The sequence below is a fragment of the Neolewinella lacunae genome, assembly GCF_014349155.1.
Classification (GTDB): Bacteria; Bacteroidota; Bacteroidia; order Chitinophagales; family Saprospiraceae; genus Neolewinella; species Neolewinella lacunae.
In genome coordinates, this window is record NZ_JACSIT010000154.1 from 115,343 (window position 1) to 173,013 (window position 57,671).

50 protein-coding genes (1 of these 50 cut by a window edge) are annotated in these 57,671 nt (G+C 58.1%); 23 read left to right on the forward strand and 27 right to left on the reverse strand.

Annotation, left to right across the window (positions count from 1 at the left end):
• From H9S92_RS21525 to H9S92_RS21540, 4 genes are all read left to right on the forward strand, one after another.
• On the forward strand, nt 1-546 hold the 3' portion of the coding sequence (locus H9S92_RS21525) for an SDR family NAD(P)-dependent oxidoreductase (RefSeq protein ID WP_187468776.1). Its footprint begins 258 nt before the window's first position; the window shows 546 of its 804 coding nt (coding positions 259-804); its start codon lies off the left edge, out of view; the stop codon is at nt 544-546.
• An 80-nt stretch (nt 547-626) separates the two neighbouring features.
• On the forward strand, nt 627-1,292 hold the full coding sequence (locus tag H9S92_RS21530) for a hypothetical protein (protein ID WP_187468777.1): 666 nt from the start codon (nt 627-629) through the stop codon (nt 1,290-1,292).
• A gap of 367 nt (nt 1,293-1,659) precedes the next feature.
• Nucleotides 1,660-3,051: a dipeptidase gene (locus H9S92_RS21535; protein ID WP_187468859.1), complete on the forward strand. Its 1,392-nt coding sequence runs from the start codon at nt 1,660-1,662 to the stop codon at nt 3,049-3,051.
• Nucleotides 3,051-3,638, forward strand: a complete 588-nt coding sequence (locus tag H9S92_RS21540; protein WP_187468778.1) for a PepSY domain-containing protein — start codon at nt 3,051-3,053, stop codon at nt 3,636-3,638. The genes H9S92_RS21535 and H9S92_RS21540 overlap by 1 nt, the downstream gene beginning before the upstream one ends.
• Nucleotides 3,639-3,779: 141 nt before the next feature.
• On the opposite strand, the gene H9S92_RS21545 is transcribed toward H9S92_RS21540, so the two are convergent.
• Together H9S92_RS21545 and H9S92_RS21550 are read right to left on the reverse strand one after the other, a co-directional pair.
• The gene (locus H9S92_RS21545; protein ID WP_187468779.1) at nt 3,780-4,307 is read right to left on the reverse strand and encodes a hypothetical protein; all 528 of its coding nucleotides are present in this window, start codon (nt 4,305-4,307) and stop codon (nt 3,780-3,782) included.
• A 5-nt stretch (nt 4,308-4,312) separates the two neighbouring features.
• Entirely contained in the window at nt 4,313-4,702 is a 390-nt protein-coding gene (locus H9S92_RS21550; protein WP_187468780.1) for a hypothetical protein, read from the reverse strand.
• A 124-nt stretch (nt 4,703-4,826) separates the two neighbouring features.
• On the opposite strand from H9S92_RS21550, the gene H9S92_RS21555 reads away from it, so the two are divergent.
• A complete protein-coding gene (locus tag H9S92_RS21555) occupies nt 4,827-5,384 on the forward strand; it encodes an IS1 family transposase (RefSeq protein ID WP_264758021.1) in 558 nt (185 codons plus the stop codon).
• Between the two features lie 74 nt (nt 5,385-5,458).
• Nucleotides 5,459-7,369: a DNA topoisomerase IV subunit B gene (locus H9S92_RS21560; RefSeq protein WP_187468782.1), complete on the forward strand. Its 1,911-nt coding sequence runs from the start codon at nt 5,459-5,461 to the stop codon at nt 7,367-7,369.
• 218 nt (nt 7,370-7,587) lie between these two features.
• On the opposite strand, the gene H9S92_RS21565 is transcribed toward H9S92_RS21560, so the two are convergent.
• Nucleotides 7,588-8,409: a universal stress protein gene (locus H9S92_RS21565; protein WP_187468783.1), complete on the reverse strand. Its 822-nt coding sequence runs from the start codon at nt 8,407-8,409 to the stop codon at nt 7,588-7,590.
• A gap of 186 nt (nt 8,410-8,595) precedes the next feature.
• Between H9S92_RS21565 and H9S92_RS21570 the strand changes: the two genes are divergently transcribed.
• The 3 genes from H9S92_RS21570 to H9S92_RS21580 all read left to right on the forward strand — a co-directional run bounded on the left by H9S92_RS21570 (nt 8,596) and on the right by H9S92_RS21580 (nt 10,986).
• Nucleotides 8,596-9,843, forward strand: coding sequence for a GNAT family N-acetyltransferase (locus H9S92_RS21570; protein ID WP_187468784.1), 1,248 nt, complete (start codon nt 8,596-8,598; stop codon nt 9,841-9,843).
• A gap of 271 nt (nt 9,844-10,114) precedes the next feature.
• Complete coding sequence (locus H9S92_RS21575; RefSeq protein WP_187468785.1) at nt 10,115-10,342, forward strand: hypothetical protein; 228 nt, start codon at nt 10,115-10,117, stop codon at nt 10,340-10,342.
• Nucleotides 10,343-10,500: 158 nt separating this feature from the next.
• Entirely contained in the window at nt 10,501-10,986 is a 486-nt protein-coding gene (locus H9S92_RS21580; RefSeq protein WP_187468786.1) for a hypothetical protein, read from the forward strand.
• A 154-nt stretch (nt 10,987-11,140) separates the two neighbouring features.
• Here the strand turns inward: H9S92_RS21580 and H9S92_RS21585 are convergent, their stop codons facing one another.
• From H9S92_RS21585 to H9S92_RS21615, 7 genes are all read right to left on the reverse strand, one after another.
• Complete coding sequence (locus H9S92_RS21585) at nt 11,141-13,570, reverse strand: gliding motility-associated C-terminal domain-containing protein (protein ID WP_187468787.1); 2,430 nt, start codon at nt 13,568-13,570, stop codon at nt 11,141-11,143.
• Nucleotides 13,571-13,695: 125 nt separating this feature from the next.
• On the reverse strand, nt 13,696-14,085 hold the full coding sequence (locus H9S92_RS21590; RefSeq protein WP_187468788.1) for a c-type cytochrome: 390 nt from the start codon (nt 14,083-14,085) through the stop codon (nt 13,696-13,698).
• A 253-nt stretch (nt 14,086-14,338) separates the two neighbouring features.
• Complete coding sequence (locus H9S92_RS21595) at nt 14,339-15,367, reverse strand: patatin-like phospholipase family protein (protein ID WP_187468789.1); 1,029 nt, start codon at nt 15,365-15,367, stop codon at nt 14,339-14,341.
• A gap of 35 nt (nt 15,368-15,402) precedes the next feature.
• On the reverse strand, nt 15,403-16,431 hold the full coding sequence (locus tag H9S92_RS21600; protein ID WP_187468790.1) for a hypothetical protein: 1,029 nt from the start codon (nt 16,429-16,431) through the stop codon (nt 15,403-15,405).
• Nucleotides 16,428-17,942, reverse strand: coding sequence for an FAD-binding protein (locus H9S92_RS21605; protein ID WP_187468791.1), 1,515 nt, complete (start codon nt 17,940-17,942; stop codon nt 16,428-16,430). The genes H9S92_RS21600 and H9S92_RS21605 overlap by 4 nt, the downstream gene beginning before the upstream one ends.
• 12 nt (nt 17,943-17,954) lie before the next feature.
• Nucleotides 17,955-18,677: a CPBP family intramembrane glutamic endopeptidase gene (locus H9S92_RS21610; protein ID WP_187468792.1), complete on the reverse strand. Its 723-nt coding sequence runs from the start codon at nt 18,675-18,677 to the stop codon at nt 17,955-17,957.
• Nucleotides 18,678-19,055: 378 nt separating this feature from the next.
• Nucleotides 19,056-20,477: an alpha/beta hydrolase family protein gene (locus H9S92_RS21615; protein WP_187468793.1), complete on the reverse strand. Its 1,422-nt coding sequence runs from the start codon at nt 20,475-20,477 to the stop codon at nt 19,056-19,058.
• Nucleotides 20,478-20,670: 193 nt separating this feature from the next.
• Between H9S92_RS21615 and H9S92_RS21620 the strand changes: the two genes are divergently transcribed.
• Entirely contained in the window at nt 20,671-22,458 is a 1,788-nt protein-coding gene (locus H9S92_RS21620; RefSeq protein WP_187468794.1) for a hypothetical protein, read from the forward strand.
• 9 nt (nt 22,459-22,467) lie between these two features.
• Here H9S92_RS21620 and H9S92_RS21625 read toward each other — a convergent pair whose 3' ends face one another.
• Together H9S92_RS21625 and H9S92_RS21630 are read right to left on the reverse strand one after the other, a co-directional pair.
• A complete protein-coding gene (locus H9S92_RS21625) occupies nt 22,468-23,394 on the reverse strand; it encodes a lysophospholipid acyltransferase family protein (protein WP_187468795.1) in 927 nt (308 codons plus the stop codon).
• A gap of 55 nt (nt 23,395-23,449) precedes the next feature.
• Nucleotides 23,450-23,941 (reverse strand): MerR family transcriptional regulator, encoded by a 492-nt coding sequence (locus H9S92_RS21630; RefSeq protein ID WP_222936202.1) that lies wholly within the window; start codon nt 23,939-23,941, stop codon nt 23,450-23,452.
• A gap of 45 nt (nt 23,942-23,986) precedes the next feature.
• On the opposite strand from H9S92_RS21630, the gene H9S92_RS21635 reads away from it, so the two are divergent.
• Complete coding sequence (locus H9S92_RS21635; RefSeq protein WP_187468796.1) at nt 23,987-24,826, forward strand: phosphatidate cytidylyltransferase; 840 nt, start codon at nt 23,987-23,989, stop codon at nt 24,824-24,826.
• Between the two features lie 113 nt (nt 24,827-24,939).
• Here H9S92_RS21635 and H9S92_RS21640 read toward each other — a convergent pair whose 3' ends face one another.
• From H9S92_RS21640 to H9S92_RS21660, 5 genes are all read right to left on the reverse strand, one after another.
• Complete coding sequence (locus tag H9S92_RS21640; RefSeq protein ID WP_187468797.1) at nt 24,940-25,800, reverse strand: HAEPLYID family protein; 861 nt, start codon at nt 25,798-25,800, stop codon at nt 24,940-24,942.
• A 74-nt stretch (nt 25,801-25,874) separates the two neighbouring features.
• Complete coding sequence (locus H9S92_RS21645) at nt 25,875-26,288, reverse strand: hypothetical protein (RefSeq protein ID WP_222936203.1); 414 nt, start codon at nt 26,286-26,288, stop codon at nt 25,875-25,877.
• 79 nt (nt 26,289-26,367) lie between these two features.
• Nucleotides 26,368-27,537 (reverse strand): hypothetical protein, encoded by a 1,170-nt coding sequence (locus H9S92_RS21650; protein ID WP_246464049.1) that lies wholly within the window; start codon nt 27,535-27,537, stop codon nt 26,368-26,370.
• Between the two features lie 411 nt (nt 27,538-27,948).
• Nucleotides 27,949-28,935 carry a 6-phosphofructokinase gene (gene pfkA / locus H9S92_RS21655; protein ID WP_187468799.1) on the reverse strand — a complete coding sequence of 329 codons (987 nt, stop codon included), beginning with the start codon at nt 28,933-28,935 and terminating at the stop codon, nt 27,949-27,951.
• A 41-nt stretch (nt 28,936-28,976) separates the two neighbouring features.
• On the reverse strand, nt 28,977-29,822 hold the full coding sequence (locus H9S92_RS21660; RefSeq protein WP_187468800.1) for a hypothetical protein: 846 nt from the start codon (nt 29,820-29,822) through the stop codon (nt 28,977-28,979).
• A gap of 325 nt (nt 29,823-30,147) precedes the next feature.
• On the opposite strand from H9S92_RS21660, the gene H9S92_RS21665 reads away from it, so the two are divergent.
• On the forward strand, nt 30,148-31,044 hold the full coding sequence (locus H9S92_RS21665; RefSeq protein WP_187468801.1) for a glycoside hydrolase family 73 protein: 897 nt from the start codon (nt 30,148-30,150) through the stop codon (nt 31,042-31,044).
• Nucleotides 31,045-31,120: 76 nt separating this feature from the next.
• On the opposite strand, the gene H9S92_RS21670 is transcribed toward H9S92_RS21665, so the two are convergent.
• Nucleotides 31,121-31,915 carry an alpha/beta fold hydrolase gene (locus H9S92_RS21670; protein WP_187468802.1) on the reverse strand — a complete coding sequence of 265 codons (795 nt, stop codon included), beginning with the start codon at nt 31,913-31,915 and terminating at the stop codon, nt 31,121-31,123.
• Nucleotides 31,916-32,207: 292 nt separating this feature from the next.
• Between H9S92_RS21670 and H9S92_RS21675 the strand changes: the two genes are divergently transcribed.
• Nucleotides 32,208-32,813 (forward strand): HAD family hydrolase, encoded by a 606-nt coding sequence (locus H9S92_RS21675; protein ID WP_187468803.1) that lies wholly within the window; start codon nt 32,208-32,210, stop codon nt 32,811-32,813.
• 104 nt (nt 32,814-32,917) lie between these two features.
• Here the strand turns inward: H9S92_RS21675 and H9S92_RS21680 are convergent, their stop codons facing one another.
• Nucleotides 32,918-34,738: an acetate/propionate family kinase gene (locus tag H9S92_RS21680; protein ID WP_187468804.1), complete on the reverse strand. Its 1,821-nt coding sequence runs from the start codon at nt 34,736-34,738 to the stop codon at nt 32,918-32,920.
• Between the two features lie 468 nt (nt 34,739-35,206).
• Here H9S92_RS21680 and ftsY point away from each other — a divergent pair, with 468 nt between their 5' ends.
• From ftsY to H9S92_RS21705, 5 genes are all read left to right on the forward strand, one after another.
• Complete coding sequence (gene ftsY / locus H9S92_RS21685; protein ID WP_187468805.1) at nt 35,207-36,184, forward strand: signal recognition particle-docking protein FtsY; 978 nt, start codon at nt 35,207-35,209, stop codon at nt 36,182-36,184.
• 395 nt (nt 36,185-36,579) lie between these two features.
• Entirely contained in the window at nt 36,580-40,734 is a 4,155-nt protein-coding gene (locus tag H9S92_RS21690) for a T9SS type A sorting domain-containing protein (protein ID WP_187468806.1), read from the forward strand.
• 307 nt (nt 40,735-41,041) lie between these two features.
• The gene (locus H9S92_RS22735; RefSeq protein ID WP_187468807.1) at nt 41,042-43,867 is read left to right on the forward strand and encodes a sigma 54-interacting transcriptional regulator; all 2,826 of its coding nucleotides are present in this window, start codon (nt 41,042-41,044) and stop codon (nt 43,865-43,867) included.
• Between the two features lie 126 nt (nt 43,868-43,993).
• Nucleotides 43,994-44,368 (forward strand): thioredoxin family protein, encoded by a 375-nt coding sequence (locus H9S92_RS22420; RefSeq protein WP_187468808.1) that lies wholly within the window; start codon nt 43,994-43,996, stop codon nt 44,366-44,368.
• 141 nt (nt 44,369-44,509) lie between these two features.
• The gene (locus tag H9S92_RS21705) at nt 44,510-45,370 is read left to right on the forward strand and encodes an energy transducer TonB (protein ID WP_187468809.1); all 861 of its coding nucleotides are present in this window, start codon (nt 44,510-44,512) and stop codon (nt 45,368-45,370) included.
• A gap of 80 nt (nt 45,371-45,450) precedes the next feature.
• On the opposite strand, the gene H9S92_RS21710 is transcribed toward H9S92_RS21705, so the two are convergent.
• The 5 genes from H9S92_RS21710 to H9S92_RS21730 form a co-directional block, all read right to left on the reverse strand.
• Nucleotides 45,451-46,083, reverse strand: coding sequence for a low molecular weight phosphatase family protein (locus tag H9S92_RS21710; protein WP_187468810.1), 633 nt, complete (start codon nt 46,081-46,083; stop codon nt 45,451-45,453).
• Between the two features lie 99 nt (nt 46,084-46,182).
• Nucleotides 46,183-46,515, reverse strand: a complete 333-nt coding sequence (locus H9S92_RS21715; protein ID WP_187468811.1) for an ArsR/SmtB family transcription factor — start codon at nt 46,513-46,515, stop codon at nt 46,183-46,185.
• Nucleotides 46,516-46,584: 69 nt separating this feature from the next.
• A complete protein-coding gene (locus H9S92_RS21720) occupies nt 46,585-47,058 on the reverse strand; it encodes a DUF6428 family protein (RefSeq protein ID WP_187468812.1) in 474 nt (157 codons plus the stop codon).
• Nucleotides 47,059-47,156: 98 nt separating this feature from the next.
• On the reverse strand, nt 47,157-49,994 hold the full coding sequence (locus H9S92_RS22740) for a PD-(D/E)XK nuclease family protein (RefSeq protein ID WP_187468813.1): 2,838 nt from the start codon (nt 49,992-49,994) through the stop codon (nt 47,157-47,159).
• A gap of 165 nt (nt 49,995-50,159) precedes the next feature.
• Complete coding sequence (locus H9S92_RS21730) at nt 50,160-50,540, reverse strand: START-like domain-containing protein (RefSeq protein WP_187468814.1); 381 nt, start codon at nt 50,538-50,540, stop codon at nt 50,160-50,162.
• 193 nt (nt 50,541-50,733) lie between these two features.
• Here H9S92_RS21730 and H9S92_RS21735 point away from each other — a divergent pair, with 193 nt between their 5' ends.
• The 4 genes from H9S92_RS21735 (at nt 50,734) to H9S92_RS21750 (ending at nt 53,185) form a co-directional block, all read left to right on the forward strand.
• Nucleotides 50,734-51,600 carry a sigma-70 family RNA polymerase sigma factor gene (locus tag H9S92_RS21735; protein ID WP_187468815.1) on the forward strand — a complete coding sequence of 289 codons (867 nt, stop codon included), beginning with the start codon at nt 50,734-50,736 and terminating at the stop codon, nt 51,598-51,600.
• 97 nt (nt 51,601-51,697) lie between these two features.
• Entirely contained in the window at nt 51,698-52,117 is a 420-nt protein-coding gene (locus H9S92_RS21740; protein WP_187468816.1) for an acyl-CoA thioesterase, read from the forward strand.
• A gap of 1 nt (nt 52,118) precedes the next feature.
• Complete coding sequence (locus H9S92_RS21745) at nt 52,119-52,676, forward strand: RNA methyltransferase (protein WP_290283709.1); 558 nt, start codon at nt 52,119-52,121, stop codon at nt 52,674-52,676.
• Between the two features lie 80 nt (nt 52,677-52,756).
• The gene (locus H9S92_RS21750) at nt 52,757-53,185 is read left to right on the forward strand and encodes a VOC family protein (protein ID WP_187468817.1); all 429 of its coding nucleotides are present in this window, start codon (nt 52,757-52,759) and stop codon (nt 53,183-53,185) included.
• 18 nt (nt 53,186-53,203) lie between these two features.
• On the opposite strand, the gene H9S92_RS21755 is transcribed toward H9S92_RS21750, so the two are convergent.
• The 3 genes from H9S92_RS21755 to H9S92_RS21765 form a co-directional block, all read right to left on the reverse strand.
• Nucleotides 53,204-53,983, reverse strand: a complete 780-nt coding sequence (locus H9S92_RS21755; RefSeq protein ID WP_187468818.1) for a nucleotidyl transferase AbiEii/AbiGii toxin family protein — start codon at nt 53,981-53,983, stop codon at nt 53,204-53,206.
• Nucleotides 53,980-54,591, reverse strand: coding sequence for a type IV toxin-antitoxin system AbiEi family antitoxin domain-containing protein (locus H9S92_RS21760; RefSeq protein WP_187468819.1), 612 nt, complete (start codon nt 54,589-54,591; stop codon nt 53,980-53,982). The genes H9S92_RS21755 and H9S92_RS21760 overlap by 4 nt, the downstream gene beginning before the upstream one ends.
• 196 nt (nt 54,592-54,787) lie before the next feature.
• Nucleotides 54,788-56,188 carry an amidohydrolase family protein gene (locus H9S92_RS21765; RefSeq protein WP_187468820.1) on the reverse strand — a complete coding sequence of 467 codons (1,401 nt, stop codon included), beginning with the start codon at nt 56,186-56,188 and terminating at the stop codon, nt 54,788-54,790.
• A gap of 129 nt (nt 56,189-56,317) precedes the next feature.
• Between H9S92_RS21765 and H9S92_RS21770 the strand changes: the two genes are divergently transcribed.
• Entirely contained in the window at nt 56,318-57,289 is a 972-nt protein-coding gene (locus H9S92_RS21770) for an AAA family ATPase (RefSeq protein WP_187468821.1), read from the forward strand.
• Nucleotides 57,290-57,671 lie beyond the last annotated feature (382 nt).

Below are 57,671 nucleotides of genomic sequence, written 5' to 3' on the forward strand. Positions count from 1 at the left end.
GAACACATGCCCACGGCGGAAGCGCGGCGGATCATGGACACCAACTTCTGGGGCAGCTGGAACCTCTGCCAGGCTACCCTGCCCCACCTGCGGCAGAGCCCCCGCGGCCGCCTCTTGCTGGTGGGCAGCATCGCTGGCTTCATGGGCATCCCCTACCGCTCGGCCTACTGCGCCAGCAAGGCCGCCCTGAAGACCCTGGGCGATAGCCTGCGCATGGAACTCAAAGACAGCAACCTGCAGGTGGCCACCGTCTGCCCCGGAGACATCGCCACCAACTCCATCGCCACGCAGTACCGCCAACCCGCCGAAGACCTCGACCCGCTCTACCAGGGCCGCTACCGCAAGGCCGACGACGGCATGGCCGCCAACGTAGACCACGGCATGGCCGCCAGCACCGTCGCCGAGCGGATGTACACCATCATGAACTACGAAGTGCTCAAGCCCTACTACGTCATCGGCGAACCCCTCCAAAAAGCCAGTACCGTAGCCAGCCGCCTGCTGCCCGGCCGGGTGTGGGAATGGGTGTTGGGGAAGTATTACAGTTGATCTTACCGGCAACTGCGCGGCTGACGAGGGTCCGGTAGTCGGAAAAAACCCTTTACTTTGGTCGCCCAGTTTTTACATCCATGACCAACGATACTTTCACGCTCGAACGTACGGGAGGGGCCCGCATCGGCTTTACCAACGGTTCCTGGCCTTTCGGCAGATTGCGCCTGCGGACGGGGCAGTTGGAAATCAGCAATGGCCTGCGGCGGGTCCGTTTTGGGCCGGAAGACGTAGTGATGGTGCGCAGCTACCGGCAGTTCCCCGTCTTGACGCCGGGCGTGCAGGTGGTCCACCGCCGGGAGGATGTGCCGCTGATGGTGATCTTTTGGGGTTTTTCCGGGGTGGAAGAATTGGTGGAGGCAATTGGTCGGGGGGGCTTTCCGCTCAGCTCGGAAAAAACGCTATCCGCTGCCGATCGCCTCATTGTGGAGCGCACGGAACAAGTGCCCTTCCGGTGGGAGCGGCTGCTGGCCACGTTGCTGTTGCCAGTACTGGCGTTCGGGCTGGGCTACCAGCTGGGCGACCCCGACCCGACCTCCCCGCAACGATTGCTGCTGGGGATGGCGCTGGCCAGCGCGGGGGTGGCTGTTTTGGGCCTCGTGGTACTGTTTTCGGGGCTGGTGCAGCGCTTTGTCCTCCGGCCCAATTTCACGGTAAAAGACGTGGCGGGCTGGCTGTGGTGGGTGGTGGCGTTGGCGGCTTTGCAGGCGGGGGGGATGGGCGTTTTGTTGATGTTGGATGTGTGATGTGTGATGTGTGATGTCAGATGTGTGATGTCAGATGTACAATGTTGTGCCGCAAGATCTGACATCGCAAATTGCGAGGAAGCGAGCCGGATGAGACGTCCGGATCCGACAAGATTTCGCCGGACGAGACGTCCGGAGCCGGGCCTGCCGCAACATCTGACATTGTACATCTGACATCAGACATCACACATCTGACATCGCCCATTCAAGCTCCCCTTGCACCTGCGGCCGCGCAATAATCTGCCCCACGTAAATTTTCCGCCCCCCACCCCGCCAAACAAGGACGAAAACCGGAATCCGAACAGCACAATCCCCCCGGCACCTTACCTTGTGCCTCCAATTGCCCAACGCGCAGCTGCCCAAGACCATGACTACCCACCAGTACATCGACGCCCACCGCGAACGCTTCCTCGAAGAACTGTTCAGCCTCCTCCGCACCCCGAGCGTGAGCACCGACCCCGCCCGCAAGGACGACACCCACTACTGCGCCACCCAGGTGCAGGAGTACCTGCTCAAGGCCGGGATGGACGAAGTGAGCCTCTACCCCACGGCCGGCCACCCCATCGTCTACGCCGAAAAAATCATCGACCCCGCCCTGCCCACCGTCCTGGTCTACGGCCACTACGACGTGCAGCCCGCCGCCCCCCTCGAGCAGTGGGAAAGCGCCCCCTTCGAGCCCGTCATCAAAAAAACGGCCCTTCACCCCGAAGGTGCCATCTTTGCCCGGGGCGCGACTGATGACAAAGGACAGATGTTCATCCACGTCAAAGCCGTGGAAGCGATGATCCAGACGGGCAACCTGCCCTGCAACGTCAAATTCATGATCGAGGGCGAGGAAGAAATCGGCAGCCCCAACCTGACGCCCTTCATCCAGCAGTACCACGAAATGTTGGCCGCCGACGTCATCCTCGTGTCCGACACCAGCCTGCTGGCCAACGACGTGCCCAGCATCACCGTGGGCCTGCGCGGACTGAGCTACCTGGACGTAAAAGTGACCGCCGCCAGCAAAGACATGCACTCCGGCACCTACGGCGCGGGCGTCGCCAACCCCATCAATACCCTCTGCGAAATGGTGGCCAAGCTCAAAGACGAGCGCAAACACATCACCATCCCCGGTTTTTACGACGACGTGGTGTTTCCTTCCGATGAGGTCCGGGACATGATCCGCAACGCCCCCTTCGATGCGGCAGCGAAGATGGAAGGCCCCGGCCTGTTCGGGCTCGAAGGCGAAGAAGGCTACCACTTCTACGAGCGCACGGGCATTTTGCCTTCGCTGGATTGCAACGGCATCTGGGGCGGCTTCATGGAAAAAGGTTCCAAAACGATCATCCCCGCCGTGGCCAACGCCAAAATCAGCATGCGCCTGGTGAGCCAGCAAAACCACGAAAAAGCCGCGCAGCAGTTTGCGGACTACTTCAAATCCCTGGCCCCGGATACCGTGCGCGTGGAAGTCACGCCCCACCACGGCGGCAATCCCTACGTGACGCCAACCGACACCGTGGAGTACCAAGCCGCCTCCGCCGCCATGGAAGAAAGCTTCGGCCGCGTGCCCGTGCCGATGTACGGCGGTGGCTCCATCCCCATCATCGCTGCGTTCAAGGAAATTCTCAAAATCGAAACCATCCTCATGGGCTTTGGCCTCGATTCCGACGGCCTGCACAGCCCCAACGAGCACTTCGGCGTGGTCAACTTCTTCAAAGGCATCGAAACGGTTCCGCTCTTCTTCCGGGCCTACGCCAGCCGCAAAGCGGGCGCCTAGTGCAGGAGGCAGAAGAGACCAATGCGGCAGCCAAGCCACGCAGCAAACGCCAAAAGCAGGCAGCCGTGCTGCGCATCGCCCGGAAACTCCACCGCCTGGCGGGCGTCGCCCTGTTTGTCTTCTTCTTCGTCATGGCCATCACCGGCGGACTCCTGGGCTGGAAAAAACACGCGGGGGAAATGCTGATGCCCAAAACTTACGCGGGTGCAAGTGCAGACCCGGGCAGCTGGCTGCCTATGGATAGCCTCAGTTTCCTGGCCATCGAGGCGCTTTACCAGTCCACCGGCCAACTCCTGGAGGTGGACCGCATTGACGTCCGGCCCGACAAAGGCAGCATGAAATTTCTCTTCCCCCGCCGCAACTTCGAGGTGCAGCTCGACGCCGCAACGGGGCGGGTCCTCAGCGTCGGCCGCCGCCACAACGACTGGATCGAGCAGGTCCACGATGGCTCCATCGTCGACGACTGGCTCGGCATCCCCAACGGGCTTTTCAAGGTGTTTTACAACACGGTCATGGGCGCGGCACTCGTGCTCTTCACCGTAACCGGTTTCTGGTTGTGGTACGGGCCCCGGCGCATGCGCAGGTAGTTGATCTTTTCGTGGGGCGGTGTTTTACGTTGGGCGCGGTCGCAGGTGCAGGCTGCGTCGCCCCAGGGGAAGAGCGGGGGGAGGTTATTGAACCAGCCCGCTTAGCTATGCTCTTGGGGCGTCACTTCTATGAGTGAAAAGTCAAAATATCGGGCAGCCTGCAGATATAAATTTGTAAGAAATATCCAGAATTTTTCCACCTTTTTTAAGCTTTTTAAGTTCGTTTTCTACTTCTTGATTATAAAACTCTTTGACAAGAATTTGTTCATTTTGGGGCGAAAAATATTTCCTAGGGGCTGCTAGAAAATACTCGTAAACCCTGACTACTTTTTGCCCTCTTCTAACTTTCCCCTTTTTAATTTTTTCGAACATATCAATGCACGGGGCTTTCAGGAACGCCATTATGGTATTTTCGCCTATTTTGGATTCAAATTCGATTCCATTTTGATTGAAGGCTACAAGTTCTCCTTTTTTTAAATAAAGTGTTACCACTAATTTTTTCACAAGAAAATCACGGCCTTCGATAGGAAGGTCAAAATCTTGAGGCGTAGCTCTAACATAAGCATCAAGACAATAAATATAACTTTGAATCATATCTTCATTAGCTTCAGATTGGCATATCACTGGCAATGAGTATATTGAAATGAAAATTATAAATAGTAGCTTCATTATTCTTAGTTGCAGGGTTCAAAATTAAAGTCTCCAAGGCTATCGCCATCTGGAAGGCCATTGCCGCAATTGTCACTTGCTGCGTGTAAAAAGGTATTCATTGATGCCTGTATATCTTCTGATGATAAGCCATATGGCATACTATTCCTCCAGGCTCCGTATGCTGCAGTTTCTTGAAGTCCAGACCAGGCCATTAAATCTACCATGAAATCAGCAATTGAGTCGTTTTGACCTTCTATCACTGCGCGAAGATTATTTATATAGTTATTAGCCATAGTTTCATGTTCTGCATCTAATATGCCACCAGGGGCAAATAAGGGAAATTTAATTTGAAATTCACTCTGGCTTAAAGTTGCTCTGAAATAGTCGATATAACCATGGATAGCTTCATGCATAATTAATCCACGAGTGAATTCTTTAGTACAACCGATGGCGGTGTATCATTAGTAATGGCACTCTGTAAAGGAAGATGGCAGCTGGGCAAGTTCACTATCTTAGTGGCGACAAAACTCAGAAAGAATGCTTACCTGCCCAAGCTGCACGAGCTGCAAGATAATCATGTACGGCAAAACTCACCACCAAAAGCAACGTTTTCGTTGTAAGGATTGTAACAGACAGTTTGTCGTAGATAATGGCCACTTGATCAGCAAAGAGAAACGTGGATACATTGAGCGACTGCTTAGCGAAAGGGTAAGCTTACGTGGAATTTGTCGTTCCATGGAAGTGAGCATGACTTGGCTGATGAACTTTGCGGCTTCAATCTGGGAGCAAACGCTGGACAATTTGGGAGTAGATTACGAGCTCCTAGAGAATCTGAGTGATGAAGAGCTACAATCCGTTGAAATTCAATTAGATGAAATGTGGTCCTTCGTCGGCTGCAAGAAAAACAAGCGTTGGATCTGGGTAGTCTATTGCCCAGCGATCAAGCAGGTTTTGGCCTTTCATGTTGGAGGTCGAGGTGTTTCGCCCCCCCCACCTTTCCCACTTCATTCAACGATAGGCCAGTACCATCTCACCGCCCAAAAACCACAAATTGTTTTGCTTGTTTCATTTTTCTTCGTACATTTGTGCGACTAGCGGACTAATGCAGAAGTTGAATCAGCTCACTAGTAACTCGCCTTTCCTCCCCAACCTTGCTACTACCTACATCCATGGCCGAAGCGCAATACACCGAAGACAATATCCGCTCGCTCGACTGGCGGGAGCACATCCGCCTCCGCCCCGGCATGTACATTGGTAAACTGGGCGACGGCGCCAGCCCCGACGATGGCATTTACATCCTGCTCAAAGAAGTCATTGACAACTCCATCGACGAGTACGTGATGGGCCACGGGCGGGAGATTGACGTCCGCATTGAAGATGGCGTGGCCTCCGTGCGCGACTTTGGCCGCGGCATCCCCCTGGGCAAAGTCATCGACGTCGTCTCCAAGATCAACACTGGCGGCAAGTACGACAGCAAAGCCTTCAAAAAATCGGTGGGCCTTAACGGCGTCGGTTTGAAGGCCACCAACGCACTCTCGGAAGCTTTCACCGTCTACGCCGTCCGCGAAGGCAAACTCAAGCAGGCCGACTTCGCCTTCGGGGAACTCGTCAAAGACCATAAGCCCGTGAAAACCAATGAGGCCGACGGAACTTTCGTCAGTTTCCGGGCCGACCACAGCATCTTCAAAAAGTACAAGTACCGGCCCGACTACATCGAGAACCAGCTCTGGAACTACGCCTACCTGAACGCCGGCCTGAAACTGAACTACAACGGTAAGACGCTGGTGAGCAAAAACGGCCTGAAGGACCTGCTGGAGCGTCGCGTGGGTGAAGAGTTGCAGCGCTACCCCGTAATCCACCTCAAGGAAGAGGACGTGGAAGTGGCCATCACCCACGGCAATGCCTACGGCGAGACCTACTACAGTTTCGTCAACGGCCAGCACACCACCCAGGGCGGTACCCACCTCAACGCCTTCAAGCAGGCCTTTGTGGATGCGGTGCAGAAGCACTTCAATAAGAGCTACGACCGCAAAGACATCCTGGCCAGCATCGTGGCCGCCGTGGCCGTCAAGGTAGAAGACCCCATCTTTGAATCCCAGACCAAAACGAAGTTGGGATCAACGGAAATGGGGCCGGGTTCGCCGACGGTGCAGACCTTCATGCGCAACTTCCTGCTGGAGAAGCTCGACAACTACCTGCACAAGAACCCCACCGTTGCCCAAGACCTTGAAAAGCGAATCAAGCAGTCGGAGCGGGAGCGCAAGGAAATCGCCGGCATCAAAAAACTGGCCAACGCCCGGGCCAAAAAGGCCAACCTCCACAACAAAAAGCTGCGCGAATGCCGCGTCCAGTACAACTCCACGGATAAAAAGCACAGCGAAGAGCAGAAGCTGGCGACGACCATCTTCATCACCGAGGGAGACTCCGCCAGTGGATCGATTACGGTGGCGCGGGACGTACAGACCCAGGCCGTCTTTTCCCTCCGCGGCAAGCCCCTCAACTGCTTCGGACAAACCAAAAAGGTAGTCTACGAAAACGAGGAGTTCAACCTCCTCCAGCACGCCCTCAACATTGAAGATGGGGTAGACGAGTTGCGCTACAACCGCGTCGTAATTGCGACTGACGCCGACGTGGACGGCATGCACATCCGCCTGCTGCTCCTCACCTTCTTCCTGCAATTTTTCCCGGATATGGTCGGGGCGGGCCACCTCTTCATCCTCGAAACGCCCCTGTTCCGGGTGCGTGATAAGCAGAAGACCTACTACTGCTACAGCGAGGCGGAAAAACAGGAAGCCATTGAGAAACTGCGCGGCAAAGCGGAGATTACCCGCTTCAAAGGCCTGGGCGAAATCAGCCCGAATGAATTCAAGGACTTTATTGGTCCGGACATCCGCCTGGAACCCGTTGTGTTGGGCGAAGCGACCAACATCGACGACCTGCTGACCTACTACATGGGCAAAAACACCCCCGAGCGCCAGAACTTCATCATTGACAACCTCCGCATTGAACGGGACGCCGACCTGGACGAAGACGGCACCGCAGACGTCGAACAACTGGAAGAGGCGGAAGCTTTGGGATAAAATCGGGTGGGAGGCTGGCTGTGCCTGTTTCTGATCCGGCGGTGGTGCTTGGGTGGGGCCTTGCGGGTAGCCATCAACATTCGAACATGTTCGAAAGTACGGGGGCAACCTCCGCGCGGGGAGGGGGCGAAATCAACATTTGAACATGTTCGAAAGTACGAGGGGCCGTACAATACCCCATCCCCCCGCTCGGGTTGCTAAAGCTCCTACCGACGTGCTTAGCCCTCCAATTGCAACACCAGCAAGGGAATGGAAGGATGGAGCACCATCTGACGGGTACTGCTCTTATTGAACAGCCGATTCCAGAAGCCACGTTGCTGGGTGACCATTACGGCCAGGTCGATGGGGAATTCGCTGAGGTAGTTTTTCAGCCCTTCCTGCACACTATCGGCCTCCACCTCCTGGATCTCAAAGGTGAATTCCGGTTCGGGTTGCTGGAACAGGGGGGCGAAAAGTTGCTCGCGGGTGCCGGGATGGGCACCTTCCTCGTCGTTGACGTGCACGAAATGGACGCGGGCGTGGAAGAGCTCGTTGAAGTCCATGAAAAGAAGGACCGCCCGCCGGCTCAGGGAAATGCTGTTGCTGGCGTACAGGATGTTCTGGTATTCGGCAAAGGTTGCCTGCTTGGGGACGAGCAGGACGGGACATTCCGCCCGGCTTACTACGGAGGTGGAAACGGTACCGAAGAGGTTTTCCAGCAAGTCCGTCTCGCCGGTAGCGCCCATAACGATGAGGTCGTGCTGCTTGCTTTCTTCGACGATTTTATCGGCAGCGAAGCCGAGGAGCAATTCCGCTTTGCGGGTTATCCCCGCAGTGGTGGGGATGGTGTCCAGAAACTGGTGCATCCTGTTTTCGCGCTCGTCCATCAATTCGCCAACGGGGGGAATGACGAGGGCATCAGCCGTAGCCGTTTGCGGCGTAAAGACGTGAATCGCTTTCACGGAAGTGGCACCAACGAAAGCGCCCAGGGCCTCGGCGTAACGCAGGGCTGCGGCGGAGCCTACGCTGAAATCGACCGGAACAAGGATGCGAGCAATCATGGAGAAGAGACTTTAAGGTGAGGAAGGGCCAAGATAAGCCGCCCGTTCGTTAGCGTAACACGCCTTCGTTGAATAAGGGTCGGTACCACCCTGAGGAAACCCGATTTAACGCGATTCTGCTTTTTCTATCCATCCATTTTATCATTCATACGTTACCACTGGGTACTGCCAACGTCGGATTGATTCATGCTGACTACTTTCCTCTATCATCCTTGTGCCCCTGCGGTAAATTCTGCACCGACGGCTGCCCCACTGCGGGGAGCGGCGGGTTGGAGCATGCGTCGGTTTAGGACGGCGGAAGAAATCTGCCAGCACTGGCCGGAGGGTGAGCGTGCTGACGGTTTTTGGCTGCGGGCAGAGACTTTGGCTTTTCTCAGGAATCATCCGCAGGGGATCACCACGGAGGCGCTGTTGCTGGAGCACGCCCACGATGGCCGCCGGGTATGGCTGAGTGCTCAACCTTTCTCGTTCAGTGCAGCGGGGCAGGTCAGTGACCAAGCCAAGGGAAAAACTTCTTCCTACGACTTTCGGCGTCGGCTCCTCGCGCCCTTTTCCTTTCGGGTGCTCTGCATTGGGCAGTTTCTGGTGTCCGGGCCCTACGCCCAGGATGGCCTCCAAAATCTGGGGGCGGCGGAAGCCACGGACCTCCTGAGCGCCACCGCCGATGCCCTGATGGACAGCTGCCGCGGCTACACGGCTGTACTGCTTAAGGACCTTTACCCGACCGAGCACCCGGTCTCCTGCGCACTGGAACAACGGGGCTACCACGCCTTGCCCGCCGACCCCGTTATGGGTCTCCACATCCCTGCGCACTGGAACAATCTGGAAGACTACCTGCTGGACCTAAGCAGCAAGTACCGGGTTCGCTACCGCCGCGCCCGGGGAAAAATGGAGGGCCTGGAGCGCCGCCGCCTCTCCGCCGCTGAAGTCGATCGCTACCAAGACCGCATTTACCACCTGTACCAGCAAACCAGCGCCGGGGCCGATTACAATGCGGCCACTTTGTCCGCTGCTTATTTCCCGTGGTTGGCCACGACGGGTTCACCCAGTAAGGGGCACCGTTCGGCTGCGCTGAGTTACTTCCACGGCTACTTCACGGCTAGCGGAGAAATGGTGGGCTTCACCTCCGGCATCGGCAACGGAAAGGTTTTTCACGCCCATTTCCTCGGCCTGGAAGATACCTACAAACGCAGCCACCATCTCTACCATAATATGCTCTACGACCTTTTGGCCACGGCCATCGAGGAAGGCTACGAAGAACTGGATTACGGCAGGACTGCCCTGGAGATCAAAAGCTCAGTAGGAGCCACCCCCGAGCGTTTCGCCTGCCAGCTCAAGGCCCGGCCGCGGCTGCTTAACCAACTGGTCCCTATCTTTACTCCTGCGGTTTATCAAGCCACCCCCTGGGAGGAGCGCAATCCTTTTCGAAATTAAGCGTTTATTCGTTGGCTTCGAAAGGGTAAAAAGTTGGCCCTCTGGCCAGGTAAATTTTCTACTTGTCGGCTTTCGCCACAAATTTGTCAAAACGAACGGAAGTAACAAACCCCGGTGCTTTCCGGGAGGTTCTTTGGACAACACATCCTTTGAGAAAATTTATGTACGATTTTCCGCAGTTAAACCTTGGATAAACGGCAATATCGCCGTACTTTTCATCGTACCTAATCCCGGCTGTTTTTACTACCACTAAAATCAAAACCAAGAGCTTATGTCTACCCGTCGTAATATCAAGTACCGCTACCTGAAAACCAAAATGGCCCTCAGTCAAACCGTACAGGCGATCCTCGATATTAACCGAAAGCGGCGATTCTTCCGCCAGGACGACGGTAAACAGGAAGAGCTCAACGAGGAGCTCAAAGTTTTGAACGCCGTAGCCGAAAACCAGGCCCGCTCCCTGAAGTCTTTTGAACTGCAGCTCAAAAACGAAGTAGCGTAAATCAGACAACATTGCCGGATGTCATGGCCTTCCTCGTTGCCTACGAGGACTGGGACTGGCGGCCAGTGGGTAAAGTTCAACAAAAGTACCCGGCAACCTTTCCGCCCGGGCTCTCACATTCGCGTTACCTTTGCGTGGCATACCAAACTGCGCATAATATGTCTACTGCCCTCGACCACCTTGCTTCCGATAGCCGCATCTGGATCTACGGAGCCGAACGTGCCCTTACCCCCGATGAGGTTACGACCATCCGTACCCGCCTGCAGGATTTTGTTGCCAACTGGGTGAGCCACCGCCAGGAACTGACGGCCGCCGCCGACATCCTCCACCAGCGTTTCCTGGTCATTGCCGTAGACGAAAGCAAGGCCGAAGCCAGCGGTTGCTCCATCGACGGGTCCGTTCACTTCATCCAGGAACTGGGTGCCGAACTAGGCATCGACTTCTTCAACCGGATGCGCTTCAGCTACCGGGACGCCAAAGGCCACATCCATACCGTATCCCGCGAAGAGTTCAAGTCGCTCTACGAACAGGGCAAACTCGAGAACGACACCATCGTCTTTGACCCCCTGGTGAAAGAACTGGGCGAACTCCGGCAAATTTTTGAGCGCCCACTCGAAGACAGCTGGCATTCGCGGATGGTGTGAGGTTAAGACGTTTTACGCCGCAGTGTGAGGTCAACACCTTCTAAGTCGTAGGGAAGACGTCCATTCCACCCTTCGCCGTGAAACGGCTCAACCATTGATACGGCTCGACCTCACGCGGAGCGTCTACGGAATACCCGACTTGCGCTTAGATTCCTTAACGAACCAGGCTGAACTGCCCTTCCTCACTCACTTCCGTACCATTGATGCGGAATTTGGCCAGGTAGAGGTAGGTGTCCTGGTTCTGGGGCGTACCGTTTTTGGTGCCATCCCAACCTTGGTCGACATCGGTGGTCGTAAAGATCTTCTGCCCCCAGCGGTTGAAGATGCTAAGGGTGAAATCCGTCACTTCTCCGCCGTAGAATACCCGGAAGAAATCGTTCGTACCGTCGCCGTTGGGCGTGACAAGTTCGGGGATTTCGTAGCGTGACTCGACGATGTTGATGACGATGGAGGCAGGGAATTCACAATTGCCTTCGGCGGTGGTGACCACGAGGTTGTAGATCAACTGGGCGGGGGTGTTCTGCCCCGGAGGTGGCACAGTCACCTGGATGCTGGTGCCGGAGCCGTTAGCGGGGCTGAGGTTGCCCGTCCAGGTGTACGTGGCGTTGAGTCCGGCCGGCAGGTTGATGGCCGTAAGCGTGATGGTGTTGCCACTGAAGACGACATCCGTTGCTGGTACGATATCATCACCTCCGCTGGTCATGGCAGCAATGGCCGGGTCAAGGTCGTCGCCGATGATCTCCACCGTAACGGTTGCCGTAGTGCTGCCGCAACCCAAAGCATCGCTGAAGGCCACCGTGTAGGTACCCGACTCCGTGGCGTTGACATTGATCTGCCGGTCGGTCAGGCTCGATCCGCCCGCCAGCGTTGCACCATCGGGTAGGGTCCAGAGAAAGTTGCCGTTGCGGCCATTGCTGACGTTGGCCGTCAGTTGGATGGGATCAGTGCCGCAAGCGGAGCCTGGGCCCTCGGCGGTAAGCGTATAATCTTCGGCGATTTCCAGGCGGATGGTCTGGCTGGTGGTCGTACACTCTCCGGTGGTTTCCACGGTATAGGTGGTAGACATGGTGGGCGTAACCTGGGCGAGCGGGTTACTGGTATCTACGCCCCCGCCAGTGATGCGGTAAGTGTAACCAGCGATGATGTTATTAACGATGAGTTGGCGGGAATCGCCCAGGCAGAGCAGCCGGTCATCGGTAAGGGTAGGTGCAATGTCCTGAATAACGCCAATGGAATACATCGTAGGTTCTGTACACTCCGAGCCTTCCGCCGTCATGGTGATCATGTAGGTTGTGCTCTGGCCCACCGTAGCGATGGGGTTCAGGCAGTCATCGCAACTCAGCGTGTTGCCCGGGTCTTCCCATTCCAGGGTGGCGTTGGGTCCGCTGGGGTCGAAAGTGACGGTGATCTGAACGGGCTCGCCGGGGCACACCAGGGGGTCTACGGGATTAAAGATGGGAACCGGTGGCTTGATGACGTTGATCTGAATGGTGGTGGTATCCACGCAGGCTCCGCTGGTGTTGATGCGGGTGACCAAGGCGGAATCGGCAGCGAAGAACACGCCATTGTAGAGGTCCTCGGGGCTGGCCAGGCCGGGAGCCACATCCCAACTGTGGGTAATGAGCGGGAAATCACCCACATCGTAGACGGGCGATTGTAAGTAAAAGGTATCCCCCTGGCAGAAGGGATCCTTCATGGGGTCGAGCGTGAAGCTCATGTCTTGGGGCAGGGAGTCGGTACGCACGTAAACGGAATCGATCTGGTAACAGCCGTTGACCGTTGCTTCAGCGAAGTAAAGGACTTCTGGGGCGGGATCCACCTGAAAGGTAGTGCCCGTAGGCGGTGTGAGGGCTCCGGTAGTGGGGAACCAACGGACTTCAGAACTGATGGCGGGTTGGATGCTGACCGACAACTGGATCGGTCCTTCGCCCAGACAGCGCAGTACGGTATCGCCCTGGGTGATCTCCAGTAGAGAAGGGATGATTTGCACCCGTACGGACTGAGTGTCGGCACAGAAGCCGTTCTCGGAGGTCGCCGTCAGGGTAAACACCGTGTCGAGATCGAAGGAATAGGTCAGCACGGCGTTTACGTCGGTAGAATCGTCCAGGAAACTTCCCGGGCTCCAGCTGTAGACGGTCTGGCCAGGGTCGGTGACGGCGGTGGCGACCAATTGAAGGGGCTGGCTACCGCAGTGGAGGGTATCGGACACGAGCTCAGGGACCACCAGGCGATCAACGTCAATCCAGATGCTGTCGCTACCCACTGAGCCATCGGCGGGGTCGACGACGGAGACTACGTAGTAGCGGGAATTTACGGGTACAACCCGGGGGTTGGGCGTGGTGAGGGGATCGATAAAACCTTCTTCGGGCCGCCAGACGAGGCCATTATCGGCCACGCTGTTGGTCTGCATCAGTTGCAAGGTATCGCCCTGGCAGAGGAAGACGGTATCGGGGTTCAGGATGGTAACAACCGGCATCAAGGAGGTGGGAGAGCCCGTGCGGGGAGCAGCGGGGTGGCCCGACGCGAAGGCAGCGGCGGAAAGCATCAGGATACTGACGAGGGATAGGAGCAGACGGTTCATCATGGCGGATCGCCCTGGTTTTGGGTTTGGTACCGGAGCATACCTCCGGCAAAGGGATGGCAAAGTACGCATTTTACCGACTCTGCGCCACAGCCCGGGGTGGATTGTGCACCTAAGTCACCCGGCCGCTATTCCTTAAGCCAGGCCCGGGCTTGCTCGACGGTGATGCCGCCGTAGTCATTTCCCCAGGCCTGGTGCAGGTAATTGACGATGTTGACGATCTGAAATTCCGTCAGGTCTTCGTTGCCGGGCATCGGCTCATCGTAGGTGATGCCGTTCGCCACCAAGGGCCCCTGCATACCGTAGCGTATCCCCCGGACCACCTCCCGGGGATTGTCCCGCAGGTAATCTGCCCCCGCCAGCGGTGGGATCAGTCGCCGGAGACCTTCCCCGTATTCTCCGTGGCAGTTGGCGCAGTGCTGGTCGTAAAGGTTGTGACCTTGTACGTTATCGGTTTTGCCGCAGCCAAAGACCAGCAAGAGGACGATCAGCGGGAGAAAGTAGAGAACGTAGCGCATGGGGGAGTATCTTTTGTTTCACTGCCGGATAATGCCAGGTGGTAAAAAAGTACAACCAGCGTAGACCATTTAAGTTATCGCATTTTACATCCCTGGTCGGGTGGAAAATTCCCTTCCCCTCCCCGCCCTGCTCTCCCCCATTGGGGGTTGGGGGGTATCCCCCTGCACTGCACCTGCGGCTGCGCCCAACATGACGTACTGCAAAGCAAATAACGGCTACTGGCCTGGAAAACCCTGCCCTTCTCCTCGTCCCTCAGCCCTCAAAAAAAGCGCGCAATTCTTCCCGCCGGTGGGCAAACACCTGCCTGGCGAAGGTCTCGATGGCGTCGAGCTGCTCGCGGTCGGTGACGTCAATTTTCAATTTTTTGTCCTTGAGCACGGCGGGGGCGGCGGCCGATTTGTAGTAGCCCGAAAGACGGTAAAACTGCCGGGGAGCGAGCACCTGCTGCAAGACGTGCTGGGTAAATTCCATGTTGGTGTGAATGACCAGGCTGATGAGCCGCCCCATCCACTTGATGAGGCCCCACTGCCCGGTGCCAATTTTTTTGCGCGGGACGTAGGAGCTGCCATCGGAGCCGCAGCCGAGGGACAAAAAGCGGAGGTCGGTGGGCTGCAAGCCGAGGCCCTGGAGCCCGCCCGGCAGCAGGCTTTGCCCGGGGGCGGCGGGCTGGGCGTTGAGGCAAAAAGCCAGGGCAATGAGGCCGGGGTCGTTGGCGTAATTGCCACTTTCGCCGTAACGGCCGAAGAGGGGGAGGTTGACGGCGGCGGCGGAGGTGCGCATGGCCAGGTCCACCAGTTTTTCGTGGGCGTCGGTGGTATGGGCAGAATTATAGACCACAACCTTGAAAGCGGGGGTCTCCCCCGGCGCCAGATCGGGGCTCATGTCTAAAGTCCCGGTCAGGAAAATGGTATCGGTACCGTAGCGTTGGGCGACATCCCCCAGCGTGGTGGTGGAGCCGAGTTTTTCGCTCAAGAGCTGCTGGAGGTTATCATTGGGGTACTTCGGCCGGAAGAGATTGAAGGGGTTAAAAACCCGTCGCCAAAAATTGCGGGGCAAAATGAAGCTGGCCCGGTCCCGGTAAATCCCGGCGATCTCGGCAATGGGCAATCCGGCGGCGAGGCCGAGGGTGATGATGCCGCCAGTGGCGGAGCCGACGATGACGTCGAAGTAGTCCGTCACCGATTCCCCCGTCTCTTTTTCCCACTCGTGCAGGATGGTGGCGGGAAAAAGACCGCGGGTGCCTCCGCCGTCGATGGATAAAACACGTAGGGGCTTGTGCATGGCTGCTTGTTTTTATTGGGCGGGGGGAATGGGCATTAGTGGTTAAGGTAGGTGGCGAAGGACGGGTCGTTGGCGCGGGCCAGGAGCCGGGCGCGGATTTCTGCGGCGGCGGGGTCGGTCCGCAGCAACTCCAGCAGGCGCTGGTGGTGCGCCTGGAATTGCTGTTTGCCGGTGTACTGGCTTTGGTGCTCCCGGAGGATGTTCCGGAGGATTTCCTGTTGGTCGTCGGCAGCTGCCAGGCGCTGTTGCAGGTCGGCCATCGTCTGGTCGTAAGCCGATTGCGAAGGGATAGCGTCGATGGATTTGGTGAGATTAACGAGCAAATCGCGCTGCCTGCGGGCCTGGCTGTTTTTGCGCATCCAGAGCACGAAAAACAGGAGGGACAGGGCCAGCAGTACTCCCCCACCAGCCAGGGCGATGGTGCGCACGGTTTTGGAAATCTTTCCGGAGGTTCGGTCAATATCCCCCGTCGTTTTGCCTACCGCCAATTCCACCTTATTCAAAAGGCTATCGAGTTCCGGACTGCCCAGCATATTGTCAAATGCATCCACTAGAATGGCGCTGGCCAGCGCACCCGTTTTTTCGCCCAGCAGGGAATCACGGAGCAGGAGGATGCGGCCTTCGGCGGCGGCGTTGAGCAGCGTAGGCAGGGCGCGCGCCAGGCTTTGATCGAGCTGGCGCGTAAGGTCCAGCAGGGCCATGTGGAGTTTCACTTCCAGCGGGTTCAGCGCTGCGGTATCGGCCAGGAGGTGGTGGAGGCCGCCTTCTGCGTCGGCCATCAAAGCATTCAGGCTGGTCCGCACGGAGTCTTCTAGTCGCCGGATGCTCACGGAGTCGAGCTCCGCCTGCACGGATTGCCCCGCAGCGTGGACCAGGCGCGCCACCAGCTCATCGAGCCTGGCGGTATCCAGCCCGCTGGCCAAGCCGCGCGTCAGGTTTTCGCCAATGCCCGGAGCTTGCTGCTTTACCTCCACCAGGCTTTTTTTTACGGTATTGACCACGCCACAGCCCGCTGTCAGCAGCATTCCGCAAACGAACCACAAAAGGATAGAGAGCTGTTTCACGGGCCAGGAATAATCTCCGGCAAACGGGTTAAACCCATCTGTCGCACGAAGTCGTTCAGGAAAGTCCCCCTGGGGTCGAGGCGATCGCGAACCTCAATCCAGTCGTCCAGGCGCGCAAACTGTGCTCGGATGAAATCATGGTGTTGGTACAGGCGGGTATTGTGCTTGCCCCAGTGGGGGATGCCGCCGAGGCGGATCATCATTTCCTGGTAGCCTTCCAGTATTTCAATGTCCCCTACCGTGCCAAAAAGCAAGGGGACATCAATGTAGGCCGTCTCCCGCCCGTAGGCGGAGGAAAGCAGGGCCTGGGAGGGAGCCACAAAGCGTACCGGGATGTGCGCCGACTGGTACAAGCCCGCCTCCGCAGCGTTGCGCTCGGCCTGCACAAAAATGGCTTCGATCACCTCCACGATTTTTTCGGCGTGGGCCGGAAAGGCGAACTCGGCGCTGATGCCGTAGCGGATTACGGCGTTGCCGCTCTGGTACAGCACCCGGTGGCTTTTGCCAAAGTAGCTCATGTCTTTGGTTGACCACAGGGCGAGCTGGATGGTTTTTTTTACGCCTTCGGGCTTGAGTTGGAGCTTACGGATGGTATTCTCCACCAAATACTCGATGTTGCCCAAGACCGTGGCAAAGATGTTGCGCATCCTGGCGTGGAGGCCGCGGGGTTGTTGGCTGCGGTCAACGATCGTTTGCTCAACGATGGCGCAGCGGTGTTTGCCTTTGACGGCGTAGGGATTGACGCGGAAGGCGACAAAATCCGTCCCCCGCACCTTTTCCATAAAACTGCCGTCCAGCAGTGCCGCGCGGAGGTCTTGCCAATCGACCAACGTACGGCGCTCCTGCATCCAGAACTGGGGTTCCACCTCCAGGGTGAGTTCATAAATGATCCCCGTAGCACCGAAGCCGAGGATGACGTTATGGAACACTGCATCGTCCTGGATCAGGCGCAGGTCCGGGTGGGCCGCTGCGTGGAGTACGGGGTCGGTCATCCCCTGCAGGGGTTCAATCTGGAGCAACTCGCCGCCCGTAGCGACCATGCGGACGGAGCGGACCATATCGGGCACCGCCGGCTTGGCAATCCCGGTGCCGTGGGTGCCGGTGAGCATGGCCCCCGAGATGGTCTGAAAATCCACCGCCCCCATATTCGTCAGGGCCAGGCCCATGGCATCGAGCCTGCGCGTCAGGCGTTTCAGGATGGTGCCCGCGCCGGCGGAGACGAGGTGGCGATCCCGCCAGGCGCTGCGCAGGGTCGCCGGGTCGGTCTTCTGCAGGCCACGCATTTTTTTCATGGACAGCAGAAAATCCTGGCCCTTGGGCGCTTCGGAATAAGAGTGGCCAGAGCCCACGGCCCGCACGCGCAAGCCCCTGCTTTCGGCCTCCCGGACGATGAGGCGGAGGTCTTCCACATCGGCGGGAAAAAAGAAGCGCCGCGGCGTCACCTCCACGTTGCGCGAGGCATTGATCCAGGTGTAACGGTCTACGGAAATTTTGGCGAGTCTTTCGTTCATTGTTCAGGAGGCTTAGTCGTAAAGCTGGCGTTGGACGCGTACCTCGGGATGGAGGTAAAGCGCCGTCCATTCGGTCGTCCAGGCTCCCACTACGTGTACGATAATGGTGGGCAACAGGCTCCCCGATTCCAGGGTGGCGTAGGCCATAATCAGTCCGTAGGGAATGCTGCCCACCGAAATGCGGTTGTTCTTGAAGTAGTGGATCATGCCGTACATGCCCGTACTCACCAGCAGGGCCAGCCAGGTGCTGCCAGTATTCATAAATACGGATTGCAGTACCATCCCCCGGAAAAGAAACTCCATGCCCACCAGGTAAAGCAGCCAGAAAAAGGCGCTGCAGATGCACATGAGCGGTGTCCAGCAGGTCAGGCGAATCTCCGGGTATTCCAGCAAGTGGGCGCGGCCGCGGGTGGAAAGAAAGTTGAACAGCAGGGTGACGGGCAAGAGGCCCAAGAGCCAATACCCTACCGCAGGACTCCAGGCAAAACTGATCCCCAGGTCGACCAAACTGATGTCGCCCAACCACTTGAACCAGAACACCATCAGCAGCGGCACCCCGCCAAACAGAAAAGCGCCGAGCAGGCGCCGGCGGAGGATACGGCTGAAGTAAGACGAATTAACGTCGTACTGGATCTGGAAAGATTTCGGCAAACGCAGCGAAGGGGACAGCGCGTACCAGAGGATAAAGCCCAGGGTTCCCGTAAGTAGCGACAGGATCAGGTAATCGGTAGCCATGCTTAAAATGCTGGTGTTGGAGTACAGTTGTATTGCAACAAATTACCAGGATGTTACAACACACTCCAAAAATAGCGGCATATCGGCCCAACTAAAGTTATAAGCTCGCCAGTACCCACGCGGTGGCGCACATTTGGGCGCGTTCGCAGGTGCCGGGTGATGGACGCAAAAAAAAGGAAGTCAAACGCCACTCAGCAAACAGCAAAGCACTTCACCCCCCCAGACCCCGGAGGGGTCGAACTTTAATAACCCCGGATGAAGGATGCAAAGCAACCGTAATCCGGGGATACCCCACGTAAGCATGCAAAGCATCCGTAATCCGGGGATACCCCACGTAAGGATGCAAAGCATCCGTAATCCGGGGTGGGGAGATAAACACTACTCAAACCGGGCATCAAGCCAATCCGCGATGGCTTCCAGCGCAACGGGGTCGAAGGTGATCTCAATACTGCCGTACTCCGTGGGAGCGCCCGAATCGGCGGGTTGGAAGAGGTGGTTCAGGTTGGGCAGGGCAAGAACGGTGGCGTCCTTATTGCCGCTGTAGGCCATGGCTTCGGCGATGGCGTGGAGGTTGGCCAAGTCGGGGACCTGGGTGTCTTTCGTTCCGTTGATGGCCAGCAGCGGCATGGTCAGCTGCCGCAGGTAATCCCGGGGCTGGAAGGCCAGGAAGTAGCGCATCCACGGGGAGGAGAGCGGCCTGACGTACTGTGCGCTGTAGGCTTTGGGGTCGACGATGCTCTGGCGGACGGGCTCAGGCAGGTGATCGAGCTGGGCTTCGATTTGCCGGGACAATCCTTCCACGTAGGTGGCCTGATCGAGCTGGGTATTTTCCCCGATCCAGCGGTAGGCAGCGCGGATCAGGGGCTCGTCGCGCAAGGTAATGGCCTCCGGCACGCCCATGGCTTTGCTGACCAGTCGGCGCTGTTCCAGCATCAGGCTGTCGATGGCTACGCCCGGGGCAGCCAGCAAGACCATGAAGTCCATTTTTCCATCGGCAACCGCCACCATGGGAGCAATCATACCGCCTTCGCTGTGGCCAGCCATGCCCACCGGCACCCCGGCCAAGGCGGGTTGCTCCCGCAAAAAGCGGAGGGCGGCCCCGGCGTCAGCGGCCAGATCGGCAGAAGTGGCACTGGAAAAACTCCCCGTGCTCTCCCCCACCCCGCGGTCATCGTAGCGGAGGACGGCGTAACCCCGCCTGGTCAGGAAATCAGACAGCACCAGAAAGGGACGGTGGTTGATCGGGGGGCCGAGGGCGGAGTTGCGATCCTGGGGGCCAGAGCCGGAGACCAGAACGAGGGCCGCTTTGGGGCGGTCGCTCGCCGGAAGGGTCAACTCTCCGGCCAGGGTGACGGAGTCGGCCCCGCCGGCGAAGGTGACTGATTGGCGCAGGTAGGGAAAGTCCTGCGGCTCCTGGGGACGACTGGGGGCATCGGCGGAGGGATAGCCAACGGGCCGCTGGCGGGTAAAGACCAGGGGGAAATCGGTATTGGCCTGGCGGAAGACGCCGCGGAGTTCCTCTCCATCTTGCGTCCCACTGAAGACGATGCCGAGGGTGGGAACGGTGTAGCTGAATTGCTGGCCATCGTAGTCGATTTCGGCCAGGTCGATGCGCCGACCGGGCACGGTGGGGTCAGACATCTCCCCGGCCCAGGTGTCTGCCGTCTGGCGGAGTTCCAGTTTCATGGGCAGTTTGGTCCCCATGGCATCAAGGACGGCAAACCACTCACCCGCCAGCTGGGCCTGGAGGGTGGCCATTCCAAAAAAACATGACAAAAACACCGCACGAAGTAGGGCCATGACCGGTTAATTTTATAGCCAAAGATAATTCTTTGCCTTAACCCTGCTCGCTATCCCCGTTAATGGCTGAGGATGTTTCGAGGGGACACTCTCGGGGAGTGTACTTCGCTGGGGCGTCTTTTCCCTGCACCTGCGACCGCGCCCCCTTCGTTTGCCAAGTCCAGGCATGCCCGGGCCGTCGTACCTTTCGGCCATGTTGCAGCGCCTACCTTACCTCCTTTCTCTCCTCGGTATTCTTCTGCTGGGCCCGGTGTGGCTGCCTGGCCAGGGCAGTCCGCTGCCGACGGATGACGAGCACTACGAACTGCTCCGCCGACTGGCCATCCGCTACGGCTACGCGGGTTTTGAGCGACCGGCCACCGACCTGGCCCTCCGGCCCGTCAACCGCGCCGGGGCCGTTCGCCTCGCCAAAACTTACCTCGAGCGCTACGCCGCAGACCTGACGAAGACCGATCGCTACCGCCTGCAACGCTTTTTTGACGACAACAACGAGTGGCTCGCCCTGCCCCCTCTGGCCCCCGCCGATGACGGCGACCGCGCCGCCTATGACCTGGGAGAAGCCTTCGCTACGGCCTCCGAGCAAAGCCCGTTGTACCGCCAACAAAAACCCCTCCTGGGGCTCCTCTACCCCACTCCGGCCAACCTGCTGGAGGTCAACCGCCCCGACTTTTACCTCCGCCTCAATCCCGTCATCGACTTCCGCTACGGCAAGCAAAAAGACGACGCCGAAGACTATTTCTACAACCGCCGGGGACTGCGCCTGCGGGCTGGCGTGGACGACCGCATTTTTCTTCACTTCGAGATCCTGGAAACCCAGCGGGGCTTGCCAGATTACGTGCGGCAGTACCGGAACCGCTTCGGGGCGCTGCCCGGCGCGGGCTTCCTGAAAACGTACCAGCTCGATGTGGCCAACGTCCAGAACGGGGCAGATTACCTCAACGGGCAGGGTTACGTCTCCGCCGACCTGACCCGGCACGTCGGGGCCCGCCTTGGCTACGGCAACCACTTCATTGGCGACGGCGAGCGCTCGTTGCTGCTCAGCGATTTCAGCAACAACTACCCTTACCTGGAGCTGAACTGGCGCATCTGGAAATTCCACTACCGTAACCTTTTTGCGGAACTGACCAACGGACCGACGCGGGCCACGCCGACGGGCGTGCCGCTAACCAAAAAGTACCTCGCCGCCCACCACCTTTCCATCAACCTGGGGCAGCGCCTTACCCTCGGCCTGTTCGAAGCGGTGGTAATGAACCGGGAAGACGGTTTTGACCTGGCCTACCTCAATCCCATCATCCTTTACCGTACCATTGAGCAGAGTGTGGGCAGCCCCGATAACGCCATCGTGGGGCTCACGGGCCGCTACCAGACGCCGTGGCGCATTGAGGCCTACGGGCAGTTCATCCTGGATGAATTCAAGTTCGATGAGCTCTTCGTGGAGCGACGGGGCTGGTGGGCCAACAAATTCGGCTACCAGCTCGGGGCCCGCTACGTGGACGCCTTTGGCCTCAGGCAACTGGATCTGGTGGTGGAGCGCAACCTCGTGCGGCCCTACACCTATACCCACCGGGGACTGAGCAACTACACCCACTTCGCCATGGCCCTGGCCCATCCGCTGGGGGCCAATTTCCGGGAATCGCTCGTCGGGCTGGATTACCGCCCGCTGCCGCGCCTGCACCTCCGCGGCCGGCTTTACCTCATCGAGCAGGGCGAAGGCAGCGCGGACCGCGTAGTGGGCGAAAACATCAACGTTTCCCACGAGCTGCGGGAAATGGATTTTGGCAACGAAATTGGGCAGGGCATCAATTACCAGAACACCCTAATGACCCTGCGCGGCAGCTACGAACTCAAGCCCAACCTTTGGCTGGAAGGGGAATACATCTCCCGCAACAAAGACTCCCAGAGCGCCGACCGCGACCTGCTAACCTCCGTGCTGAACTTCGGGGTGCGCTGGAATGTGGCGCGGCGGGATGATGGGTTTTGAGGGGGGCTCTCACCACTCATACTCCGCCGCCAAATAATCCTTGCCCTGCAAAGCTTCGGCGGCAGCGGGGGCAACTCCCCGCTTCCAACGGCGGTGCGTCCAGAGCCAGGGCGTGGGGTCCCGCTGGATTTCTTTTTCCAGGATGCGGACAAAAGCCTCGGTAATGAAGCCGGGGGTCTCTTCACGCGGAGCATCCGTGATCGGGATGAGGCGGGAGACATAGTGGCCGCGGCTATCCATGCGTAAATTCATGTAAAACACGGGGCGGTTGTGGCGCACGGCGTTGCGTTCGGGGCCCGCCAGAAAACTCGTGGTGCGTTCCAGGAAATGGGACCAGTGTACTTTTTCCCAGGCGTGGTTGCTCGGGGACTGGTCGGCAATAAAAATTTCGATGGCCGGGCGGACGGGGTCGGCAGCAAAGTATTCGTCCACTTCCCGGCGGCTGACCAGGTAAAGCCCCGTGCGTTCGCGGTTTTTGCGGATCATGGCGTCCATCGCCGGGTTCTTGAGCGGGCTGTAGATGGCCATGACGGTGAAATCCGGGAAGATGGCCGGGAAAGAGAGGGCGGCAATTTCCCAGTTGGCGTAGTGCCCGCCCACCACCATCACGCTGCGCCCGGCGGCCGCGTAGGGGGCCAGCAGTTCGGGGTTTTCCACCCGGCAACGCTCGATGCTTTCGGGGACGGACATCGAAAAGAGCTTGATCGACTCGGCCAGCGAATCGAAAAAATAGCGGTAAAACTGCCGGGCTTGCGTGCGTACTTCTGCCTCCGTCCAGGCGGGAAAAGACCCGCGCAGGTTGGCCAAAACCACCTCCCGGCGGTAGCCCAACACCCGGTAGCCCAGCCAGTAGCCAGCACGGCCGACGGCGTAGAGGACAGGCAATGGGAGCCGACTCAGCGGCAGCAACATCAGGTAATAAAAGAGCTGGGCCATGGCCCAAAGGTAGCCTTAGTGATCCGAAAAGGGACGGTGCCAGTTGTCCAAGTGCTTACTTCAGCAAGTCTTGCAGGCGCTGCCGTACGGCCAGCAGGCGCTCAATCACCTCTTCCTTGGCCGCTGGCGTCTTCTTGCCGTTGGTGATGGCCTTGCGCGCCCCCTCAATGGTGAAGCCCCGGTCTTTGAGCAGGTGGTGGATTTCTTCCAGCTGCCGGATGTTTTCCTTGGTAAAGCGCCGTTCGCCGCGGCTGTTTTTGCTGGGCTTGAGGTGGGGGAACTCCTTATCCCAAAACCGGATCTGGGAGGCGTTCACCCCCAGCCGCTCGGCCACTTCGCCGATCGAGTAATAGAGTTTGAGGTCGTCATCGCGCTCTTCCTTGGCCATATTGCGGTGCATTTGGGCCAAAAAGGTAAGCTTTTTTTCGCGCACCTGGCGCGGGAGGGTCAGCAGCAGCCGCAACTGCCCGCAGCGCACCGCCCGGCCGCCCTGCTTTTGGCGGGGGATTGGCCCGGTAGCCCCGTCCTCCACCGGGACATTTGCCAATCCGTCTTATCTTGCCCCCAAAGCCCCCGCTCGGGAAGAAGTTGCATGCAAGGACTTTGGAGAAGACTCACCACCGCCGTTATTTTCGTTGTCATTATGGTTGCCGGCCATTACACGGGCGAGTACACCTTCAGTGCCCTCTTCCTGATCATCACGGGGGGCTGCCTGTGGGAGTTCTTTGGGATGACCCTCGATTTGCATACCCGGCGGGATAAAATCCGCAAGGCCCTCGGTGTTGCACTGGGCTTAATGCCTTTTGTGCTGGTGACGGCGCTGAGCCTGCTGAAAGTCAAGGAGCCCGAAAATTTCATCACCCTGGCCAGCCTCCTCTTCTCTCCCTTCGTTTTCACCATCTTCATCTACGAACTGTACAGCAACAGCAAAGAACCTTTCGCCAACATCGCCTTCATGGTTTTGGGGCTTTTTTACATCGGCGTGCCTTTCGCTTTGCTGGACTTCATCGCCTTCGACGGCGAAAACAACTTCAACGGCCGGGTGGTGCTCGGCCTGCTGGTACTGACCTGGGTGAACGATACGGGGGCCTACCTCACGGGCAGCCTCATTGGCAAAACGCCACTTTTTCCCCGCATCAGTCCCAATAAAACCTGGGAAGGCACCACGGGAGGCTTCATCACCACCATCGTATTTGGTTACCTGCTGAGCTTAATTTTTCACGAGATCCCGCTGGTACAGTGGGTAGGGCTGGCCGTCATCGTGGCCGTCTTCGGTGGCCTGGGCGACCTGGTGGAAAGCATGCTCAAGCGCAGCGTAGGCGTCAAAGACAGCGGCAACCTCCTGCCCGGCCACGGGGGCCTGCTCGATCGTTTTGACGCCTTCATTTTCGTCATCCCTTTTGCCTCCGCCTACCTCCTGTACCTCCGCTAGCGGGGCAAGGCCAGCCGGGGGTGGATGCACTGATGGGCGCGGCCGCAGGTACCAGGGAAGTGAGGCAAAGAGCAGTGAACGGAAAGCGGGCGGAATAGCCTCACATACGGTGGTTACTTTTTCTTATGCTTCGGCTCCCAGATCAGGCGCACAAAAGAACTGAGCCTTTCGTTTTCCCGACTGACCGGAATCCCGGCGACGATGCCAATCAACAAATTATCGGCGATCCCCAGGCGCATCTGGGGCCGGATGGTCATATCAAAGTCGCGCTCGTCCAAGGTTTTGTTAAACTCCACACCAATAAAATTCCTGGTGCCCGGAATCATGTAGTGAAAACTTGTGTTGGCATCGTAGATCGTGTGAAAAACCTCGGTGTGGAAATTTTGCTCTACCGTAGGCCCCGTGTAAATCAGGCTATGGAAATTGTTGCCCCAGCGCTTAGCGACTACCAGAAAAGGATTATACACATTCCCTTTGATGAACGGCTTGCCAAAGCTTGCAAAGTCCGATAATTCCAGTTCGTTGATGTAGCCGATAGCCATGGAGGTGGCCCGCTGTTCATTGACGTAGAAGGACCATTGGGCCGCAACTTTCAGGCTGTTGAGCCGATTAGAAGGAACGTCCTCCCTTCCCGTCCCATTCACCGCCGAATAAAAGGTGAACGGCAGTTCGACTTCCAGACCCAATCGGTCCATTGGTGCCCATTCGTACTCAACGAGCGCTTCGTAAGAATCGAAGTTCAGGTTATCCGTAAGGCCCAAGCCAATGTTCCACTCTTTCTCCCCTTTTCTTGCGCCTAAATCACGGATCAGGTCAATGTAGAGGGGTTCGGCGTGCAAGACCTTTGCAGGCTCCAAGTCGCCTTCGTGTTGTTGAATGTAAATACTGTCTTTCTCTGCGGCCGTGGTTTGAGCATACAGGCCGATCATTGGTGACAATACGAGGATTGACACCATCATTTTTTTGAGGTACATATTGATTTGTTGAAAGCATTAGAAGTTCGTCCCGCCCCCCAATGGGGACAGGAGCAATGTTGCTGGCAAACAAATCAAAATCGGGGGGGAGGGGCCGCTGTTTCCAGGAAGCCTTTGGTTAGACAGGCTTCATAATGGGTCAGCGTTTTTTTTCGCACCACTATTGTAGGGGGCAGCGGCGTCTCCAATGCGATTGGGAGAGGCCATAGTCCTATTTTGAGGTTATTTTTCTTGTTGTGGTCTTCTGCATCGTGATCGTCAAACTCTGTAAAGGCATCTTCAAAACCTAAAATGGTTTCTACCAAAAACTCCACAATACTTTCCTGGTCATTATACGACAAATCTTCCGCGAAATGCTGTGGAAGGTGGTCAATGGCATCTACACTGATGTTGAACAAATGAAGGCCCATCAGCCCCCAAAGGGCCTTAGAAAATATACTATTTCTCAACTGGGTAATCACCGTATGCAAACGTTTTACCTGACGCACTTATTATTAATCCCCTAACCCGGCACCTGCGGCCGCGCCCCAGGCACAATACCCTACCAGCTAGCCCCCTCTGCCCCGGCTACAATTCGCCCCCGAAACTTCCGGTGGTGATGAAGCGCATCACGTAAACAAGCACGATACTGATGACCAGGCCAAAGGTGATTTTACCGAGGTCCTTGCCAATGTCCCAGAAGGCCTGCTTGAGGTTGAGATGCCCAGGGATAGTCTCGAAATAGACCACCGCAGCGCGGGCAATCATGGCGGCGGCCATCACGATGATGACCAGGTTATTGATGTCATCGCGGAGGTAAACGACGTAGGCGATGAGCAGCAAGAGCAGGCCGTTGAGGGCGATTCCCGCGTAGTGTGCCAGCGGTGCCCGCTCAACGTCGCTGGGCTCACGGTGCAACTCCAGCTTATAGCGGATGGCAATTTCCCGACCCGCCAGCAGGCCCAAAAAGACCCAGGTGGTGGACATCGGCACGTTGCTGAACTCCTTGAAGAACAACAGTACGATGCCGTAGATGAAGTCGACAATGGTGGCAGAGCGGATGTCGGTCGTATTCGTTTTCGACTTTACAATTTTCTGAATTTTTCCACCCTTCGCGTAAAAAATGATGCCCAGCATGAGCAAGAGAATGCTCAGCGAAACGGTCATTTCGAGGCCCGTGATCGTCCGGGGCAGGTAGACGTAGATGTTGGCAAAGTCCTGGATGAGCCACTGCCCCCACAAAAAGCCGGTGGAGCACCACTGCAGGATGGTCCAGTTGCGTTTGCTGCTTTCACTGATGCCATTTTCGATGAAGCGCTTATCGAGTGTCCGCGTCACAATTTGCCACACGAGAATGGCAACGCAAAAGGCCAGGGCGTAGCCGAGGATGGACTTCATCGTCATGTCCAGCAAGCCCGCTGGCTTGAAGAAGGTCAGGACCAGAAACGAAGTACTCACAGGGATGCCCGTCCGCGTCAGCACCATCAGCACCAGGGGAGGCAGAAGGTACGGCCAGGTCATATCTGCCACGAAGGGATACTTTTCCAGGCGGCCGTAGCTGACGTCGCCAGTGTATTCCATCCAGCCGTAGATCAAGGTGGCCGCCAGAATGGAGCCGGCGAAGGCCCAGAGCACGTACCAGGGGCGGTCTTCATTGGAGGAGAGGAAAGTCCCCAACGTTTGGATCGAGTCGTTCCCGACTACGGCGTAGCCAGCCAGGATGAAGCCGGTCCACATGATGATGAAGGTCAAATCCATAGTGCGCGTTCGCCCGTTTACCGGGCGGCGCAAAGATAGTATGGGCTTTGGCGGCCAATGTTAAGTGAGGGTTAAGTTCAAAAGTTGTGCCGCTGCTGCGCAGCTGCGTTTTGAACCACTAAGAACACGAAGAGGGGCTAAGTAAGACAGTTTTGAACCACTAAGGACACGAAGAGGGACTAAGTAAGACATTTCTGAACCAATAAGGACGCGAAAAGGGGCTTAGCCAAGTAGGGGAGCTGCGCTCCTTGTTTGAACCACTAAGAAAACGAAGAAGGACTAAGAAGAGAAGGGACCCTGCTGCGCAGGATCTTTTTGAACCACTAAGAAAACGAAGAAGGACTAAGTTTAAACACCCTTAGTGCCTCTTCGTGTTCTTAGTGGTTCAAAAGAAAGAGCGAAGCTCTCCCTTTAAATCGCCAGAATACTAGCCATCTCAATCAAGTCCCCCTGCGGCTTTTTCTCTTTGTAGATGGCCTCTTCAAAGGAAGTCAGCGTCACCAGGTCATTGACGATGCCGACGGCCACATTTTCTTCTCCTTCCAGCAGTTTCGTTACCGCTGCATAGCCGAGGCGGCTGGCCAGCAGGCGGTCCAGTGCAGTCGGTGCCCCACCCCGCTGGAGGTGGCCGATGACGGTAACTTTAGGCTCCATGCTCGCCAGGTCGTCTTTGATCTTGGCGGCAATGCCCGCCGCACCGCCCATGGGGTGGCCCTCCGCTACGATGACTACGCTGAAAAGCTTGCCCCGCGCCTTGTTTTTCTTCAGGACCGTCTTCAGGTCTTCCAAATTGGTGTTCGCCTCGGGAATCAACACGCTGCTCGCCCCCGAACCAATGGCCGTATGCAGGGCAATGTAGCCCGAGTGACGGCCCATCACTTCCACAAAAAACAGCCGGTTGTGGCTGTCTGCCGTGTCCCGGATTTTGTCCACCGCTTCAATGGCCGTATTGACTGCCGTATCAAAACCGATCGTGTAATCGGTGCCGTACAAATCGTTGTCAATGGTACCGGGGATGCCGATGAAGGGAATACCGTGCTCTTCGCTGAAGATTTTTGCTCCCGTAAAAGTGCCGTTGCCCCCGATGGCAATGCAGGCATCAATGTCGTAAGCCCGCAGGTGATCCGCCGCCTGCGCCCGCCCTTCGGGCGTCATGAAACGCATGGACCGGGCGGTGCGCAGTACCGTACCACCGCGCTGGATGATGTTGGCCACGTCGCGCCGCTCCATCCGCTTAAAATGCCCGTCGATCATGCCTTCGTAGCCCCGCTCAATGCCGTAGACGTGGAGCTTATTCCAGGCCGCAGTACGCACCACCGCCCGCAGGGCAGCGTTCATTCCGGGGGCGTCACCGCCGGAGGTGAAAACGGCAATGCGGCGAATGTCTTCTCTTTTCATAGTCGTTTTTTGGGGTAAGGGGTCTGGGGTACAGCCAGTGCCTAAAGCGCCTTGCGGTGAAAGTCCGCCAGCGCTTCAATGGGTTTGTGGACGAAACGGCCGGCCCGCAGGTCGCGCTCGTTCATGGCCGCCAACAGAATCTTCTTGAAGTGAAAAGCAATCGAGCCGATAAAGTGCACCGGAATGCCCAGGTGCCCCCGGTATTTGCGTACGTGGCGGTCTAAAAACTCCGCAAAGCTAGAGAAAACGATCTTTTGAATGAGCGGATGCTCCTGGTGCTCGCCCATAAAACGGGTAAAACTGGCCAGGTAAGTGTTCGGCAGGGCCGTTGAGTAGACCTTGTCGAGGATCGTCGAACGGTCCACCGTAGCAAATTTCTCGAAGGCGTCGTTGAGCTCGTCGTCCAGCTCCCGGTAGAAGTAGGCCCGCAGAAAGGCTTTACCCAGGTGCGAACCGCTGCCCTCGTCGCCCAGCATGAAGCCGAGGTTGGTGACGTTGTCAATCACGTCGTCACCGTCGTAAAGGCAGGTGTTGCTGCCCGTACCCAGAATGCAGGCAATGCCCGGATCCCGCCCGCAGGCCGCACGGGCCGCCCCGAGCAAGTCGTGCATCACCGTGATTTTTGCGGAAGGATACGTATGGCGCAGCGCGTCGGCAATGACTTTTTTGCGGTTGTGATCCCAGCAACCAGCGCCGTAGTAGAAAATGTCCGTAGGCTCCAGCCCGGGCAACAGCGCCGTAGAGAGCTTTTCCAACTCCGTGTACAGCAACTCTTTGGGGTGCACCACCGGGTTGAAACCTTCCGTATGTACGAAAGTGCTCTCCCCGTCTTTGGCCACCCAGGCCCAATCGGCCTTCGTAGAGCCGGAATCCGCGATCAATAACATTACTGCCAGTTTTTTTGCTTCGCGAAGGTAGTGTAATTTTTACACTAAGTCCGCTAGCTTTTGCGGCGAAAGTGGCAACCCGGTTGCTGCTTACCCCAAATTGTGGCTCTTCCCGGGCGCGGCCGCAGGTGCCAGGCAAGTCGAAAAGGAGCGAAGAAGGAAAAAAAAGCAGGCCCCTCTTGCGGGATAAAACTTTTTGTAGTAATTTTGTTTTCGACGGCAGATTTTTAAACATTTTATGGAACCGTAAGCTCTGACCCCTTGGTCAATGGCCCCTGCAGTGCCCCACACTTTCCATTTTCTTGGTTGCAAAAACACAATTCCGATGTCCGCTCCCCCTACCCCCCAACCCACGGCCCTGGGCCGAACCGTAGCCAAATGGCTGGATTACGCGGTTTTTTACGCTTTTGAGATTGTCCTGGTCCTGCTCATCCTCTACCTCTGCATCGCGCGGGGGCTCAGCTTCAGTATTGACGTGTACGAACCCCTGGAGCCCCGCACCGGAGCCCTCTCCGAAGCGTCAATGGAGGGATGGATGTCGACCGTCGGGCAATCCCTGGCCGTTCTGTTCACCGATTCCCAACCCGTAGCCGCAGTCGCCCCGCCCGCCCCGGTGGATTCAACGCAGGTGCCCAGCGGTGAGGAGGGCTTCGACGACTTCAACGCCGTAGCCCCCTCGGATGATCCCGCCCCCCACATCAGCAACCTCACCCTCGTGCTCAGCCCCGACTACGGCCACCGCAAAGGACTCCCCGCCCATATCGTGGCCGCCAAGCGCGCCCGGGTAGAGCGTTACCTGAACCGCTACCTGCCCATCGCCCAGCGGGAAATGCGCGACCACGGCATCCCCGCCAGCATCACCCTGGCGCAGGGGCTGCTGGAGTCCAACGCCGGCGATAGCAAGCTGGCCGTAAATTCCAATAACCACTTCGGCATCAAGTGCCGCAGCAAATGCCTGGGCTGCACCTGCCGCAACTACGGAGACGACACCCGCTACGACATGTTCCGTGTCTTCACCTCCGCCGCCGAAAGTTTCCGCGAACACAGCGCCCTGCTTACCTCCGACCGCTACGCCAAACTCAAAAACCACGGCATGGATTACCGCAAGTGGGCCCACGGCCTGAAGTCCTGCGGCTACGCGACCGACCAACGCTACGCCCAAAAACTCATCACCATCATCGAAAACCTCGAACTCGACCGCTACGACGAGCAAGTCCCCTAATTCCTCAGCAGCAAGTTCATTAGCCGCAACTATGAACTACTGAACTACAGAACTACTGAACTACTGAACTACCGAACTACCGAACCCCTAACCTCCCCAGCCAGTCCAGCACGATGGCATTATACCCCACCTGGTCTTCAAGATTGCAAAGGTGGCCCCGGCCTTCCATCACCATCAGTTCGGCCCGGGGAGCGTGCTTTTGGGCGTAGCGTTCGGCCGCCTCCAGAAAAACGTGGTCTTGGCTGCCCATCACCAGCAAAGCAGGAACCCGCAGCGGACGTTGGTAGAAACTGCGCACCACACTGAAGAAATCCTGGTAGAGGCCCAGCCACTTCAGGAAGTCGCCCGGCGCCAGCTTTTTCGACTGCCGCCGGTACATCTTGCGGCTGAAGGCGTGGTTCTTGCGCGGCATCACGATGATGATGAAAGAGTCATAGATCCAGCGAAAAGGAACGAAGTAGCTCAGGAATTTGCCGCTGTGCGCAAAAGCCCGGATGCGCCAGTCGGCTTTGAATACGCCCCCGGCCATGATCATTGACTTGATCATGCTCGGCCGCCGGTCATCGAGCTGCTGCAAGATGATGCTGCCCAGAGAAAGGGACATAAAATGAGCTTGCCGGATCCCGATGTGGTCCAGCGTCCGCACCACATCGTCGGTCACAATGTCAAAGTCGTAACTGTCGTAGTCAGGGTGCATATTTTTGCTGCCGCCGTGGTCGCGCAGGTCCAGCAAAGCCAGGTTGAAGTGATCCTGGAATGCCGCAGCCTGGTGCTTCCAGGTCAGGGAACTCCCCCCGGCCCCGTGGATGAAAACGATCCAATCCAGGGCATCGTCCTTGCGGATCAAGTCGTAGTGCAGCAGTTCGTTCAAGGCATCGAGATTTAAAGCAACAGGCCGCGCCCATGCTGGCCTAAATGTAGGACTTCACGCAACCAAATTCCTGCAAGGTTAAGCTATTGTTGGCGAAAAAGCCCCTTCGACTCCAAATATTAATCCAGCATTAAATCACACTGCTCCCTACATTATATCGTATTTTTTCTCTTGTGTAACGCCGTTACGATCAGCAAATTTGGGACCTGATCGGGGCTTTTACGGCCCCTGACCCTGGTGTTTTGTTGCTTTCCTGCCTACTGGTGGATTGGGGACAAGAAAAAAAGACGGTATGCTTTCGCGTTTCAATGAACCCCGCCTGGAATTGGCCATTTTTAGCCTGGAGGACGTTTGCGTCCGGGTTCAGCGGGGCATGGACGCCCATTTGAAAACGGCCGCTTTGGTGAAATCCGACGGAGTAGACGCGGTCTTCCGCTGGCTGCGCAAGCGCGGCATCAAGGTTTGCTTGCTCAGCCGCCGCGACCAGGCGGCCACCGAACTGCTGCTCGAACGCCTGGAATGGACCTGTGGCGAAGACGAGTGCTTCCAGTACATCATTTATGACCACCGCGAGCTGTCTAATCCCATCCAGGCAGCCCTCGAACATTTTGGCCTCAGCGAAGCTTCCCGGGCCCTGGTGCTTTCGGATACACCACGGCTTTTGCAGTGTACCGCCGAGTGCCGGATCCACTTCAACCTCGGCGTCACCAACGGCCGCACCCGCTACGATGTGCTGGTCAAAGAGCCCTTTTTTCATCTCCTCGACGGCGTGCTGCAATTGCCCAATTTCTTGTTGGAACACATCCCCCAAACTGCGCCCACCGTACAAGGTCGTCCCCTCATGCGGGCATCCGTCCAGCGCCTCCTCCTCTCCCGCCCCAACTGGGACGTCGGCTAGCTCCTTCTCTTCTTAGTCCTTCTTCGTGTTCTTAGTGGTTCAAAATATCCTGCGCAGCAGGGTCCCTCCCTTCCACCTTTACATCTTTCCCCCTTTACTCCTTACTAACCTACCAATTCCCCCGGTCGCTTCTTCCTGAGCGTGCCCGCACTACTGGTGCTGCGCAACACGCCTTTTTCCCCGACGTTGATTTCTGCGGCATTGCCCTCGTCGGTATCGATGTGCATCTCCAGGCGGTAGTCAGGAGAAACGCGGATGAGGACGTTGCCAAAGACGAGGGAACGCTCGCCGCTGCCTACGGCCACTTCGACGATGTCGCGGTCTTTCACCCCAAAAACGGCGGCGTCCTCAGGAGTCATGTGGATGTGTCGCCAGGCGCAGATCACGCCGTCTTCCAGGTCTACTGTACCGGCCGGGCCGATGAGTTTGCAGCCCGGGGTGTTTTCTACTTTCCCCGACTCGCGGATCGGCGCGTCAATGCCCAGAAAGAATTCGTCGGTCCGGCTGATTTCCAGCTGATCGGCGGAGCGGACGGGCCCCAGCACCCGTACCCGCTCGATCTGGTTGCGGGGGCCAACGACGGTAACGAGCTCCTCGGCGGCAAACTGCCCGGGCTGGCTGAGCCACTTCTTTACGGTCAGCTCATGCCCCTTGCCGAAGAGTTGCTCGACGGTTTCCTGGCGGAGGTGGATGTGGCGGGCGGAGATGGCAATGGGGATGGCCGGCAGGGTATTGACGGCGTCTTCCTGGGCAATGAGCTGCCCGCACTGCCGGGCAATGGCCAACTGCTCGTCCGTACGCACGGCGAGGAGCTTCACCCGGCTGTGCTGCATGCTGAAGTCGAATACCGGTGCCTGGTCGCTCAGTTTGGCGGAGTGGTTCTTGTCTTCGTTGATGATGGCCCCGAGAAAATCGAGGCGCTGGGCCGCACGGTGGCGGATGACGGGGCTGTTCTCGCCGATGCCGCCGGTAAATACGATGGCGTCCACGCCGCCCATCACCGCAGCGTACGCCCCGATGTATTTCCGCAAGCGGTGGGTGAAAACCTGAACGGCCAGCTGGCAGTCAGGGTCGCCTTCCGTAGACCGCTGAAGAATGGTGCGCATGTCGTTGCCCGCCCCGGAAAGTCCCGCCAAACCACTCTGGCGGTTCAACAGTTCATCGAGGGCCGCAGGGCTCAGGCCAGCCTGCTCGTGGAGGTAGCGGATCAGGCCGGGGTCCACATCGCCCGAGCGGGTCCCCATCGCCAGGCCTTCCAGCGGGGTCATGCCCATGCTCGTCTCTACCGAACGGCCAAATTCGATGGCGGCCACGCTGCAGCCGTTGCCCAGGTGGCAGGTGATGATGCGCAGGTCCCGCGTCTCCGCCCCGAGGTGCTTGGCGGCCACGGCGGCGACGTACTGGTGGCTGGTGCCATGGAAGCCGTAGCGGCGGATGCCGTGCTCGGCCAGCAGGGCCTTCGGCAGCGCGTAGGTCTTGGCCCGGTTGGGCAGACTCTGGTGAAAAGCCGTGTCAAAAACCGCAAAATGATCGACCGCAGGAAACAGTTCCTGGGCCGCCTGGATGCCGCGCAGGTTGACCGGGTTGTGCAACGGAGCCAGTTTGGCCAGGCCGGCAATTTTTTCTTCCACCCCGGCGTCAATGCGCACCGCCCGGTCAAAAGCCTCGCCGCCGTGAACGACGCGGTGGCCAACGCCGGCCAGCTCCGTATCCGCCAGCTTCTCCTTCAGTGCTTCGAGGCAGGTGGCGATGGCCCGGTCGGGACCCTTGCCGCTCAGTTCCAGGTGGGTTCCATCCGAGAAGTCGATGACCGGCGCATCGAGCAGCCGTTCGGCGTTCATTTCCAGCAGGCGGGCGCCCGTTGCGGGGTCAATGACGGCGGCCTTTACCGAAGAACTGCCGGCGTTAATCACTAAGATGTTCACGGAGGTGGGGTTTGCAGGGGGAAACGGCAAAGTAAATGGGGAGGTTCAATGTCCGTCCGGTCGGGCAATAATCCCGGGCGCGGCCGCAGGTGCAGTGCACGTTGAAGGAGCGAGGGATGCCCGCGCAAGGCCCCACGCATCAAGAGCGCACAGGTATTTTTGCAGCGCCCGCCCCCGTGCTTTCCAATAGTGGAGAGTTTCACTCATACGCCCTACCTTCAACTTGGTATTCCGCGCGGTGGCGGCGTTAGCAAAATCCTCATTTAGCTACGGCTAAACTCCGGTTTTGCTGCCTTGCCACCACACAGACTACCTGCGTTCAAGGTCAGGTCGATGAATGAACCTCTCCACTGGGGCGGGGGTATTCGCCGGGGGGGTATTACCTTTGCTGGCCTTGGCAATCATTGCCTGATAATCCCTCGGCCCTGCACCTGCGGCAGCGCCCTGAAAGACCCTCCCCTCAACGGCATGAGCTTCCTAAAAAAATTCTTCAGCAAGGAAAAAAAAGAGGACCTGGATAAGGGCCTCGAAAAAACGAAAACGGGCTTTTTTGATAAGCTGAACCGCGCCGTAGCCGGCAAAGACACCGTCGATGAAGAGGTGCTCGACGAGCTGGAAAACGTATTGATTACCAGCGATGTAGGCCTGGAAACGACGGTTAAAATCATCGAACGGATCGAAGCCCGCGTGGCCACTGATAAGTACGTGAACACCACCGAACTGAACCAGATTTTGCGGCAGGAAATCGTCAATCTCCTGGCCGAGCAAAATGACGTGGACTACGAAGACTACGTCCTGCCCCCGGTAGAGGGTGGTGGCCCGGCCGTAATTCTGGTGGTGGGCGTCAATGGCGTGGGAAAAACAACAACTATTGGTAAAATTGCTCACCAGTACCAGCAAAAAGGCCACCGGGTGGTGCTGGGCGCGGCCGATACCTTCCGGGCGGCGGCGGTGGACCAGCTCAAGATCTGGTCGGAGCGCGTGGGCTGCGATTTTTACGCCAAGGGCATGTACACCGACCCCGCCGCGGTCGCCTACGAAACGACGAAGTACGCCATCGATAACCACTGCGACGTGGCCATCATCGATACCGCAGGGCGGCTCCACACGAAGTTTAACCTCATGAAGGAGCTTTCCAAAATAAAAAGATCGATCACCAAAGCCCTGCCCGCTGCCCCCCACCAGGTCTTGTTGGTACTCGACGCCACCACGGGGCAGAACGCCATTGAACAGGCCCGGGCCTTTACCGAAGCGACCGACGTTAATGCGCTGGCACTCACCAAGTTAGATGGCACTGCGAAGGGCGGTGTAGCCATCGGAATCACGGATCAATTCCAGGTCCCCATCCGCTACATTGGCGTTGGCGAAGGCATCAATCACCTCCAGGTTTTCAATAAGAAAGCCTTCGTAGACAGCCTTTTCGGGAGCGATTTGAAAAATTCTTGAAAAAAATTTTGCGAAGTCGTGCACATTTTGTAATCGAGTGAGTTTTAGCCTCCGAATCACGCAAACGAAAGGAGCCGACTACATCCGGCAAGACGTAATCGGCTCCATTTTTTTGTAGTGTTTCGAGTTTTCCTGGCGTACCGCGGCAACGGTATGAACCCCAGAAATTTGCAATTATCTCTCTAACTCGGCAGCCCAAATCAGTGAACGGAAAGGGGCCGCCGCGACACTACAATTACACGATTATGTTTAAAGTAACGCGTTTACTATGGCTAGCGCTGTGCACGCTCGTCTTCGCAACTGCCCCACTTTTCGCACAAGATACCCAATACGAAGTTAATTTTGCAAGTATTCGCTTCGTAAATGTCAATCTCAACGCAGATTGTTCGCGCGCCATGATCTATTCCAACTTACTCAGCGGTGATGCTGATGCGGATGGAGATGGCCTCGTCCCCCCCGAAAGTGCTTTTAATATCGTTATCAACGACAGCAACCCGGCAAACGGCCGCATCGTCGATGGCTGTGGGACTTTCACCTACACCATTACTCCGGTGCCGGGCAGCGGTATTATAGGCTTCACCAACGGCTCTGGCAGTATTACTGCGGCTGACGTTTCTTCGCCGGTGCAGGTGTCCACGGCAGTTCCCCGCGGACCTTTCCTGACGCCCCATCTGGCCAGCCTGACGATTAACACCTTACCCGTTTCGGTTTCCCGCTCTTTCATTATCGACCGGGCCACCACCATCCCCCGGATGAGTACGCTGGACCCCCAGCTGATGACCCGCTTACTGGCGGGTGGAGATATTCCCCGCTTTACCGATGGCTGCTCCGATATTAAGGTGGTGGTTAAGGACGTCGTCCGGGAAATCAGTGAGTGTGGCAACATCATCATTACGCGCACCTTCACGGCTACTGACGAAAGCACCACTTGTTCCAGCGGTGGCCCCAGCAGCAGCCCCACCATCGTCAGCTACGACATCGTACTGGAACGCCCCCGTGGCAGCAACGTACAGCCTCCTGCGCCGGTAGTCAATATTGAATGCAACAACCCCGACCTGGTGCCCGGCGTTAATCCGCCGCCCGCCGTGGAAGACCGTCCTTTCCTGAACGGTCCTGCCGGCCCCATTTACCTCAACACCACCTACGGCAACGTGGGCGCGTCGTTCTCCGATAGCGAGCGCATCCAGACCTGTACCAACACCTATAAATTCGTACGCACCTGGACGGTCATCGACTGGTGTGATCCAGACAATGTGCGCTCCTTCTCCCAGTTGGTAAAAGTGGGTGACACCAGTCCGCCTACCCTGACGCTGCCTACCCAGGACCTGGATTTTGACGGCCTGCCCGACACCGGCCCCCTCGTATTCAGCACCAACGCACCGGGTTGTGGTGCGGTGCTGTCCACCAACACCAACGGCTTGCGCGTTACCGACCTTTGCTCCTCCGTCACCAGCCTTGAAGCCTTCGTACTGCTCAATGGCAACCCCGACGACCTGCTGGGCCCCATCAATGTCTACGCCCCCAGCCCCGTTAACCGCCTGACGCCCTTCCTGCCCGCTGGCCCGCACGTACTCCGCTACGTAGCCACCGACCAGTGTGGTAACGAGGCGGTGGGGGAAGTCCAGATTCTGATCGAAGACCGCTCCGGCCCCGTCATCATCGCCGAAGACGCCCTGAACGTTTCGCTGAGCAACAGCGGTTTTGCCGAGGTAGCCGCTACAGACGTGGACCGGGGTTCTTACGACGACTGTTCGGACATTGTACTGGAAATTGCCTTTGCCAACCCGGCGACCTTACTCTCCATCGGTGGCTTCGGCCCTTCCATCACCCTGACCTGCATTGACGTAGGTGCCGTCCCCGTCATCCTGCGGGCTACCGACGCCAACGGTAACCAGAACCAGCGCATGTCCGTCATCAATGTCGTAGACAATTCCGCGCCCCTCTGTATTGCTCCCGGTTCGGTTTCCCTGAGTTGCACCGAAGCGGCCACCATGCTGCCCGAAGACGTCAACGTTTTCTTTGCCGCCGACCCCAATGGTACCATTAACATGTTCAACGAAATGTTTGGCCTGCCCACCAGTCTGGACAACTGCGGGAACGAACTGACGACCCAAACCATCTTCTCCACCATCAACGACTGCGGAACGGGGCAGGTCACCCGCGTCTTCACCGTCACCGACGCCCGGGGCTTTACCTCCGCGCCCGGCTGCCAACAGATCATCAACGTGGGTGGGGTGCGCAATTACACGCTGGAATTCCCGGCCGATGCTTCCGCTACCTGTGGTTTCTCTCCGTCCTTTAATAACGTAGTGTACACGCCGCTGGGCTGCGACATGGTCGTCTCCACGATGGACGTCGACACCTTCTTTGCTACTTCCGACGCCTGCTTCAAAATCCGCCGCACCATTGAAGTCATCAACTGGTGTGAGTACGATGGCATCGGTGCCTACTACAACGTGCCGCGTGATGCCGACAACGACGGCAACTTCAACGAATCCACCTTCCTGCACATCGTCCCGAACGGCAACACCAACAGCCTGGACGACGTAGCCATTCTGGACCGCGACGGCGTACGGACCAACGCCAACAACATCGGCTTCCTCGATCCGAATTACGCTACTTCCCGCAGCCGGGGGGCCTTCCGTTACGTTCAATTCCTCAAGGTGTTTGACGACGAAGCCCCCATCCTGACCCACGTGGAAACCGAGGTGGAAGGCACCGAAGATTGCAACGGCGGCGACGTAACGATCGAATACAACATCTACGACGCCTGCTCCGGTGCCACGGTTACCACTACGGCGGAACTGGACCTCGACTATGCCCCGGCGGGCGGATTCACGGCCAGCCGGGCCATCCGCTCCGATGAACTGACCAACAACGGCAGTGGCAATTACGCGGTCACCCTGGATGAGATTCCCGCCGGCGAACACGCCCTGCGCGTCCGGGGCTTTGATGGCTGTGGCAACACTACGGGCCGAATCATCCCCTTCACCGTAGCCGATAACGCGGCCATCTCGCCGATTTGCGTGCGCAATCTCACCTTCGTGCTGATGAACGACGGAGACGGCGGTGGTATCGCCTCGGTAGAAGCAGACGACTACGTGGTTGACGTAACGGGCAACTGCAACAACCGGCCCTTGCGCTACTCCGTGTACCGGGAAGAGGAGGAAGCCGGCGTGCCGGGCTTCGTCCCAATGCCTGGCCGGGGCAGTTTCCTGGTCAACTGCGAGGACGAAGGAGAAATTTCCGTGCGGGTGTACGTATTCGCGGAAAACGGACAGTCCAGCTTCTGCGCAACCACGGCCAGGATTACTGCCTTCAACCCCCAGATCTGCGCCAATTCCAATGGTACGGGCTCGCTGGCTGGCTTCATCACTTCACCAACCAACGAGTTACTGCGTGGGATTGAAGTCCACATCAGCGACCTGGAGCAGATGGACAACATGATGTACACCGACGACAACGGCAGCTTCTTATTCAACGACCTGATGGAGGGCCACGAGTACATGATCCGTCCCAGCATGCCCGACCAGGTAGACCTCGCCCGGGTGAAAACCAGTGACATCTTTAAGATTACCAACCACGTCCTGGGCATCGAGCGCATCACCAATCCTTACCGCCTCATTGCGGCCGACGTTAATGCCGACGGCGTGATCAACATCTCGGACATGGTAGCCATTCGGCGGGTTATCCTGGGCCTGGACAATACCTTCACCGACGGACCTACCTGGCGCTTCATCCGCCGCAGTTTCAGCCTCGACGGGCTTCAGGAAGGTTGGGATCCGGCGATCTTCCCAAGTACCTTCACCGTCGATGAACTCCGGGGACATAACCGGGAAGCTGACTTTGTAGCCATCGAAATCGGGGACGTGTTCACCGAAATCATTCCCCGCAGTGACCTCCACTTCACTGCCCAGGACCAAGTCCTCAAAGCGGGCGAACGCGCCACCATCAGCCTCGGCGCTGCGGACCTCGCTGGCTTCCAGGGCACGCTCGATGCCGCGCCCGGACTGGTGATCGAAAATTGGCACTCTACCCTCCTTTCTGCGGGTAACGTCAACGCACAATCGCTGCAGCGGGGCCTCCTGGCCATCAGCTACAATGGCGCTGAAGACCTGGCGGGCCGGGAAATTATCCGCCTCGACGTGCGGGCCGATATCAATCTCCGAATTAGTGATTACCTTCGCGTCTCCGACCGGGTAACCTTCCCCGAAGCCATTGCCAAGGAAGGCGGCACGGCCGGACTGCGTATCGCTTTTGAACAATCCAACACAACGGAGGGACTGGCCCTTTTCCAGAACTATCCCAATCCGGTTTTTGCACAGACGACCATCGAATTTGACCTGCCCAGCCCCAGCGAAGTATCGCTGGAGGTACGCGACATCACGGGCCGACTCCTGAAGGAACTGCACCTCCAGGGGAACGCTGGCCGCAATTCGGTAATGCTTTCGTCCCACAACGATCTCATGAACGCAACGGGCATCTTCACCTACACCCTCCGGGTAGGGCAGGAGCGCCTGACCAAACGTATGACGGTGGTAGCCCACTAAAGCTAACCCCGCTGGCCAAACACCAGAAAGATTTAGAGAGTAGCGCGACCCTGCCGGACCTTCGGGACCGGTGGGGTTATGCTCTTTTTGGGACCTACATCGCTCTTATTTACGAAACCATGCACCTGCGGGAGCGCCACTACTGCGATCAATACTCATCAAAACACTTCCTAAGTGCCGCCGGTATTTTTACCACATCCCTCGTAAGTAATACTTATCTTTGACCAAGATCGGTAGGCTGGCACCGGGCATTCTGGTGGTAGTTTAACCATATAAATGTACATACAATATTTACCAGTAATCATTTTTGAACTCCCTCACTTTATCCCTCCCTGGTTTCGACCAAATGTTTGCCCACCTGACCGTGCCAGCAATGCTGGTAGCGGAAAATGGTACCGTGCAGGGCCTTAACGATGCGGCCGCAGCGCTCTTTTGCATGGAGGAAAACGAAGTGCGGGGTAAACTCTGGGCAGGCTTGGATGCCCACCTGACGGCCATCCAATGGCGCAGTCGTTGGAAAGAATTACAGACGGCCAAAAAACTGACCTACGCCACTGATATCCTGACCGGGCATGAGTACCTCCGTTCGGTCAATGTGACCCTGGCCCTGCTGGAACCCAGCCATACGCTCATCATCCTTCAAGACCGCATTGCCTCAAGCATGATTGAGAGCGAGCTGGAGATGATGGCCGACAAACTCCAGGCAGGGTTTTGGTCTTACAACCGCGTCGATGGCCGCATTCGCATCTCTCAGCACGCCCGCCGTTTGCTGGGTCTGCCCGACGGAGAACCCACCAAGCAAAATGTCCTGCTTTGGTTGAGTCAGCATATCCCCACCAGTCAATGGGAAGAAATCCGGGCAATGGGCCAGCGCCTACTGCGGGAGCCCCTGCAGGTCAATCATTCCTTCTTTTTAGAAAAGGAAGGAGGCCTCGGGCGGGTGAAGGTTTCGGCCAACTCCGTTGGTAATTCCCTCCACATTACCCACCTCTACGGCATTATTCAGGAAGACCGGAACGAAGCCGATAACCCCAGTGGGCACAACATCTCCGGAGACCTGGCCATCTTCAGCATCGAACACGCCCAGGACATGATTTTCTGGACCCGCCCCGATGGGTCCATCTTTTACATCAACCAGATCGTCAGCAACAAATTGGGCATCCCCAAGGAAAAGCTGATAAAGATGAAAGTTAAAGAGTACGCCCCTTACTTCGACGGGCAGGTGCTCGAAACCTTTTGGCAGCGCCTGCGCACCGAAAAGTATTTTGAAGCGGAGTACCCCCTCTACCGGAGCGATGGGCAGATCATTGACGTTTACGCATCCATAAGCTACCTCCGTTTCGGAGAAGAAGAGTTTTCCTGTGGGATTTGCCGCGACATCACTACCCGCCGCAAACTCGAACAGCGCCAGAAGCTGACCGAATTTACAATTGACAATTCAGAGGAAATGATCCTCTGGTCTACTCCCGAGAGTGCCATCACCTACGCAAATGATACCTTTTTCAGCATGACGGGGTATCAACTGCAAGACCTTTCCTCGCTCAGCCCCCAATCGCTATTTCCCGTCCTGGTCAATCCTGATCAGGAGGTGTTGTGGAACCAACTTCGTAAGGAGCACCACCTTAGCTTCGAAAACAACCTGCGCCTCGCCAAAGGGAAATTGATCCCCGTGCGCCTCGACATGAATTACCTGCAATTCGAGGGAGGAGAGTTTGCCTGTATTTACCTGCGCGATCTGCGTGGGAAAAAAAAGCGGGACCGCCAAATCAAACTCTCTCAGGTTGCGCTGGATACGGCCCTGGATTATATCCTTTGGCTTGACGAAAAGTTCCGCATCAGATACGTCAACAATGCGCTTTTGCAGCTCTTGGGCAGTCATCCAAAGACTTGGGTAGGCACTGCCGTAGAAGAAGCGATCCCCGGCCTGCACCGCACAAGCATCGCCCCCGGAGAAACGCTGGACGTAGCCATTATCCCCCATAAGGGCACCGAAGAAATCCACCTCAACCTGCAGTGCAGCGAGGTGGTCTACGAAGAAGAGTCCATCTTCATGCTCGTGGGCCGCGACCTGACCGCCCTCGTCGAACTTCAGGAAGACCTCAAACTGGAAAACCTCAAAATCAGCGAACTGCGCGATCGCCTGCTCGAAGAAAACACCACCCTGCGCGAAGACTATGGCAAGGATTACAACATCAATGAGATCATCACCGTCAGCCCCAAATACCAGGCCATCCTCAAGCAGGTAGGGCAGGTAGCCGACGTAGACACCACCGTCTTGATCACCGGCGAAACGGGTACCGGCAAAGAATTACTGGCCCGCGCCATTCACCAACTCAGCGACCGCGAAGAGCACCCCCTCGTGAAGGTCAACTGCGCTGCCTTGCCCGAAAGCCTGATCGAAAGCGAACTCTTTGGCCACGAAAAAGGGGCCTTCACCGGAGCCACCGCCCGCAAGAAAGGCCGCTTCGAGATGGCCGATAAGGGCACCATCTTTCTGGACGAAATCGGCGAGTTGCCCCTGGAACTGCAATCCAAACTCCTCCGCGTCTTGCAAGAAGATGAGTTTGAACGCGTGGGCGGTACTGAAACCATCCGCGTCGACGTACGCCTGGTAGCGGCCACTAACCGCGACCTGGCCGAGATGGTCCGCGAAGGGCGCTTCCGCGAAGACCTCTACTATCGCCTCAATGTCTTCCCCATCGTCAATCTTCCCCTGCGCGAAAGACCAGAAGACATCCCCGTCCTGGTCGAACACTTTACCCATAAGTTTGCCAAGCGCCAGGGCAAGACCATTCGCCGGGTCAACACCGCAGATCTTAACCTGCTCAAGAACTATGCCTTCCCGGGCAACATCCGGGAACTGGAGAACCTCGTCGAGCGGGCCGTTGTCCTTTGTCAATCGGACACCCTCAGCATCAAAATCGGCCAGGGCGCGGGTGCCGCCACTACCCGTCAGCAACGCTTCCTGAGCTTCGAGGAAATGCAACGGCAGCACATCATCGACGCACTCAAACGCACCGGTGGCCGCGTCACCGGCCCAGACGGTGCAGGCATTTTGCTCGACATGAACGACCGGACGCTGGTCTCCAAAATGCGTAAACTGCGCATCGAAAAGCATGAATACTTACTTTAGCCGTGTTTAGACACCCTCGCAGAGTGTTTGGCAAGCTACCTTGTCTCCCATTATCTTCGGGTTGTCGAAATTCCCACGTATAACACGAACATTTAGGCCCCGCCTCGCGTAACCAACCTAGGTGCTGTGTTACATCCTTACACATCACCCATTTTTGCTCCAGTTTTGTCAACCGCAACTAACCATAACGCTATCAAAGAAGATCTACTTTCCCGCTGGCTTTTGACTAGTGAGAAAGGGCTGGTCGTACTGGTTTTCTCCGCCAAATGGATGGGGAGTACCTACTTGTTTGAAAGTTTCATGAAAGACATTCGCGAAGCTGCCCCAACCCCCTTTGCCCTTGATTACATTGACGTTGAGGACGACGAGGAGATTGCCAGCCAGCTTGGTGTCTCCCAACTGCCAACGACTGTCCTGCTGAAAAAACGCGAGGTGGTCGATATGCTGGTGGGCCCCATGTCCCGCAAAAAATTAATGGCCCGCATCACGCCCCATTTTTAGCGTCCGCTGGGGCGCGGCCGCAGGTGCCGGGGAAAGGGACTGAGGAGCAAAGCCCCACCACCCACCAAAAAAAACCAGGCTAGCATCTCTCAGGTCAGCAGCTGGCCAGCGCTGTCTTTCCCCTCGCTAAACCATTTTACCATGATGCTTTATACCTTTAGTGGCACTGCGGTGCTGCTGGGCTTGGCCGGACTCTGCTTGCTCCTGGCCCTGACCGTAGTCTCGCTGCGCCGGATTTTGCGCCAGCAGGCCACTGGCCAACGCACGAAAAACGCCGCCTTCAGTTTCACCGGCCCCGTCCAGCAACTCAGCCTTTGCGCAGCCATCGCCGCAGCCTTCGTCACCATCAACTGGACGCGTTTTGCTGCCGAACCTACCCAGTACGCCGCCTTTGAAGTGATCGAAGACCTCATTGAGGTGGACATTCCTACCTTTTATGCCCCACCGCCGCCACCACCGCCCCCGCCACCGGTCATTGAAACCGCCCCCGTAATTGAAGTGGAGCCCGAAGAATTTGTCAGCCTGGACGTGGCAGCAGACGAGGCCGTCCCTCCCCCCGCTCCGCCACCCGCCCTCGCACCTGCGGCCGCGCCCGTCCCCCCACCCCCTCCCCCGCCGGTGGACTACGGCACGGACCAGGAATTTTTGTTCGTAGAGCGCATGCCCGTTTTCGGCCAGGAATGCCGCGAACTCTCCGGCGACGCCCGTAAGGCCTGCTCCGATCGTGCCCTGCTCGCCTTTGTACAGTCGCGCGTACGCTACCCCGCCATGGCCCGGGAAAACGGGCTGCAGGGGACGGTAGTGGTGAGCTTCACCGTAGAAAAAGACGGCAGCATCAGCGCCATCGAGGCCGTCCGAAAAATAGCCGGTGGCTGCACCGAAGAAGCCCTCAAAGCCGTGGAAGCCATCAACCGCGAAGGGCAAAAGTTCACGCCCGGTATGCAACAGGGCCGCCCGGTAAGGGTCCGGTTCAACCTGCCCATTAAGTTTACCTTGCAGTAGTACTGTAGTTAGGCATCGTTGCAAGGAGGTCCACTGGCCCCACCGTAGCTTCAGGGGGCCGGTGGACCTTCTGCTTTTCCTTATTCCGCCAACTCGCCCAGGCTGTTTTTCACGGCAAAGAAGATTTCCCGACCAATTTGTTGCACCCTTTCGTCGTACCGCGCCGCTTCCTCGGGGGTGTCATCTGCCTCCTTGGGGTCGTCGTAGGTCAGCGGCAAGCGGAAGGCTGCACCGGGGATGTAGGGGCAGTTTTCGTCGGCGTCGGAGCAGGTCATGATGGCGGCAAAGTCTTCAGTCGGGTTGGCGGGGTCATCAAAGGTCTTGGACCAGCTGATGACCGGCGCGGCGTCCTCAGAAAAGTGCACGGCGTAGCGGGGGTTCTCTCCGCCCGGGTTATCGATCACGAAGCCCGCCCGCTCGAGGGCCGCCACAGCGCGGGGATTGAAGGCCGTAGCCTCCGTCCCACCGGAATAGCAGCGGATGTTTTCCAGGCCGTAGTGCGCCGCCGCCACCGCAGTCCAAACCTGGCCAAGGTGACTGCGCCGCGAGTTGTGGGTACAGATGAAATTGAGCTGTACGGTCTTCTCCGCGTTTCGCCGAAGGTAATCGCTGAGTTTGAGCAGCAAAGCCTGGCGCTCGGCGGGGACTTGGCTGGCCTGCGCAATAATCTCCGCCACGTAGGCTTCCAAGGCGGGGTAGAACTGGTTTTTCATAGCTGACCATTTTCAATGCCAGGAGATGACAATCCCCCCCGAAGGAACCAATCCCAGGGTAGTGAGGCCCACCCCATTGCCCGCAGCAGCACCGCAGAATCAGCACGGACAGTCCCGGTCCAGGACGTAAGTGTTAAACAGTTGGTTGAAGAGTGCCTGGATTTCCCGCCACCGCGGCGCGTTGATGCAGTAATTGACGCTCGTTCCTTCGATGGTGCCCTGGATGATGCCGATGGCCTTGAGTTCCTGGAGGTGCTTGGAGATGGTCGGCTGGGCCAGCTCAATCTCTTTGGCAAAGTCTCCGCAAATGCAGCAATTGACTTCCAGCAGTTGCTGGATGATGGCAATACGGGCCGGGTGCCCGAGAGCCTTGTAGATGACCGCCAGTTCGTTTTGCGCCTGCGTATAGTTTTCTGCCTTAGTAAGCCCCATGGTCTTGGTAATTGTAGTTTGCTAAGCAACGCCAGGATAAGGTGGACGCCCGCAAAAGTACCGTCGCTGCTAGCAACAACCGCTGCCGGGTGCACAAGTGCTGGCCCCCACCGCGAGGTTTTTGATGGACACCTTAGGCTTTTCCGCCGGGATGCCGCATTTGTCTTTCGCCAGGCAATCCGTCAGTTGCCCCACCAGCGCCAGGCCGTCGCCCACCACTTCCAGGCCGTACTGCTCGATGGTGTTTTGGCCTTGGAACTCTACCTGTACTTCCAGGTCGCCCAGGCCGAGGTTGCGCTCTGCCAAACTAATGATGTGGTGAAATTTCGTTCCCAGCAGGCGATGGTCATAATCGGTAGCACTCCACAGCTGGAGGGTAGCCACTTTTTCGAGCCGTACCGTGCCGCCGCAGTCGATGAAGTGCTTGGTCGTTTCCCCCACTTCAGTAACGTGAAAGTGACTCGGGACGAACGTTCCGTTGGGAAGGGTGATGGCCAGTTCTTGCTTATCCGCAAGGAAGTTTTTGAGTGCGCTGATTTTCATGCTGCAAATATAGCTATAAAGCTATGAAAGAAACAAGCCCATGCGTATTTTTTATTCCGGGGTCGTGATTCTCCTTAAATGTTCTCCCTGCCTCCTGCTCAAACCACCAGCCCGATCAGCGAGCCGTAGTCGTCAAAGCGGGCGTCTTCTTCCTCCATTTCCAGTAGTGCGCCGTGGTCGAGATCGAGGTAAGCGTCTTGTAGTGCCCCCAGCGTTGCGGCGCAGCGCACCTCTACGGTTCCTTCCCGGAACTGCTCCCAGCGCCAGTTGTAGGTCGTGCGAATTTTACGGAGGGTCTCTTGTTGCACCACCCGGGCCTCGTCTTGGCCCGCCACGGTTTCGATGTTGGCAAAGGCCAGTTCGTTGCGGCTCAGCATCACGGCGTCGCGGATGATGTAGTAGGCGGTGTGCACCGTTGCCGCCGCCGGAAACAGTGGCTGTCCGTCTTCTCCCCGGCCCTTGTTCTGGGTGATGAATTCGGCGTAGAGGCACAGCTGTACGTCTTTGGCATTGCGCAAGAGATTGCGGAAGACCGTCTTTCCGCGCCATTTCAGATCGACTACACAGAGTTCCGGCCGTCCGTTTTTGTGGCGCTCCAGCAGCAGGTCGGCGCGGCCGCGTACGGACTGGCCCATGGCTTCGAGGTCCCCCTCCAGCGTTTGCTCCGAGCTGCGGATGGTCCAGCCATTTTCCTGGATGTAGTGGACGAGCGACCAGGCAGCGTAGTGCATCGTCCGCACGAACTGCACGCGCTCCGGCTCCTGCCCGTATTCCAGCAGGACGGCGCCTTCGCGTTCCAGCAAGCCACGCCAGTGCTCATCGATCCACTCCCGCACAAAAGTTCGGTTCATCTTCGCGGGGTCGGGGCCAATAGCCGTCAGGAGGCGCTCGATGAAGAGGTGGCTGAGGTTGCCGCGCAGGCGGTTTTCGTTGGCAACCGACAAAATAGGGGTGCCTTTAAGTTTGAGGTAGTGGCGGAAGACCCATTTGTGGGGGTAGTACAGTAAGTCTTCCAGCGCCGTGGGGGTTTCAAATTCCCGCTCGGGGCTGCTGCGAAGGCGCTCGATGTGGAGTTGGGCGCGGGGGCGGTCCAGTGGTTCCAGGGGCACGGGCGCAAACTGCGGCGTGGCGGAACCCAGCAGGGTGCTTGCAGCCTCGGCCGCATCGACATCGACGGTGATCCGGGCCAGCGCTCCGGGGGGAAAGGCCGCTTCCAGGTCGCCCAGCAGTGGGTGAGGCTCCACCGGCTCGCCATCGACGCGGGCGGGAAGACAAAGGACCAGGCGGCGGCGGGCGTGGAGGATGGGCCGGGCCTGCTGCCAGCGCGCCAACTCGTTTTGGTGGCGGGGCCCGTTGGGTTCGGCGTCGTGCGCGGCCAGCCAGGCCAGCTCGTCGGGGTAATAGCGGCTGAAAAAATAGTCGGGCTCGTGCTCCACAAAGTCCCACCACAGGATTTCTTCCGCCGCCGCCCCGCTGGGTGTTTTTTGCACGGATGCAGGTGCAAAGACCGTCGTAAGGGAGCCCTGTTCACGGGGCTGAAACCGCGTTGGTGCCGGTTCGTAGACGGTCCGGATGAGGCGCTCGATCTCCAGAAAACCCAAATCGGCTTCGGGCTGGGCGTCGAGCAGTTCCGTGGCGCGCTGGGCCTGCGCCGCCAAAACGAGGAGGCCGGCGTAGTCCTGCACCACCCGGTTTTTGCGCACGTCTTCCTTGCGCAGTTCGTTGCGCTCGTCCATCGCCCATTGCCGCAACTCGACGAACAATTGCCGGAGGTCAAACTTCGGTACCCGCCCACTGCGGGGGTAGCGCCGCCGCCGGAACCAGCTTTCGTACTGGTCGCGCACGTCTTTGAGCCGCGCCGGTGTCCACTGCCGCTCTTCGCGCATCTCCGTAAAAAAGCCCTCAATCATGGCAAACCAGCGGGGACCGAACAAGCCCGGCGTATCGGCCAGGTAGGTGGCAATGCGCTGGGCCAGCCGCCAGTGGAGGGGCTTGGTGACCAGACTGACGAATTCCATGATCCGGTCTACCTCCAGGGGATCCCAGAGGAAGGCGGTAACGAGCTTGAGTACCTGCAAACTCGGCCGGGCCAGGCTGGTGGATGGCACCCCCAGGCTGGGGAGACCTTCACTGACCAGGGCATTGTCCAGGGTCTGGTTCCGTACCGTCAGCAGGGCACCGGGCCGCCAGTCGGGCTGGTCCCGCAACAGGCGCGCCACGTAGGCGGCCAGGTGGGTTTCCCGCTCGGCTCGCAGCAAGACCAGGCTGCCGTCGCCTTGCAACGTTGTGTCGCTGCGCTGGCCAGTCGTCAGGCAGTGTTGCCAGCGGCCCAGGTCGTGGTCCTCTTCCGTGGGAACGGGTTCTGGCAGTTGTTCTACGCTGTCGCCCCGGGCTTCCAGGCGATCGAGGAGCCGGCGCAGACCGGGGGGCAGGAGTGGGCGGGGCTCGTTCAGGCCGATCCAGAGCCGGGGGTGGCGGTCTTCGCCCAGGGCCCCCAGCAGCAGGTTCAGGCGGTCGGCGGGGCCGGGCAGCAGGTCGAGGGTGTAAGTATCGTCCAGCAACAAAGCCTCCAGTTCGTGGAGCACCAACAGGCGCGGGGGCACCGCTGCTGCGGGAGAGCGGGCCAGGGCGTAGCCAGCGTCCAGGAGTTCATCGCGCCGGGAGAGGAGTTCGGCCGCCGTGGCAAACTCATCGGCGCGGAAGGCGGCCTCGTAAAAGGGGGGCGCGGCGGCCAGGCCCAGGTGCAGGGTAAGCAGCTGCCGGTACTGCTCCGTGCGCAGGGCCGTGCGGTTGATGGCCGGAGCACCCAGAGCGTAGAAAGTCTCCAGGTAACGCAGCAACGCCGCCGGACTAAACACGGCGTACCCCTCCGGCCCCGCAGGCGGAGCGGGCAGCAATTGTTGATCGGCAAAGCTGAGTCCTAAGAGTATGCGCACGGCAAGCAGTATGGCGTTGGTGGGTTTTGGTGGGCAAGAATGGCAACGGGCACACTAGCAAGTGGAAGGAGCAACTTCCCGTCCTCCTCCACCTTGCTCCTCGTCCGAACTCCCCCCTTTGGGGGGCCGGGGGGGAGCACCTGCGGCCGCGCCAGAAAGATAAAATCAACCGCCCATTTCCGCTTTCATACGCGCCAGCTGGGTTTCCCAGAGCGAACGCTGGTCATCCACCTCGTCGTGGTCGGCAAAGTCGGTCACGTAAACAATGGTCTCGCCGGTGACCGGGCTCTTGCTGATGTCAAACTCCAGGTACTCGTCCTCGTCCTCGGCGTCTTCCCAGACGAAGCGCACCAGGTCGCCCTCCTTGTCTTCGATGAGCTCAGCGATTTCAGCCGAGTCGTTCCAGATGAAGGTGTAGGTCTGGTCCACCACGTCAACTTCCTCGCAAAACCAACGGGTGATGCAGGCAGGGTCCGTCAGGAACTGGTAAACGATGGCTGGAGAGGCGCGGAAGATGAATTCCGCTGTAAACTTAACGCGTTCCATGTCAGGGGGTTGGGGGGTGAGCGCGGCCAAATAAGGCAATAAAAATGAGAGTACCAAAATTCTTTTTACCGCCAACCTATTGCACAAACAGGGTGTTGGTAGAATGTCAGTTCGCAATTCTGGACGGTAAGGTATTGATTCTTAGTGAAAATAGCCTTAATTTTGCGCCCGCTTTCTAAAACGTTACTCCTGCATGAGACAGCTTAAAATTACCAAGTCGATCACGAATCGTGAGAGTCAGTCACTCGAGAAGTACCTCCAAGAGATTGGCAAGGTAGATCTCCTGACGCCCGAGGAGGAGGTCGATCTGGCCAAGCGTATTAAACAGGGGGACCAGGTCGCGCTGGAAAAGCTCACCAAAGCCAACCTGCGCTTCGTCGTTTCGGTAGCTAAACAGTACCAAAACCAGGGCTTGAGCCTTTCCGACCTCATCAACGAGGGCAACCTGGGCCTCATCAAGGCTGCCCAGCGCTTTGACGAGACCCGGGGCTTCAAGTTCATCTCCTACGCCGTGTGGTGGATCCGGCAGTCTATCCTCCAGGCCCTGGCCGAGCAGAGCCGCATCGTTCGCCTCCCCCTCAACAAGGTGGGCTCCCTGAACAAGATCAACAAAGCCTTCAGCCGCCTGGAGCAAGCTTTTGAGCGCGAGCCCAGCAGCGAAGAACTGGCCGGGGAGCTTGACATTGCCGCCGACGAGGTAGAAACCACCCTCGGCGTGGCTGCCCGCCACGTTTCCATGGACGCTCCCTTCGTCGAAGGCGAAGACAACAGCCTGCTCGACGTGCTGGCCAACACCGGCCCCGGCACCGACTCTTCCCTGGAGTACAAAGAATCCCTGCGCCGCGAAATCGACCGCAGCCTCGGCACCCTCACCGAGCGGCAGTGCGACGTGATCAAGCTCTACTACGGCATCGGCGTGGAACACCCCATGAGCCTCGAAGACATCGGCGAGAAGTTCGGTCTCACCCGCGAGCGCGTCCGGCAGATCAAAGACAAAGCCATCAACAAACTCCGCGGCGCCAACCGCAGCAAGTTGCTCAAGACTTACCTGGGGAACTAGTAGGCACCTTGCCCACGCACCCGGGCCCGCCCGGTAAAGCCACCGCTACCCCCCGAGGTACCGGTGGCTTTTTTTCTTGCTCTTAGCCCCTGCCGCCATGCTCAGCCTTTCCGACTTCAAAATCACCGCGCGCTACCCCACCCACTGGGGGGATATGGACCAGGCGCGGCACATCAATAACCTGATTTACCTCCGCTGGGCGGAGACGATCCGCGTAGTCTACTTCGAGGCTATGGAGATGAACACCAGCTTTGCTCCCGGTGGCATCGGCCCCATCCTGGCCTGGCAAGACGCCAAGTACATCTTTCCCATGACCCACCCGGATACGGCCGTACTGGGAGTGCGGGCAACGGCAGTGAGCGCCGACCGCTTTACGCTGGAAACGGCCATTTTCTCGGAGCAACACCAGCGCATCGCCGCCATCACGCAGCAAATCATCGTGCCTTACGATTACGCCCTCCTGCAAAAAGCCCCCCTGCCCGCCGCCTGGGTAGCCGCCATCGAAAAACTGGCCTGACGTGAAGTACCGCAAAAAAACCATGGACGAATTGGAGCGGCTGGCCCCGGAAGCGTTCCAAAGCAGCGATCGGATTCCCCTCACGCTCCTTTTAGACGACATCCGCTCGGCCAATAACGTAGGCAGCATTTTCCGGACGGCCGACTGCTTCGCCCTCCAGCACCTCTACCTCTGCGGCATCACCGCTACCCCGCCCCACCGCGACATTCTCAAAACCGCCCTGGGCTCCACCGAAACCGTCAGTTGGAGCTACCACCCCGACGCAGAAGCCCTCGTACAGGAGTTGCGGGGCGCCGGAGCGCAGGTGCAGGGTCTGGAACAAACGGAGCAAAGCACGGCACTGAGCGCCTTCATCCCCCCTGCGAACCAAATGCTGGTCCTGGTCGTCGGCAACGAAGTCAACGGCGTCAGCCAGTCCGTCCTCGAGCACTGCGCGGGGACTTTGGAGATCGAGCAGTTCGGCACCAAGCACAGCCTCAACGTGGCGGTGGCAACGGGCATGGCGGTGTACCAGTTGAGCGCCCGGCTGCGGGGGAAGGCGGGCTGGCAGGCGGGATAAGATAAGCCATAAATTTCCGTTGGCCCTTTTACCTGGGCAGTGTACCTTCGTCAGCACAACTAAACCTTTCGCTACTTACCATGCTCCAACCGTTCCACCTCGCTGCTCCCGTTGACGACCTCGAAGCCGCCCGTCATTTTTACGGCACCATCCTCGGTTGCCCCGAAGGCCGCACGGACGCGGAGTGGATCGACTTCGACTTCTTCGGCCACCAGCTCGTTGCCCACCTGGCGCCCAAAAAGGAGGCCCCCGATCACCGCAATGAGGTGGATGGCAAGCACGTGCCCGTCCCCCACTTCGGCGTAGTGCTGGAGTGGCAACAGTTCGAAGATTTTGCCGAGCGGCTACGCGGCCACGGCGTCAAGTTCGAGATCGAGCCCTACGTGCGCTTTCAGGGCTTGCCGGGAGAGCAAAACACCATGTTCTTCTACGACCCCGCCGGAAATGCCCTCGAGTTCAAGGCATTTAAGGACATTTCGCGGCTGTTCGCTAAGCAGTTGAATGGATAATGCCTCACCGGGTCACCGCTACCCCAGCTTGGCGTGCTGCCAGAAATCCGGGAAGTGCGCTACCGCCGCAATGTCTTCTGGGGTGAACAGAAAGTCCTGAACATCTTGGGCCAGTTCTTCGAAATTAAAAGCGGCAATATGGGCGGCCACCATACTGCGCAACCCCTCCGCAGTGGTCACTTGAAATCGGACGTCCAAATAACCATAGTCAGGAGTAGTTTGTCCTAATATCCAGGTCAGGTCAAAAAAGTCACGGCCCTTAGGTCGCTTGCGGCCCATGATGGCAGCAATTTTCTGGCTCGCCAGGAGCTCGAGCGGAACGGCAAGTACGTCCACTTTAACCCCAAACTTATTTATTTCTACCAGCTTACGCTCGTAGTCGTAGTGCTGCTTTTCCGTATCCATCTTCACCAGCAAACGGGCTTCCTTATGGGGACTAAGACCAGCCTGGTAGAGCAAAGCGGGAAAGCGGATGTTGCAGTGAAACGCCCCTTTGTAAGCAAATTTGATGGTAACGGTAAATCCCAGTCGCTCTAATCCCTGCTTGATGGAAGCAGCCGTAGCCTCAAACTCTTTTTCGGTGAGGTTTGCGCCATTAAGGTCCATATCCTCAGAAAAGCGCTGGGTACCGTAACAGACCCGCAGGCAGGTACTACCCAGAAACGTGTACCGGTGTGCGTATTTTCCTTCAAAGACCAGTTTAAGGATTTCGTACTGTAAGTATTCCCTGAGCAGATGTTCTCCCCGGTTGTGTAAATCGTCGGGATAAAAGCGCTGAATATCATCGAAAAAGATCATAGCGTATAAGTTTCACGCAGTGCGGTAATACGGTCAATCAGGGTCTGAGATTTTACCGCTTTCGCATAAGACACCAGCAGGCCCATGTCCAAAGTCATCATCATTTCCTCCGGGTCAAATCTCATTTCCAGCAACCAATCAGGGTCAGAAAACCAGGGGTTCAGGTAGGCAAAATCCAGCAGTGTCTTTTCGGGCGTGGCTAAGTTAAAATAGCCACCGTGCCAAGCGATTGTCTTGTAGCCCCAAAATAGCTCCGGTTTCAGCGTCTGGTAGCAAAAACGCCCCAGCTTATTATGAAAGGTCTTTGTTTTTTGCGTGGTGATTGACGTAGTGGCATAGACCATCTCCGGTATGAAATTATAGTAGCGAAGCGCACTGTGCATAGAGATGTAGGAAGGCTCGTACATTCTGCCCGCGGCCACAAATCTGTCCACATCTCCCCGGATAGGGTCGGCCGTATTCCGGTACAAGCCATTGCGCAGCTTTTCTATCTTCCCTTCCTGCTGCCAGCGTTTGAAGATGTTGGGATCGTAGTTTTCCCCGTAGCGCTTACGAAGGTCTACCGGGCGGATGAAGGTCTTCTCCGCAGGAAATACGTACTTACTCATTTCGTTTCCTTTTTTCAGTTAACGGCTGAAAAAAGGAAATAGTTTCCCAGCCACCCAGCCAATCGTCACCACCTGACCCACCGGTGTAGCCACCAGCTTTCTCAGGTCCTGCCTTGCTGCTCCCCCTGTGGGGGTTGGGGGGCGAACCAACTCCCCCCTTCGGGGGGTCGGGGGGGAGCACCTGCGGCCGCGCCCTTTACTCCCCCTTTAAGGGCCGGGGTGCCCGCACCACCTTGCCGTGCTTCATCACCATATCCACACCCTGCAGCAGGGCGATGTGGCGCAAGACGTCTCCTTTGACGGCAATGATGTCGGCAAATTTGCCCGCCGATACCGTGCCGTAATCTTTGTCCACCCCCATCATCTTCGCCGGCCAGTAGGTGGCCGCCTTGATGGTGTACATGCTGGGAATGTCAAATTCGTTGGTCCACACGTCCAGCTCATTCCAGGTGCTTTGGCAGTGGAACTTCATGGGGATGCCCGAGTCGGTGCCCACCAACAGCACTACCCCGGCGTCCCTCAATTCTTTCACCTTGCGCTCCAGCGTGGGCCGGCGGATGGGCGTAAGCTGGAAGTAAGGCAGCTGCCCCGGGCGGTGGAGGCTGGCGCGGATGTCTTCAATAATTTCGGGGGTGAGGCCCTCGTGCCAGCAGTCGTTGTCCAGCGCCTCCGGGTTATCGCGGGTGTACTCGTAGTTGTACAAGCCCTCCACGGTGGGCGTCCAGTAGAGTGGCCCCAGGTTCATCTGCGCGGTGCGTTCGCGGATCATCTCCAGGATGTCTTCGGGATAGCCGGGGGCGGAGCTCAGGCCCGTGTGCTCAAAGCAATCGACGCCCGCCTGGAGGCCGCGGCGGATCTCCTCCGGCCGGTGGCTGTGGGCCACCACGGTGAGCCCCCGCCGGTGGGCCTGATCAACGAGCGCCATGAAGGCATCCAGCGGAATCTGGTCTTGGTCCACCACCTTGATGCAATCTACCCCGGCGTCGGCCAGCTGGTTGACCTTGGCGCGGGCTTCGGCGACGGACTGCACCGCCCAGCGAAAATCTTCCGTCCCGGGGTAAGGCGCGTACTGCAAAAATGGCCCGGAAACGTAGAGCGTCGGGCCCAGCAGTTCGCCCTTGTTGATGCGGTCGCGGACGGAAAGCGATTCCCGCAGCGGCCCGCCGAGGTCGCGGGCGCTGGTGACGCCGGCCATCAACAATTGCTTGGCGCTGGCGGGCATGATGATCTCTTCGAGGTAGGGCGGCATCACGCTGTCCCAGTACCCATAGTCGCTGTGGCCGTTGATCATCAGGTGCACGTGCATGTCCCACAGCCCCGGTAGCACGCTCATCCCTTCGGTGGAGATGATCTCGGCCCCGGCGGGGATAGGGACCTCGGCGCGGGTGCCCACTGCCTTGATGCGCTCGCCCTCAATCAGGATCACGCTGTTGCGCAGCGGCGTCCCCCCGAAGCCATCGATGAGGGTTCCGCCCACCAGGGCTTTGACTTTATTGCTGGTTGGCGGGTCCGTTTTGCTGCCCGGTATTTCTTGCTGGGCGCGGCCGCAGGTGCCGAAGAAAAGGATAAGGAGCAGGGGGAGGTAAAAATGACGCATAAGTTGAGTGTTCCGTTCGTTGGTAAGCAGGCAATAAGCGTAGCCAAAGTAGCAAATCGGCATTACCCAGCCGAACAATTTCTCATTGTCCCGCATTTTAACCACCTTTGGAGCTCATTTGAATCCCCCATGGCAGTACCCCAGTTTAAGTCCGACGTAGAAGCCGTCGACGCCCTAGCAAAAGCTTACCGCGATCTGCGCGCCGAAATCGGCAAAGTCATCGTCGGCCAGGACGAAGTAGTCAAAACCGTACTGATCTCCCTTTTTTCCAACGGACACTCCCTGCTGGTGGGCGTTCCCGGCCTGGCCAAGACGCTGCTGGTCTCTACCATTTCGGAGGTACTCGACCTGGATTTCAAGCGCATCCAGTTTACGCCCGACCTGATGCCGACCGACATCACCGGCTCCGAAATTCTGGGCGACAACCGCAAGTTTGAGTTCAACCGCGGACCCTTGTTTGCCAACATCGTCTTAGCCGACGAGATCAACCGTACCCCGCCCAAGACCCAGGCCGCCCTGCTGGAAGCCATGCAGGAGCGCTCGGTCACCGTCTCCGGCGTCCGCCACGTACTGCCCGCGCCTTTCTTCGTACTGGCCACCCAGAACCCCATTGAGCAGGAGGGCACCTACCCCCTGCCCGAGGCGCAGCTTGACCGTTTCATGTTCAACATTCCGCTGGACTACCCCAGCTACGAACAGGAGATCGCCGTCGTAAAGGGTACCACCGGCAACCAGGTTCAACAGTTGCGCAATATCCTGACGGGCGTGGAAATCCTCTATTTCCAGCAGCTCGTCCGCAAAATCCCCGTAAGCGACAACGTACTGGAATACGCCGTAGGGCTCACCACCAAGACCCGCCCCAACACGCCCCGCGCTACGAATGAGGTAAACAACTACATCAGCTGGGGGGCCGGTCCGCGCGCCAGCCAGTACCTCGTCTTGGGGGCCAAGTGCCACGCCGCCATCTCGGGCAAGTACAGCCCCGATATTGAAGACGTGCAGGCCATCGCCAAGTACGTCCTGCGCCACCGCATCGTCCGCAACTACAAGGCCGAAGCCGAGGGCATTACGGAAGAAAACGTCATCGAGTCCCTGTTCTAAGGGTAGGCTGTCTAATTAGCCAGGCCGCAGCCGTACTCACTTTGGCCAACCGGGGAGGCTCAAGCGCTTAATAGGTCGAGACCCTCTGGGTCGTAGGAGAATACGCCAATGTACTTAGCTGGATCGACCCAGAGGGTCTCAACCTAGGGGGGCACCGTGATTAGCTGGATCGACCCAGAGGGTCTCAACCTAGGCGGTCTAGGCCCCTAAAGCGCGTACGGGTTAAACCCATTAGATTAGACAGCCTAGTTCTAAGGGCACCACCCAGTTGGCGGGTAAGCAAGCATCCGCGTCCCCCCTCCCCGGCGGCCAAGTGTGAGCGTAGCGTTAAAATCCCGACGGCTGCCCACCACAACCCTGCGTGACATCATCTGTTTGAGGT

Bases quoted from the DNA above. Each gene is read 5' to 3' on its own strand.
- H9S92_RS21530 (WP_187468777.1), top strand. From the start codon at position 627: ATGACCAACGATACTTTCACGCTCGAACGTACGGGAGGGGCCCGCATC.
- H9S92_RS21535 (WP_187468859.1), top strand. From the start codon at position 1,660: ATGACTACCCACCAGTACATCGACGCCCACCGCGAACGCTTCCTCGAA.
- H9S92_RS21545 (WP_187468779.1), bottom strand. From the start codon at position 4,307: ATGAAGCTACTATTTATAATTTTCATTTCAATATACTCATTGCCAGTG.
- H9S92_RS21550 (WP_187468780.1), bottom strand. From the start codon at position 4,702: ATGCATGAAGCTATCCATGGTTATATCGACTATTTCAGAGCAACTTTA.
- H9S92_RS21555 (WP_264758021.1), top strand. From the start codon at position 4,827: ATGCTTACCTGCCCAAGCTGCACGAGCTGCAAGATAATCATGTACGGC.
- H9S92_RS21560 (WP_187468782.1), top strand. From the start codon at position 5,459: ATGGCCGAAGCGCAATACACCGAAGACAATATCCGCTCGCTCGACTGG.
- H9S92_RS21565 (WP_187468783.1), bottom strand. From the start codon at position 8,409: ATGATTGCTCGCATCCTTGTTCCGGTCGATTTCAGCGTAGGCTCCGCC.
- H9S92_RS21570 (WP_187468784.1), top strand. From the start codon at position 8,596: ATGCTGACTACTTTCCTCTATCATCCTTGTGCCCCTGCGGTAAATTCT.
- H9S92_RS21575 (WP_187468785.1), top strand. From the start codon at position 10,115: ATGTCTACCCGTCGTAATATCAAGTACCGCTACCTGAAAACCAAAATG.
- H9S92_RS21580 (WP_187468786.1), top strand. From the start codon at position 10,501: ATGTCTACTGCCCTCGACCACCTTGCTTCCGATAGCCGCATCTGGATC.
- H9S92_RS21585 (WP_187468787.1), bottom strand. From the start codon at position 13,570: ATGATGAACCGTCTGCTCCTATCCCTCGTCAGTATCCTGATGCTTTCC.
- H9S92_RS21590 (WP_187468788.1), bottom strand. From the start codon at position 14,085: ATGCGCTACGTTCTCTACTTTCTCCCGCTGATCGTCCTCTTGCTGGTC.
- H9S92_RS21595 (WP_187468789.1), bottom strand. From the start codon at position 15,367: ATGCACAAGCCCCTACGTGTTTTATCCATCGACGGCGGAGGCACCCGC.
- H9S92_RS21605 (WP_187468791.1), bottom strand. From the start codon at position 17,942: ATGAACGAAAGACTCGCCAAAATTTCCGTAGACCGTTACACCTGGATC.
- H9S92_RS21610 (WP_187468792.1), bottom strand. From the start codon at position 18,677: ATGGCTACCGATTACCTGATCCTGTCGCTACTTACGGGAACCCTGGGC.
- H9S92_RS21615 (WP_187468793.1), bottom strand. From the start codon at position 20,477: ATGGCCCTACTTCGTGCGGTGTTTTTGTCATGTTTTTTTGGAATGGCC.
- H9S92_RS21620 (WP_187468794.1), top strand. From the start codon at position 20,671: ATGTTGCAGCGCCTACCTTACCTCCTTTCTCTCCTCGGTATTCTTCTG.
- H9S92_RS21625 (WP_187468795.1), bottom strand. From the start codon at position 23,394: ATGGCCCAGCTCTTTTATTACCTGATGTTGCTGCCGCTGAGTCGGCTC.
- H9S92_RS21635 (WP_187468796.1), top strand. From the start codon at position 23,987: ATGCAAGGACTTTGGAGAAGACTCACCACCGCCGTTATTTTCGTTGTC.
- H9S92_RS21640 (WP_187468797.1), bottom strand. From the start codon at position 25,800: ATGTACCTCAAAAAAATGATGGTGTCAATCCTCGTATTGTCACCAATG.
- H9S92_RS21650 (WP_246464049.1), bottom strand. From the start codon at position 27,537: ATGGATTTGACCTTCATCATCATGTGGACCGGCTTCATCCTGGCTGGC.
- pfkA (WP_187468799.1), bottom strand. From the start codon at position 28,935: ATGAAAAGAGAAGACATTCGCCGCATTGCCGTTTTCACCTCCGGCGGT.
- H9S92_RS21660 (WP_187468800.1), bottom strand. From the start codon at position 29,822: ATGTTATTGATCGCGGATTCCGGCTCTACGAAGGCCGATTGGGCCTGG.
- H9S92_RS21665 (WP_187468801.1), top strand. From the start codon at position 30,148: ATGTCCGCTCCCCCTACCCCCCAACCCACGGCCCTGGGCCGAACCGTA.
- H9S92_RS21675 (WP_187468803.1), top strand. From the start codon at position 32,208: ATGCTTTCGCGTTTCAATGAACCCCGCCTGGAATTGGCCATTTTTAGC.
- ftsY (WP_187468805.1), top strand. From the start codon at position 35,207: ATGAGCTTCCTAAAAAAATTCTTCAGCAAGGAAAAAAAAGAGGACCTG.
- H9S92_RS21690 (WP_187468806.1), top strand. From the start codon at position 36,580: ATGATCTATTCCAACTTACTCAGCGGTGATGCTGATGCGGATGGAGAT.
- H9S92_RS21705 (WP_187468809.1), top strand. From the start codon at position 44,510: ATGATGCTTTATACCTTTAGTGGCACTGCGGTGCTGCTGGGCTTGGCC.
- H9S92_RS21710 (WP_187468810.1), bottom strand. From the start codon at position 46,083: ATGAAAAACCAGTTCTACCCCGCCTTGGAAGCCTACGTGGCGGAGATT.
- H9S92_RS21715 (WP_187468811.1), bottom strand. From the start codon at position 46,515: ATGGGGCTTACTAAGGCAGAAAACTATACGCAGGCGCAAAACGAACTG.
- H9S92_RS21720 (WP_187468812.1), bottom strand. From the start codon at position 47,058: ATGAAAATCAGCGCACTCAAAAACTTCCTTGCGGATAAGCAAGAACTG.
- H9S92_RS21730 (WP_187468814.1), bottom strand. From the start codon at position 50,540: ATGGAACGCGTTAAGTTTACAGCGGAATTCATCTTCCGCGCCTCTCCA.
- H9S92_RS21735 (WP_187468815.1), top strand. From the start codon at position 50,734: ATGAGACAGCTTAAAATTACCAAGTCGATCACGAATCGTGAGAGTCAG.
- H9S92_RS21740 (WP_187468816.1), top strand. From the start codon at position 51,698: ATGCTCAGCCTTTCCGACTTCAAAATCACCGCGCGCTACCCCACCCAC.
- H9S92_RS21750 (WP_187468817.1), top strand. From the start codon at position 52,757: ATGCTCCAACCGTTCCACCTCGCTGCTCCCGTTGACGACCTCGAAGCC.
- H9S92_RS21755 (WP_187468818.1), bottom strand. From the start codon at position 53,983: ATGATCTTTTTCGATGATATTCAGCGCTTTTATCCCGACGATTTACAC.
- H9S92_RS21760 (WP_187468819.1), bottom strand. From the start codon at position 54,591: ATGAGTAAGTACGTATTTCCTGCGGAGAAGACCTTCATCCGCCCGGTA.
- H9S92_RS21765 (WP_187468820.1), bottom strand. From the start codon at position 56,188: ATGCGTCATTTTTACCTCCCCCTGCTCCTTATCCTTTTCTTCGGCACC.
- H9S92_RS21770 (WP_187468821.1), top strand. From the start codon at position 56,318: ATGGCAGTACCCCAGTTTAAGTCCGACGTAGAAGCCGTCGACGCCCTA.